This window comes from Sphingopyxis terrae subsp. terrae NBRC 15098 (assembly GCF_001598815.1).
Taxonomy (GTDB): Bacteria; Pseudomonadota; Alphaproteobacteria; order Sphingomonadales; family Sphingomonadaceae; genus Sphingopyxis; species Sphingopyxis terrae.
In genome coordinates, this window is the sequence record NZ_BCZQ01000018.1 from 1 (window position 1) to 57671 (window position 57671).

46 protein-coding genes and 1 tRNA gene (1 of these 47 running past the window's edge) are annotated in these 57671 nt (G+C 64.1%); 27 read left to right on the forward strand and 20 right to left on the reverse strand.

The window, feature by feature from the left end:
- On the forward strand, positions 1-188 hold a 188-nt coding region (locus tag STE01S_RS11555; protein ID WP_174531838.1), incomplete at its 5' end, for a transposase.
- Between the two features lie 614 nt (positions 189-802).
- Here the strand turns inward: STE01S_RS11555 and STE01S_RS20405 are convergent.
- The 3 genes from STE01S_RS20405 to STE01S_RS11565 all read right to left on the reverse strand — a co-directional run bounded on the left by STE01S_RS20405 (position 803) and on the right by STE01S_RS11565 (position 2786).
- The gene (locus STE01S_RS20405) at positions 803-958 is read right to left on the reverse strand and encodes a GNAT family protein (RefSeq protein WP_162928265.1); all 156 of its coding nucleotides are present in this window, start codon (positions 956-958) and stop codon (positions 803-805) included.
- 351 nt (positions 959-1309) lie between these two features.
- Positions 1310-1600: a hypothetical protein gene (locus tag STE01S_RS11560; RefSeq protein WP_062767791.1), complete on the reverse strand. Its 291-nt coding sequence runs from the start codon at positions 1598-1600 to the stop codon at positions 1310-1312.
- Positions 1601-1628: 28 nt separating this feature from the next.
- Positions 1629-2786, reverse strand: a complete 1158-nt coding sequence (locus STE01S_RS11565; RefSeq protein WP_162928266.1) for a sensor histidine kinase — start codon at positions 2784-2786, stop codon at positions 1629-1631.
- Positions 2787-3129: 343 nt separating this feature from the next.
- Here STE01S_RS11565 and STE01S_RS11570 point away from each other — a divergent pair, with 343 nt between their 5' ends.
- The gene (locus STE01S_RS11570; RefSeq protein WP_162928267.1) at positions 3130-3555 is read left to right on the forward strand and encodes a hypothetical protein; all 426 of its coding nucleotides are present in this window, start codon (positions 3130-3132) and stop codon (positions 3553-3555) included.
- A 59-nt stretch (positions 3556-3614) separates the two neighbouring features.
- On the opposite strand, the gene STE01S_RS11575 is transcribed toward STE01S_RS11570, so the two are convergent.
- The gene (locus tag STE01S_RS11575; protein ID WP_120694184.1) at positions 3615-4013 is read right to left on the reverse strand and encodes a DoxX family protein; all 399 of its coding nucleotides are present in this window, start codon (positions 4011-4013) and stop codon (positions 3615-3617) included.
- Positions 4014-4549: 536 nt separating this feature from the next.
- On the opposite strand from STE01S_RS11575, the gene STE01S_RS11580 reads away from it, so the two are divergent.
- The 4 genes from STE01S_RS11580 (at position 4550) to STE01S_RS11595 (ending at position 14500) form a co-directional block, all read left to right on the forward strand.
- Complete coding sequence (locus STE01S_RS11580) at positions 4550-5308, forward strand: sensor histidine kinase (protein ID WP_218016988.1); 759 nt, start codon at positions 4550-4552, stop codon at positions 5306-5308.
- Positions 5308-6069 (forward strand): LytR/AlgR family response regulator transcription factor, encoded by a 762-nt coding sequence (locus tag STE01S_RS11585; RefSeq protein WP_062767799.1) that lies wholly within the window; start codon positions 5308-5310, stop codon positions 6067-6069. Before STE01S_RS11580 ends, STE01S_RS11585 begins: the two co-directional genes overlap by 1 nt.
- A 222-nt stretch (positions 6070-6291) precedes the next feature.
- Positions 6292-7032, forward strand: coding sequence for a Cif family virulence factor (locus STE01S_RS11590; RefSeq protein ID WP_062767801.1), 741 nt, complete (start codon positions 6292-6294; stop codon positions 7030-7032).
- A gap of 217 nt (positions 7033-7249) precedes the next feature.
- On the forward strand, positions 7250-14500 hold the full coding sequence (locus STE01S_RS11595; protein ID WP_162928269.1) for an autotransporter outer membrane beta-barrel domain-containing protein: 7251 nt from the start codon (positions 7250-7252) through the stop codon (positions 14498-14500).
- Positions 14501-15039: 539 nt separating this feature from the next.
- Here the strand turns inward: STE01S_RS11595 and STE01S_RS11600 are convergent.
- From STE01S_RS11600 to STE01S_RS20410, 3 genes are all read right to left on the reverse strand, one after another.
- Positions 15040-15336, reverse strand: coding sequence for a hypothetical protein (locus STE01S_RS11600; RefSeq protein WP_062767805.1), 297 nt, complete (start codon positions 15334-15336; stop codon positions 15040-15042).
- A gap of 471 nt (positions 15337-15807) precedes the next feature.
- Positions 15808-18906: a TonB-dependent receptor plug domain-containing protein gene (locus STE01S_RS11605; RefSeq protein WP_082813312.1), complete on the reverse strand. Its 3099-nt coding sequence runs from the start codon at positions 18904-18906 to the stop codon at positions 15808-15810.
- A gap of 354 nt (positions 18907-19260) precedes the next feature.
- Positions 19261-19494 (reverse strand): hypothetical protein, encoded by a 234-nt coding sequence (locus STE01S_RS20410; protein ID WP_062767809.1) that lies wholly within the window; start codon positions 19492-19494, stop codon positions 19261-19263.
- A gap of 31 nt (positions 19495-19525) precedes the next feature.
- Between STE01S_RS20410 and STE01S_RS11615 the strand changes: the two genes are divergently transcribed.
- The 3 genes from STE01S_RS11615 to STE01S_RS11625 all read left to right on the forward strand — a co-directional run bounded on the left by STE01S_RS11615 (position 19526) and on the right by STE01S_RS11625 (position 28052).
- On the forward strand, positions 19526-20854 hold the full coding sequence (locus tag STE01S_RS11615; RefSeq protein ID WP_162928270.1) for an alpha/beta fold hydrolase: 1329 nt from the start codon (positions 19526-19528) through the stop codon (positions 20852-20854).
- Between the two features lie 180 nt (positions 20855-21034).
- The gene (locus tag STE01S_RS11620; RefSeq protein ID WP_062767813.1) at positions 21035-22141 is read left to right on the forward strand and encodes a helix-turn-helix transcriptional regulator; all 1107 of its coding nucleotides are present in this window, start codon (positions 21035-21037) and stop codon (positions 22139-22141) included.
- 274 nt (positions 22142-22415) lie between these two features.
- Positions 22416-28052, forward strand: coding sequence for an autotransporter domain-containing protein (locus tag STE01S_RS11625; protein WP_062767815.1), 5637 nt, complete (start codon positions 22416-22418; stop codon positions 28050-28052).
- Between the two features lie 118 nt (positions 28053-28170).
- Here STE01S_RS11625 and STE01S_RS11630 read toward each other — a convergent pair whose 3' ends face one another.
- The 4 genes from STE01S_RS11630 to STE01S_RS11645 form a co-directional block, all read right to left on the reverse strand.
- Positions 28171-30072, reverse strand: a complete 1902-nt coding sequence (locus STE01S_RS11630) for an AsmA family protein (protein WP_162928271.1) — start codon at positions 30070-30072, stop codon at positions 28171-28173.
- 166 nt (positions 30073-30238) lie between these two features.
- Positions 30239-32053: a DUF885 domain-containing protein gene (locus STE01S_RS11635; RefSeq protein WP_062767819.1), complete on the reverse strand. Its 1815-nt coding sequence runs from the start codon at positions 32051-32053 to the stop codon at positions 30239-30241.
- Between the two features lie 92 nt (positions 32054-32145).
- A complete protein-coding gene (locus STE01S_RS11640; protein WP_062767821.1) occupies positions 32146-33387 on the reverse strand; it encodes an NAD(P)/FAD-dependent oxidoreductase in 1242 nt (413 codons plus the stop codon).
- Positions 33388-33581: 194 nt separating this feature from the next.
- Positions 33582-33658 (reverse strand) — tRNA-Pro (locus STE01S_RS11645).
- 253 nt (positions 33659-33911) lie between these two features.
- On the opposite strand from STE01S_RS11645, the gene yajC reads away from it, so the two are divergent.
- Genes yajC through secF form a run of 3 tightly spaced genes read left to right on the forward strand, consistent with a single transcriptional unit; the run spans position 33912 to position 36907 of the window.
- Positions 33912-34241 carry a preprotein translocase subunit YajC gene (gene yajC / locus STE01S_RS11655; RefSeq protein ID WP_003050198.1) on the forward strand — a complete coding sequence of 110 codons (330 nt, stop codon included), beginning with the start codon at positions 33912-33914 and terminating at the stop codon, positions 34239-34241.
- A 49-nt stretch (positions 34242-34290) separates the two neighbouring features.
- Entirely contained in the window at positions 34291-35904 is a 1614-nt protein-coding gene (secD, locus tag STE01S_RS11660) for a protein translocase subunit SecD (RefSeq protein WP_062767825.1), read from the forward strand.
- A gap of 16 nt (positions 35905-35920) precedes the next feature.
- Complete coding sequence (gene secF / locus STE01S_RS11665; protein ID WP_003050202.1) at positions 35921-36907, forward strand: protein translocase subunit SecF; 987 nt, start codon at positions 35921-35923, stop codon at positions 36905-36907.
- Positions 36908-36911: 4 nt separating this feature from the next.
- Here secF and STE01S_RS11670 read toward each other — a convergent pair whose 3' ends face one another.
- Together STE01S_RS11670 and STE01S_RS11675 are read right to left on the reverse strand one after the other, a co-directional pair.
- Entirely contained in the window at positions 36912-38078 is a 1167-nt protein-coding gene (locus STE01S_RS11670) for a glycosyltransferase (RefSeq protein ID WP_062767827.1), read from the reverse strand.
- 18 nt (positions 38079-38096) lie between these two features.
- Positions 38097-38657, reverse strand: a complete 561-nt coding sequence (locus STE01S_RS11675) for a helix-turn-helix domain-containing protein (RefSeq protein WP_062767829.1) — start codon at positions 38655-38657, stop codon at positions 38097-38099.
- Between the two features lie 85 nt (positions 38658-38742).
- On the opposite strand from STE01S_RS11675, the gene STE01S_RS11680 reads away from it, so the two are divergent.
- Positions 38743-39225 carry a DUF6456 domain-containing protein gene (locus STE01S_RS11680; protein ID WP_062767831.1) on the forward strand — a complete coding sequence of 161 codons (483 nt, stop codon included), beginning with the start codon at positions 38743-38745 and terminating at the stop codon, positions 39223-39225.
- A gap of 97 nt (positions 39226-39322) precedes the next feature.
- Positions 39323-39844 carry an FKBP-type peptidyl-prolyl cis-trans isomerase gene (locus STE01S_RS11685; RefSeq protein ID WP_062767833.1) on the forward strand — a complete coding sequence of 174 codons (522 nt, stop codon included), beginning with the start codon at positions 39323-39325 and terminating at the stop codon, positions 39842-39844.
- A 34-nt stretch (positions 39845-39878) separates the two neighbouring features.
- On the opposite strand, the gene STE01S_RS11690 is transcribed toward STE01S_RS11685, so the two are convergent.
- The 5 genes from STE01S_RS11690 to pyrE form a co-directional block, all read right to left on the reverse strand.
- Positions 39879-40958 (reverse strand): AI-2E family transporter, encoded by a 1080-nt coding sequence (locus STE01S_RS11690; RefSeq protein ID WP_062767835.1) that lies wholly within the window; start codon positions 40956-40958, stop codon positions 39879-39881.
- A gap of 25 nt (positions 40959-40983) precedes the next feature.
- Entirely contained in the window at positions 40984-41841 is an 858-nt protein-coding gene (lepB, locus tag STE01S_RS11695; protein ID WP_003050212.1) for a signal peptidase I, read from the reverse strand.
- 2 nt (positions 41842-41843) lie between these two features.
- A complete protein-coding gene (gene acpS / locus STE01S_RS11700) occupies positions 41844-42245 on the reverse strand; it encodes a holo-ACP synthase (protein WP_003050214.1) in 402 nt (133 codons plus the stop codon).
- 159 nt (positions 42246-42404) lie between these two features.
- Positions 42405-43148 (reverse strand): pyridoxine 5'-phosphate synthase, encoded by a 744-nt coding sequence (locus STE01S_RS11705; protein WP_062767837.1) that lies wholly within the window; start codon positions 43146-43148, stop codon positions 42405-42407.
- Positions 43145-43726 carry an orotate phosphoribosyltransferase gene (pyrE, locus tag STE01S_RS11710; protein ID WP_062767839.1) on the reverse strand — a complete coding sequence of 194 codons (582 nt, stop codon included), beginning with the start codon at positions 43724-43726 and terminating at the stop codon, positions 43145-43147. The genes STE01S_RS11705 and pyrE overlap by 4 nt, the downstream gene beginning before the upstream one ends.
- Positions 43727-43959: 233 nt before the next feature.
- Here pyrE and coxB point away from each other — a divergent pair, with 233 nt between their 5' ends.
- From coxB to STE01S_RS11755, 10 genes are all read left to right on the forward strand, one after another.
- Positions 43960-45051 (forward strand): cytochrome c oxidase subunit II, encoded by a 1092-nt coding sequence (gene coxB, locus STE01S_RS11715; RefSeq protein ID WP_062767841.1) that lies wholly within the window; start codon positions 43960-43962, stop codon positions 45049-45051.
- A 16-nt stretch (positions 45052-45067) separates the two neighbouring features.
- The gene (gene ctaD, locus STE01S_RS11720) at positions 45068-46735 is read left to right on the forward strand and encodes a cytochrome c oxidase subunit I (protein ID WP_003050220.1); all 1668 of its coding nucleotides are present in this window, start codon (positions 45068-45070) and stop codon (positions 46733-46735) included.
- Between the two features lie 64 nt (positions 46736-46799).
- A complete protein-coding gene (locus tag STE01S_RS11725; RefSeq protein WP_062767843.1) occupies positions 46800-47711 on the forward strand; it encodes a heme o synthase in 912 nt (303 codons plus the stop codon).
- Positions 47708-47857, forward strand: coding sequence for a hypothetical protein (locus tag STE01S_RS20415; protein ID WP_162928272.1), 150 nt, complete (start codon positions 47708-47710; stop codon positions 47855-47857). The genes STE01S_RS11725 and STE01S_RS20415 overlap by 4 nt, the downstream gene beginning before the upstream one ends.
- Positions 47854-48420 (forward strand): cytochrome c oxidase assembly protein, encoded by a 567-nt coding sequence (locus tag STE01S_RS11730; RefSeq protein WP_003050226.1) that lies wholly within the window; start codon positions 47854-47856, stop codon positions 48418-48420. The genes STE01S_RS20415 and STE01S_RS11730 overlap by 4 nt, the downstream gene beginning before the upstream one ends.
- 80 nt (positions 48421-48500) lie before the next feature.
- Positions 48501-49376 (forward strand): cytochrome c oxidase subunit 3, encoded by an 876-nt coding sequence (locus STE01S_RS11735; RefSeq protein ID WP_003050228.1) that lies wholly within the window; start codon positions 48501-48503, stop codon positions 49374-49376.
- Between the two features lies 1 nt (position 49377).
- On the forward strand, positions 49378-49779 hold the full coding sequence (locus tag STE01S_RS11740; RefSeq protein WP_003050231.1) for a DUF983 domain-containing protein: 402 nt from the start codon (positions 49378-49380) through the stop codon (positions 49777-49779).
- Positions 49763-50431, forward strand: a complete 669-nt coding sequence (locus STE01S_RS11745; RefSeq protein ID WP_062767845.1) for an SURF1 family protein — start codon at positions 49763-49765, stop codon at positions 50429-50431. The genes STE01S_RS11740 and STE01S_RS11745 overlap by 17 nt, the downstream gene beginning before the upstream one ends.
- Before the next feature lie 27 nt (positions 50432-50458).
- Positions 50459-51856 carry a threonine synthase gene (thrC, locus tag STE01S_RS11750; RefSeq protein ID WP_062767847.1) on the forward strand — a complete coding sequence of 466 codons (1398 nt, stop codon included), beginning with the start codon at positions 50459-50461 and terminating at the stop codon, positions 51854-51856.
- Positions 51857-51860: 4 nt separating this feature from the next.
- A complete protein-coding gene (locus tag STE01S_RS11755; protein ID WP_062768000.1) occupies positions 51861-52739 on the forward strand; it encodes a class I SAM-dependent methyltransferase in 879 nt (292 codons plus the stop codon).
- 31 nt (positions 52740-52770) lie between these two features.
- Here STE01S_RS11755 and STE01S_RS11760 read toward each other — a convergent pair whose 3' ends face one another.
- Positions 52771-53775 (reverse strand): GGDEF domain-containing protein, encoded by a 1005-nt coding sequence (locus STE01S_RS11760; RefSeq protein ID WP_003050239.1) that lies wholly within the window; start codon positions 53773-53775, stop codon positions 52771-52773.
- Between the two features lie 205 nt (positions 53776-53980).
- Entirely contained in the window at positions 53981-55222 is a 1242-nt protein-coding gene (locus tag STE01S_RS11765; RefSeq protein WP_003050241.1) for an MFS transporter, read from the reverse strand.
- A gap of 51 nt (positions 55223-55273) precedes the next feature.
- Here STE01S_RS11765 and STE01S_RS11770 point away from each other — a divergent pair, with 51 nt between their 5' ends.
- The 3 genes from STE01S_RS11770 to guaB form a co-directional block, all read left to right on the forward strand.
- A complete protein-coding gene (locus STE01S_RS11770; protein ID WP_156416824.1) occupies positions 55274-55660 on the forward strand; it encodes a hypothetical protein in 387 nt (128 codons plus the stop codon).
- Between the two features lie 77 nt (positions 55661-55737).
- On the forward strand, positions 55738-56040 hold the full coding sequence (locus tag STE01S_RS11775) for a hypothetical protein (protein WP_003050246.1): 303 nt from the start codon (positions 55738-55740) through the stop codon (positions 56038-56040).
- Between the two features lie 194 nt (positions 56041-56234).
- Positions 56235-57671, forward strand: the 5' portion of a protein-coding gene (gene guaB / locus STE01S_RS11780) for an IMP dehydrogenase (RefSeq protein ID WP_058813334.1). 21 nt of this gene lie beyond the right edge of the window; only the first 1437 of its 1458 coding nucleotides appear in the window; its start codon is at positions 56235-56237; its stop codon lies beyond the right edge, outside the window.

Here is a 57671-nt window from a genome sequence, read left to right on the forward strand (position 1 = left end):
CCGACGTCGTCGGAATCTTCCCGAACGAAGACAGCATCATCCGCCTCGTCGGGGCTGTGCTGATGGAGCAGAACGACGAGTGGCAGCTCCAGCACCGATACATGCAGATCGAAGGCATGGCCGAACTCAACCAACCCATGATCGAGGAGGAAAATCAGCCCCTACACATCACCGCCAAAGCCGCCTGACGATGGCCCACGGCCACAGCCGAAATTACACCACCTTGACGGACGCGACCAATTTTCATGTGGCCGCTTCCCCCCGAGCGATCGATGAGGAACGAAGAAAATTTCATGGAACTCGGACCATGAGGCCAGCGTCTGGCACAAACCAACCACGAATTGCTTTTCCCTTCGCCGCAAATCGAGGGCCCCCAGAAATAGGGATGGTTCAAAATCCGCGACAGGCTTCATGTGCGGATGGAGGAGCCGACCGAAGAAGGGAGCGAGCGCAAGGGCATCGAGGGGATTTATAAAAAACCAGGAACTTGAGCTTCGTGCTGCGGGCTTCCGTGCGCGGGAAACCTTCCTTCTCGCCCCCGCCTGGCGCTGCGGCGCGGCACCCATCCTGTTGGCGCCACTGATCGAATAACATGTCGGCGAAGCAACAGCGGAAGAGTCAAATCTGCTGCTGCGTCCACGATCGATACGACCTGATATCAGGCCGCCGCCGCGGCGGCGTTGGAGCGTATGCAGTGTAGCACCGTCGAGGAGAGCATGCAGGTTCCGCAGATCAAGAACTGTTGAACCCGCATGTGGCCAGGACGACCAATCCCCGCCACGGGGGCCACTTGGTGACCGGCTCATCTCGGTTCGATGAGACGGGTGAACCGATAACTCTTCTGCTCGAAGCCAAGCGAGCGGAAGAAATTATGGGCGTTGTTGATCTTGATGTCACTCATGACCTCGACAAGCGTGCAGTCGGCCTTCGCGAGCGCCTTCTCGGCCGCTGCCCGCATGGCGTCGGCAATTCCGCGCTATCGGTCCCTTGTCGACACGCAGCAAGGTTATCCGGCCAACCGGACCGTACTGCAGCGTTGGGATGGCGGCCCATGCACAGCGGCCGACCAATTCCCCCGGTTGTGCAACGAAGCAGGCCCGCCTGCGCCAGTTTCAGCGAGACGCCGAACTTTCGCACAAGGCGCTGGCGGCATTCATACGAGGCTCCGCTCGCATTCTCAGCGCTGAATGACACAATCTGCCGGGAAGCGCCTCCTTGCTAACGGCACCTATGTCAAATCTCCCGCCTTGAACCGGACAGCCTCCTGCCTGCCAATTGATGCTCTCTGATAAGTCTTCGAATTGCTAATTCATGGTGAACTCTTGCTGGGCAGCGCCGCTTTCGGCGCGGGGCGGGCTTCCGGATTTCGAATGATCCAGCCGCGCCCCTCGCGTAGGTCGAGGGTGATGATCCAGTCGTGCAAAAAAATCATGCCCAGATTGCCGTCCATGATCATATCCGGCGTGAACATATGCTGAGACTCGATTTCGACGCCATCGGCAACCTTGAAATGCCCCGATTGAGGCGCTTCTGCGTCAGCCTGCAAGCCAAATAGCGAGTTCCCTGTCTGCTGAAGCGATTGATGCAAATCTTGATGCATCTTATGAATATCAATGCGGCTGCCTGCATCAGGATCGACCTGCGACTACACGTCGGCTAAATGATCGGGCCGTCACCGAGGTTTGCATCAAGGCCCGATTTCCACGGCCCGGGCAGGGCATCAGCGGAATATGAAGGGTCGCGGTGAAACCGGACTCGCTGGCCGACGTGCGCAATTGCCCCCTCTCTCCGTAAAGTACGGCCAGCCGGTCACGAATGTTGCGAAGTCCGACCCCCGTTCCATTTTCTGGTAAGGGCAGTTCGGCTCTCCCGTCATCGCTTACGCAGATTGTCAGCATATCGTCCGCGGCACGGACCACGATGGAGATCGTGGCACCGAGCCGCGACGAAGCCACAGCATATTTGACGGCGTTCTCGACCAGCGGTTGGAGGATGAAGCCTGGAACGCTCGCGTTGCCAAGATCGGCCGGGCAGTCGATTTCGACCTTGAGCCGCTCGCCGAAACGAATGGCTTCCATGTCGAGATAGGCTTCGATCGTCGCAATCTCATCGGCAAGTGCAATGGGCGTTTTGACATCGCCGCCCAGATTGATTTGGAAAAAAGTAGCCAGTTTCATAGTCATCGCATCGGCATCGTCGGGGCGGCCCTGCACGATCAGGCTCGATATCGCGTTCAATGTGTTCAGCAGAAAATGCGGGTTGAGCTGGAAGCGTAGCGCTTCGATCCTAGCATCCTGGGCGCGGGCTTCGGCGGCCGCGGCAAGCATCTCCTGCTTCTTGGCGCGCTCGCTGATGCCAAGGGCCCAGAACAGCGTGACGTTGAGGCAGAAAGTCCAGGTGTAGAGGATGAAGACGAAACCAATGCGCCTGAAATCGATATTGGTCCAGCTTCGCCACTCGGGAAATAATGTGTCCGTGAGCCACCGATAAAGCACAAGATCGAGGGCGCTCTGAAGGGCGCCGGCGCAAAGGCAGCCGACGAGGATTGACGGCCAGCGCTGCGCCGGCGCGGCCGGCTCGAGGCGTTGCCAGAGAAAAAAGAGCGCCATGGCCAGGCTCAGCGCGGTGAGGCAGAGGGGCAGCTGGATCATGGCCTGCACCAAAAAGCCTCGCCCCATCAGTCCGGCCAGTATCGCAACCAGCGCAAAGCCGAAACCCCACAGGATCAGCGAAACCCGCGCCGCGGGCGATGCTGCGGCGCATGCGATAAAACTGCGATCCTGCATGCTTCCTCCTTGCGAACCGGCGGATCCATTGCTGCGCATGTTCTTGCCGGGTTGCGGGCAGATTGGCGGGCGGGCGAGTCGGCCCAAGCGTCAGCGGTCAGGACGCCTAGCCGATATCGCGACAAACAAGCCTCTCGTCGCGACCAAGTCCGACATTTGCAAGACAAAGATCGCTTTACAGTCTCGGCGGGCGTTTCTTCGCTGGGTACTGCCAGTTCATTTCGATCGAATGCGCAGCCGGCCCGAACGCGGCAGGGGCGGGCTTGATCGCAATCGGCTCTCGCGATGGATAAGCTCGGGGCAAGCTCGGCCTTTGACCTCATCAATGTGCAAGGAGCCGATAATGCGTAAAATTCAATGGTCGATACTGGGCAGCCTGATCGCGGCGACATTGTTCGTGCCGGCGCCGTCCTACGCCAAAAAGCAGGTGGAGGCACCGGCCTTCCAAACGGTAAAGCCTGGTGACCGTGAAATGAGCTGCGAGGCGCTGGCTGCGGAAATCAATTCGCTCGACGGGCAGCGGCAGGCGGATGCGAGTGCCAAGCAGAAGAAAAAGAAGGGTCTTGGCTTTCTCAAGATGCTCGGTGCCGCCAGCCCAATCCTCGGGGTTGCCGGTAGCGGCGGCGCGGTCGCCTCTACCGCAATGGGCGCCGCCGGGTCCGTAGCGGGCGGGATGGGCGGCTCCGGTCAAGAGGATGCCGAAGCGATGCTCCAGCGCAACCAGCGCAAGCAGCGGCTGATGGGCATATTCGACGAGAAGAAGTGCTGATCATGACATCGGTGGGGCGTCAGAGGGCACCCCGCCGATGTCTTCCGACCCTCTGCTCTCTACTGCCTATCTGCAGTTTCAATATAGTCCAGCCAAGGCTGCCAGCTCTTCGAACCTCTCACGCCCGCCCAGGTCATGATCCCGAGGATTACGCATATCCACTGCGGGGGTGAGGCCAGTTCGCCCAGCCGGACATGGGCGCAAATTGCGCCGCCAAGAAAGCCGGTGATGCAAATCGCTCCGAGCAGCGCTGTCCGCGGGAGGGCATAGAGAAGGATCGAGACGGCGAGAATGGCGGCAATCTGCGGCGCTTGCGCCGCTTCAAAGCCAGTCGCTGCAAATTCCGCCGCGAGGGCGTCTGGACGAAATGCCATCACGGCGGCATCCGCCCCCAGTATCAATATAGCCGATAGGCGCAGAGCCAGTGCCAGCCGGCGGCGCGTCGCTGATGTGATCATCGCTTTTCTCCACGGCGCGACTGTCGCGCCCTCCATGAGCAATCACAGGGGGCGGGCGGTCTGGCGATGGGCACGCGACAAAGCTCGACACGCAAGCGACGACGAAATCATCCCCGTCCGAAATTCGACCAACGCGGACCTTGATGCGACCAATCCGGTCGGCCGAAACGCCAGCCTGTGCTAAGACGCGCGCCGTGAACCGGCTCCCGACTTTCCGCCTCAAACTGAAGGGTTTTGCGCTTGGCGCAGCGATGACCCTGATATTTTGGGTCATGGTACTTCTACTATGGGCCGCGCAGGACATCGCCTCGGGCAAACCGATACCTGATGCGCTGAAAGTCCTTCAGGCGATGACTTTGGGGCTGGGCGTCATATTCTGCGGAGCGCTGGCCGGGTTCATCATGCTCGCCCGGCGGCTGCCCAATCCGGCAATGACGGCTCTTGTCGCGCTTGTCACGACGGCGCTCGCCCTGCTGCATGCGCTAATCGATGCGATATTGATCCAGATATTGGGTCCGTCGATGGGAATGCGGTCGATGCCGCTGGCGGAATTGTTCAACCGCAGCCTGATGCCCTTCGTCCTCATATACGGATTCTATGCCTTGGCGCTCGGCCTGCGGCTTAGCGAGAATGCGGTTCGGGACAGCGCGAGACGCTTGGTCGAGGCGCGCAGCGCGGCCCAAGGCGCTGAACTCGCCGCCCTGCGATTCCAGCTCAACCCGCATTTCCTGTTCAATACTCTCAATTCCATTTCATCGCTCATTGTCACGAATGCGTCGGCGGAAGCTGACCGATTGACGATGCGGCTGTCCGACTTCCTGCGCCTGACCTTCGAGGCCGACCCCGAGGCCGAGGTGACGCTGGTCGAAGAATGGGCGATCGCGCAGGCCTATCTGGATATTGAAGCGGCTCGCTTTCCCGGGCGGCTGCAGGTGACGTTCGACTGTGAGAGCGCTCTTCTCGACGCGCACGTGCCGACATTTCTTTTGCAGCCGATTGTCGAAAATGCCGTCAAGCACGCGGTGCAGACTTCGCGCCGGCTGGTGACGCTCACTGTCCGTTGCCGTCAGGTGGACGACCGGCTGCATTTGATGGTCGAGGACGATGGGGGCAGAGCGGTCGCCCTTCCATCCGAAGATCGAGAAGGGAGCGGATCGGGGCTGCGAAACGTGCGGGGCAGGATGGCGGCCTTTTATGGCGACGATGCCGCGGTCAATATCCGCGCGAGCGACGGAGGGTTCGCTGTGGAGCTGACCCTTCCGCTGCGGCGGGCAATGAAAAGGGCGACGGCGTGATGCGAATATTGCTGGTCGATGATGAACCTCTTGCTGCCGCGCGGCTGCGCGTGGCGCTCGATAAGATGGACGATGTCGAGGTTGTCGGAAGCGCCTCCGATGGCGAGGAAGCGGGGCGTCAGATCGCGCAGCTCGATCCCGATATGGTCCTCCTCGATATACAAATGCCCGAAGTCAGCGGGATGGAGCTGGCACATCGCCTGGCCGATGCGCCGCGCCGGCCCGAACTTGTGTTCGTTACGGCCTTCAACGATTTCGCAATGGAAGCTTTCAACGTCGACGCGGTCGACTATCTTCTCAAGCCAGTCAGCTTTGACAGGTTGCGAATGGCGATCGATCGCGTCCGCCGTCGCCGCGCTCTGCCGGATCCCGACGCCTTCGTGCGAGCGGACTCCGCCGGGACGGATCGGGGTGATGGGGACCAACCTGGCTATGACGATGGAATATGGGTCCCGGGACGGGGAGGCGCGGTGCGCGTGCCGATCGAGGCGATTGACCGGATCGAAGCGGCGCGCGATTATGTGCTGCTTAACACGGCGACCAAATGCTATATTTTGCGGGCGCGAATGAGCGAAATCGAACAGCGTATCGACCCGAAGATCATGATCCGGATCCATCGCTCGCATATGGTCCGCATCGATAGCGTCGTGGGTATCGAGCGACCTGGCAAGGGCGTGCTGCGCCTGCTTCTCAACGATGGCGCCAATCTTCAGGTCGGATCCAACTTCCAATCCAATGTCGTCCGGGCCCTGCGGCTTTAGCGCTGGATCCCGGTCCGGCGACAAGGCTTGTCGCGGGGCGAACGGGGCTGGTCGCAGTGCTGTTTACGTCGAGGCGAATAAAAGCCCGTTGGGGACATGGCTCATGTTGCCCCATTCCGAAGCGGCGTTGGATCATTCATACGCCTGCTGTCCTTTGCGGCCCTGCCGCTTTGCGTAGCGTCCGCTATAGCCGTCGGCCCGAGCGCTGATCCGGTCGACCGGATGATCGCGACCGAGCTTAGTTTCGCGGACGACGCCCAGCTGATTGGTATCGCAGCGGCCTTTCGCCGCTATGCCGCGCCGGACGGCATATTGATGCGGCCCGATCCCGCGCCAGCGCTGGAAGTCCTGCAAGGCAGCGTCGATACGCCCGGTGTGCGTCTCGAATGGAAACCCGCAATTGCTGCCATGTCGCGATCGGGCGATCTTGGTTTCACGACCGGGCCTTATCGCCTGCTCCACGGTGACACCGTGATGAACGGCGATACGCTGACCGTCTGGGAACGCGGCGCCGATGGCCGTTGGGGCTGGTTTCTCGACCATGGCCTGCTCCCGGTCAAGGCGTCTGAGCCTGCCGCGCTCCCCACCGAGGTCGCGATACTCGGGCAGGGGAAGCCGGGCCGCCGCCGCCGCCCGTCGGGAGTGGCCGATGCCGATGCGGCGCTGAATGCAGCCATTGTTGCGACAGGAACGGCGGTCATTCCTGGTCGTCTCGCACAAGATGGATTCCTTCTCCGCCTGCAGCGCGGGCGGCTCTCGAAGGCGGACGCATTGCGGGTCAACGGCGACAATTTGCGGGCATCCGCGACCCAGCTGTTCGGAATGCGGGTTTCGCGCGCCGAGGATCTGGCGGCGACCTATGGCCGATTGACCTTCGACGACCCGCAAGGGTCGCACAATTATGTCCGCATATGGCGCCATGGTGCCACCGGCTGGCAATTGCTGGTCGACCTCATCAACTGATTTCCCTCCCCGGGAAAAGGAGGGTGTAGAGGGCGCCGGGGCGGCGGCCTCTGCACCCTTCGTCTGTTCCGGCTTGAATTTTCAGCGGAATTTTCATCGCTGGCTCGTCCGGGTCGGTCGCAAAAGGGCGGCCTGCACCCTTCGCTTCATCCTAGCGGCACGGCGAGCGCATCGCGCGCGTCCAGTTTCAACGCAAACGAACCGAAGGATGTTTCCAGTGAACCGTATCAATTCCGCCGCCCTGTCTCCCCGCCGCGGCAAGGCAGCAATCCGCGGCCGGGCCGCGCTTCTGCTCGGCGGCGCGCTCGTCCCGCTGATGATGGCGGCGTCTGCCAGGGCGCAGGATCAGACGGTCGTTCTGGAAGAGGGGCAGGCCCCGGTCGCGGTCGAGCTGGGTGCGGGCAGCGATCGGGTGGTCGTCGACATCTCGCGCGTCAATGCCGACACCGGCGTCCTCGATCTGACCGGCCTGACGACCGGCCCGCTTACCGATGCGGGCGGGCGCGACACGGTATGGCTCCGCGCAACGTCCAGCCAGACACAGAATGTCGTGTTCACCGAACCAAAGGGCGATACGTCGCAGCAGTTCGTGCGCGCGGACTCGGCGACCGGAACGCCGTTCGACGGCGGAACGGTTTATGAAGCGTCGGGGAATGACACGGTCCTGACGCTCGAAAACCGTTCGCGCTCGCCGATTCCGAGCGATCCGTCGAAGCTGCCCGACAATGCGTTTATGAACCTGCGTCACGGGCCGCTCCAGTTTGCGGGCGACGGCACAGTCGTGCTGACCTTCTCGGTGGCGGCGGCCGATCAGCCCGAGGAAACGCAGCAGGCAATCCGCGTCCTGTCGGGGTCGACATCGCAGGACCAGGGAACTGGCGGCGACGGCAAGCTCTCGCTCATCATCGAGGGCGACGTTGGTGGTGGAAGCACCTTCAAGGGTCTGATCGACGTAACCAACGCCGAATCGCTGCGACTGAGGAAAAATTCGCGCGTCCAGATTCTGGAAGGCACCGCGATTGTCGGCGGCAATGCGGATATCTTCCTCGAAGCCAATACCTGGGTCAATTCGACCAATGGGGCTTTCCCGGACGTGACGCTGATCAAAAGCTCCGGCCGGGTCTACAATTCGACCAAGATCACCGTCGGCGGGCAATTTGGCAATCCGACGGCCGGTGGCGTCGCCGTCCGGCTGGACGGCGGCAAGCTTTATAATATCCTGACTGAAGGCAGCACCGGTACGGGCGTGGCCAGCGGCGGTCTGGGCAACATCATCGGCGGATCAAGCGGCGTTCTCGCCGCCAACGGCGATAATTATATCGAAAATGTCGGCGACATCAGCGCCAATACCGGCGCCGCGGTCGAAAGCCTGCGCGGAACGATGGTGCTTCGCAATACCGTATGGAACTTCTCGAAAGGCGGCACCCGCGCCGGAACGATCACCGGCGGCATGGTCGATGGTCGCCGCATCGCCATCCAGGGCGGTGACGGCACCGACATGGTGGTCAATTCGGGCACGATCACCGGCGACGTCGATCTTGGTAATCGCGAAGACATGTTCCTCTTTACCGGTGCGACCAATGGCGTGACCGGCACGATCGAGGGCGGCGAAGGCCTCGACGGCTATGGCCGTTCCTTTGCCGCAAGTGCGACGAACACGCTGTCGAACGACATTCTCGGCAACGGCAACAGCGGCTTCGAAATGCACGGGATCGAAGCATCGGGCGCCGATACCATCGTCACCGTCGCGGCGGCGCAGACGCTCGACGCCGGGCTGATGCTCGTCGGCAATGGCTCGGTCGTCAACACGGCGAAGATCAATGCCGATGGTTTCGGCGTCTATCTGCGCGACATTGCCAACGTGACGCGCGGCATGCGCTTTACCAACAATGCCGATGTGGTGAGCACCAAGGGCGTCTATGGCCGGGCGGGCGTCACCAGTTTCCTCAACACCGCGCTGATCCGCGCGACCGATGGCGATGGTGTTTTCTTCAATGTCGGCGAACTCGGCAGCTCCGTGAAAACACTGGAATTCCGCAACGAGGGAACGATCGAAACGACGTCGGACTATGACCATGCGCTGGGCATGCAGTTCGATGCCTCGAACTCCGATGGTCCGCTTGCCAACGTCGTGAACACCGGGACGATCCGCAACAGCGGCGCGCGCGAAACCTTCTATGATTACGAGCAATTCGGCGTTCGGCTCTTTGACATCAGCTATGAGGACGGCAACAGTCTGAGCTTTCGTAACGAAGGTCTCGTGGAAACGACCGGCCGCGGGGTGGGCGGTGTTTCGCTCGACAGCGCCCATAATGATGTCGTGAATAGCGGCACTATCCGCGCCGACGGGATGGGCGGCAGCGGCGTGCTTATCGTATCCCGCCTCGATCCGGAACAGCCGATGCTGGTGTCGTCACTGGTCAACAGCGGCCTGATTTCGGCCAATGGCGGGGCATGGACGAATTCGGATGATGGCACCGTCCGTTTTAATGCGGCCGTTGTCATCGGGCTGAATGGCGACACCGCCAAGGGACGTGTCGTCAACAGCGGCACCATCGAGGCGATGGGCGCCGGCTCCAGCGCGGTTATCGTTGGCGGAGACGGGGCGGCTGGCGCAACCTTCGAGCTTGAAAATGACGGGACAATTCGCGGTCACGCGGAAACATTGTTCCGCGCCGATCAGGGCGTACCCGAAGCCTATCGCCGACTGGCTGGCGCCATTCACACTGTAGGCACCACCGACAGCATAACCAATCGCAACCTGATCCAGGGCAATGTCGATCTAGGCGATTATGACGATCAGTTCCGCAACTATGGCAAACTCGATGGCGATCTGCGGCTTGGCGAAGGCGACGATACTTATGTGTTCGGCGGCGGCAGCAGCCTGACCGGATCGGCCTATGGCGGCGACGGGAACGATATCATTGCGGTTGATCTCACCGGCGACATGGCCAAGCGCATCAATGCAAGCCAGTTCTTCGGGTTCGAGGCGCTGACCCGTCTGCAGGGCACCGCGGGATCGGGCAAGGTATCGATCTTTGGCAATATCGACTCCGAATCGCTGCAGCTGGCCAATATCGCCGTGCACGTCGATGCCGGTGACACCGTTTCGTCGGCGAGCGGCAACAGCGGCTATACCTTCACGGGAACCGACCAGGACGAACAGATCGTCAATGCCGGAACGATCGCGGGCGGCGTGTCGATGGGCGGCGGCAACGACAGCCTTGAAAACAGCGGCACGATCGGCTGGGACGTCGATATGGGGGCGGGTGACGACGTCGTCACCAATTCGGGCCGGATCGAGGGGAATGTGAACCTGGGCGACGGCGACGATCGCTATATCGCATCGGGCGGCGGGATCGTGACCGGTGACATCGACGGCGGCGCCGGCAACAACACCTTCGTCTTCCGCCTGGAAGGAAGCGAGGGTGAAATTCCGGGATCGGTCCTGAATTTCAGCTCGTTCGGCGCCTATGGTCCGGGCACGCTGACGGTCAACCTCGACAAGGGGCAGACCTATACCAATCTCGAACTGCTCGAAGGGGCGGATCTCGTCCTCACGGGTTCGAACGGCTCGGTCGAAAATGTCATCGGCGATGACAGCGCCCAGAATGTGACGATCGACGGTGCCTTGACCGGCGGCGTTTCGCTGGGCGGCGGCGACGATGTTCTGACGCTCAACCTGGGCGGTGAACTGTCCGGCGCGCTCGACGGCGGTGACGGCACCGACACGTTGAATCTCAAGCTGACCGCGGCCTCGACCGTCAACGACCTGTTCAATTTCGAAGTGGTGAATGTCGCCGGCAGCGCGTCGTTGACGCTCGCGGGCACGCTGGGTGCGGGCCAGTCGATCAACTTCGACGAGGCGGACAATCTTTTCATTGTCGATACGGGGGCAACCTTCAACGGACGCGCCGACGGCGGTGCCGGGACCGATACCATCGAAATCAACACGGGGGCCGAGAGCAACCGCACGATCATCGCGGGGCAGCTGGTCTCGTTCGAACGTCTGGTCACCGGCGGCGACGGCACGCTGGCCCTGAACGGCGAGAGCTACAGCTTCGAGTCGGTCGACATCGCCGGCAGCTTGAGCATCGGCGACGGCGCCTCGCTGACATCGGCCAGCGGCGTCAACTTCAGCGACGGAAACAACAAGCTGACGCTCGAAGGCACCGGCAATGTGAACAGCCCCGTCGATGGTGGCGACGGCACCGACACGCTGGCGTTCAAACTGGCGCAGGGGCAGACGCGCAATCTGAGCTCGATCGGCAATATCACCGGCTTTGAACAGCTTGGCGCCGAAGGCGCGGGTACGCTCAACATCGACCAGAGCACCGACAGCTATCGGCGGTTGCTGCTCGGTGACGGCGCGACCGTCTCGCTGGCCAGCGAAGACGGCGGCAATGCCAGCATCGCCGAAGGCGTCACCTTCAGCGGCGATATCGGCGGCAATAATGGCGCGAACACGCTGACGCTGAAGGCCGGCGCGACGGTCGATGGCAGCGTCTATATGAACGGCGGCAACGATGTCATCACCAACGCCGGCACGATCGATGGCGATCTTGATCTCGGGGACGGCGACGACCGCTACATCGCACGCGGCGGCGGCGTCGTGACCGGAACGATCGACGGCGGCGCCGGGAACAACACCTTCGTGTTCAACCTCGACGGCGGCAATGGCTCGATCCCCGGTTCGGTGGTCAACTTCGACTCGTTCGGCGCCTATGGCCCGGGCACGCTGACGGTGAATCTCGACGCCGGGCAGACCTACAATAATCTCGAACTGCTCGAAAATGCCAATCTGGTGCTCACCGGCAGCAATGGTTCGGTTCGCAACGTGATCGGCGACGACAGCGCGCAATCGGTGACGATCGAGGGCGCGTTGACGGGCGGCGTTTCGCTCGGCGGCGGCGACGATACGTTGACGATGCAGCTTTCGGGGTTGCTTGAAGGCGCGCTCGACGGCGGCGCAGGCACCGACACGCTCAACCTCAACCTGACCGGCGCGTCGTCGATCGCAGGCATGTATGGTTTTGAAATCACGAATGTGTCGGGCGCGTCGCCGCTGACCCTGACGGGCGACTTCGGTGCGGGCCAGCAGATCAATTTCGTCGGTGAAGACGATAATGAACTGATCATCGGCGCGGGCGTGAAGTTCGAAGGCGCCGTGAACGGCGGCGAGGGTCGCGATCTGCTCCGCGTTCAGTCGGGGAACAGCGACAACCGCACGGTCGTCGCGTCGCAGATCGTCTCGTTCGAGGATCTGGTTTCGGAAGGTGCCGGGACACTGGCGCTGACTGGCGGCGCCTACAGCTTCGAATCGGTCGCGATCAATGGCGGCAATCTGGAACTCGGCGCGAACAGTACACTCGCGTCAGCAGCCGGCGTGCTGTTCGACGGGGCGAACAACCGCTTCACTTTGGGCAGCGGCGCCAGCGTGACGGGGCAGGTGGACGGCGGAGCCGGGATCGATACGCTCGCGCTCGTCCAGGGGGCCGGAACGACGCGCCTGCTCAGCGCGCTCGACCAGACCGGCTTTGAAATCCTCGAAGCGTCGGGGGCCGGCGAACTGCGTATCGACCGCGACGCCGCATTCGAAGGCGGCGTGCGTATCGAAGGCGGTGCGGTCAGCATACTCGCAGACTATTCGCTCACGGCCGATGTTACCGGCGGCAGCGCCAACGACATTCTGTCGGTTTATGGTTCGGTTGATGGCAATGTCGATCTTGGCGCCGGGAACGACACGCTGGTGATCGGCGGACCGGGTAACATCACCGGCACCCGCTCGGGCGGCGAGGGTGTCGACCGTCTGGTCTTCGATACCCAGGGCACCTACACGGCGCCGACCGTCTTTGACGGAACCGGCTTTGCCGATTTCGAAGAGTTGGGCGTGGCCGGCGGCGTCGTTTCGCTGACCACCGACACCAGCTGGGACAAGGTGGTGGTCAGCGGCGGCCGGCTCATCGGCCAGGCGGGCACCACGATCAGCTCGACCGAGGCGATCCAGGTCGCGCACGGCGCAACCTTCGGGACGGCGGGTATCGTCAATGCCGACATCAATGTCGCGGGCACTCTCTCTCCCGGCGCGTCGCCGGGCACGATGACGGTCAACGGCAATGTCGCCTTCCTCGCGGGTTCGAACCTGCTGATCGAAGTGTCTCCGACGGTCAGCGACCTGCTGCGCATCTCGGGCAAATTGACGATCGAACAGGGCGCGGCCATCGATATCACCGGCATGCTGCAGGGGACGCCGGGCAATATGCTCGATCTGGTCGTCGCCGAGGGCGGCATCACCGGACGCTTCACCACCATCAACAAGTCGAGCGACATTTTCGGGTTCGTCGTCCAGAACGGCAACAAGCTCCAGATCCAGAGCGAGTTCCTGAATGATGAGGCCTTTCCGACCAATGTGCGCGCAAGCGTCGATTATGCCAACCAGGTTTTGCGGGGCGGCTATGGCGTGCAGGCCTTCACCGCGGCGCTGCCGGTCCTCGTCAGCGGGCAGGGCGTCGTCAATCAGGAGGCCTTCCGCCAGCTCACGCCAGAAGCCTATGGCTCGGCGTTGCAGCTCGGGGTGGAGAACAGTCTCTCGCTGGTCGAAGGCGCCTATGCCGCTACCGCAGGCCGGTCGGGGCATAGCGGGCTCTACAGCTTCGGTCAGTTTCTGACGGGAAGCGCGGACGTCAGTGCAACGGGGGGTAGAACCGGCGCCTCCAGCAGCCATCTGACCCGCGATGGCCTGTTCGGCGGCGTGGGCTATGGTTTCGGCGAGAATGCGCAGGTTGGGGTGTTCTTCGGTGGGCTGAAAAGCGACCAGACGATCGGAGGCCTGGGCGCGAAAACCGATATGAATGTGCTGGCGGGCGGTGCCTTTGCCGATATGACGCTGGGCGGCTTCGGAGTGCGGGGACTGTTGGCCTTCAACGGGGGCAAGGCCGCTACGCATCGCCGGACCGCCGTCGCTGAAAGTGAGGCCCGGGCGAAGTATAATCTCAACAGCTGGGTGGCCGATCTGTCACTCGATTATCAGGTTGAATTGGGGTCCTGGGCGATCGCTCCCAAGCTTGGCGTCACCTACGTTCACACCAGCCGCGGCGCTGCGGTCGAACAGGGTGCCGGCGATTTCGGCCTGACGATCGACAAGGGCAGCAAGGATCTCTGGTTCGGCGAAGCGGCCCTCGCCGCCTCGGGCAGCTTGCAGGCCGGCGGCATCGGAATCACCCCTTATGCCGAGATCGGCCTGCGCCAGATGTTGAACGACGGCAGCGTCTTGGTTTCGGGGCAATTCAGCGGCGCCGACAGCGGGATCGTCGTGAACGGGATCGAGCGTGAGAAAACCGCGGTACGTGTTACCCTCGGCCTTGGTCTCGACCTGGCCGACAGTGTGCGCGTGCAGGTCGGATACGCCGGAGAGTTCGCAGGCAGCACCCGTAACAGCTTCATGGGCGGCCTCGCGGTTCATTTCTGAGACGTCGCTAGGGGATTAGTCCCACCTCAAGCGGCTTCGTTGGCACGGTCTGGATTGCGATCCGGGCCGTGCCAAATTTTTACTGGTTCACACGTGCGCCGGGCGACTTAGTCCCGCGGATATCGTGGGGAATTCGGGACGTGAGGCCAAGGCCAAGGCCAAGGTTTAGACAGGCCGCCGTTTTGTTGCGCGGTGGCCGGCATGAGGGCGCAAAACTTCAATTCGGGCGCGTCCCTTCTTGTAGGGTTCCCCCCGTCGATTTCGGACGCCCTTGCTGCGCCGGCTCTTGTCGACCCTGTTCCCGATCAAATAGATTGGAATCATATCCCCGGCGTCGCAGTAGCGGTTGTCGAGCGGGACGGATCGTCAAGATCGCGGACGAGGCACCGTCCATCGCGGATTGGGATGCACCTGTTGGCATCGACACACGCTTCCAGCTTGCATCGGCAACTCAGATGGCCATTGGCGTGCTGTTCACGCGGTGGGCGGAAAAGCGAAGATTGGCGAAGTTGTTCGCGATTGTGGTCAATTGACGCTGGTTAAAGTTCGAAGGCATTCGCGCTTGAGAAGCCCGCGAAACGGACCAATGGCGACCGCGTGACTTTCGGTCTGGACCGGATCGAGGATCGCAAGCTGCCGTCATCGAGCTGATGAGCCAGCAGGTCCGGCGTCCGCTGCTGGCGGAGGCAGTCATTGACACATATCTGCCAGAGTGTGAGGCCGAGCCCATTATTGACGAAGATCGGCCAGAAATCGCCGCAAATATCCGAGCTGCCATCACGAGGGCTGCCGTGGGCGATCCAGGCGCGGTTGCCGCCTTTTTCTTGTGGCGCCAACGTGCCGCCGCAAGCATCGCCGCGCCATTTGCCCGGGCGCTGCTGGGGGGATGGGGTCGCTGCGCTCTTTGGATATGCTTCGCGTCAAACCGGATTGCGAGTGGCGATACAGGATCAGCCTTCAATACAAGACGGTTGTCGGGCTGGCATCCGCCGACATCGAGGGAATGTTGGTGCGTTTTCGACCGGAATAATCCCTCGATTCAGCCGGTGTCATGACATCCAAGTGGACTTTCGTCCAAGCCGGAACACTTTGCGATCGAAGCGCCGACACGGCGTTCGGCTATCTTGTCGCCGGTCGCGACCAATGTCGAAACGCCGTCATCGAGCTGAGATATCGGTTCATGGTTTCGCGGCCAGAAATTATCAAGACGATGGCGGTCCGCAAATCCGGAGCGCTTCCGCTGAGTACAAAGATGGGGGGCGGTGTATCGCCGCCCCCCTTCCCGGAATGCCGGGCACGCAAGAGCTTCAGAAGTCCAGCTTCGCGCCGATGCGGAAATAGCGGCCCATGATGTTCGGACCGGCCCAAGCCGGGTTGAAACCATAGCTGCCATAGGCGGCATTGGGATCGAACGGCGGCTTGATATCGAGGACATTCAGGGCATTGGCATAAAGGGTGAACTTGTCGTTGATCCGGTGCGACGCGATCAGATCGAGATTCCAGACCGCTTTAGACCGGCACATCACCGGCGTTCCGTCATCATAGGCCGCAGCGCCTACATCCAGCGCGCTCTGACAATTTCCCGGCGTGGCGCCGAAATCGACCTGCGCGACGTCATAACCGCTGGTGTAATAGGCCGTGGCCGAAACGGTCGTGTTGCCGAAGGACAGCGTATTCTGCCAGCTCGCGCGCCAGCGCGGCGAGCCGGAACAGGAGGTCGTGTTGCAGGGGCTCAACGTGCCCTCATATTGCAACGGGTCAGCGGCAGCTCCGGTGAGCGGATCGACCAACGTCAGATGATTTTTGTCGAGATAGGATGCTTCGAACGAGCTCTCCCATTGCAGCCTGTCGGCGAGCCAGAGCCGGGCATTGATCCCGAAATCTACGCCCTGAACCAATTGACGATTTGCATTGGTGTAAGATGCCTGAATTGAGCCGATATGCGGCAGGGCTCCGGGGTTCGCTTGGTCGACGACCCCTTGTGTGACGGTAAACCCGGGGATGTTAACGACACCATTGTTCGAATAATAGGCCGCTATGGCAGGGCCGATCCCGGTGACACCGACGATCTGGTCGCGAATTTTGATCCGCCAGAGGTCGACGGTGAAGTTCAGGTTGCGGACGGGCTCGAAAATTGCTCCCAGCGTGATGTTTTCAGATTTTTCGGGAGAGAGTTCAGGGTTCCCCACGTTGGTCAATCCCACCGAAAAGGGTGAGGCTGCATAGCTGTTATTGCCGTGAGCGGCGCAGAAGTCGGCGTAGGTGTTGCAAAAATTTCCGCCACCCTGTGAAAGGAAACCGGTTGTCGGAAGGCCGAAGGCTTCGTTGAAGCTCGGAATGCGAAAGCCTCTCGACCAGGTCCCGCGCACTGCCAACTGCGGAATGGGGGTGAACTTGACGCCGACCTTGGGCGAAAAATTCTTCTGCCCGGTCGAATAGGAATCATAACGGCCCGACAAATTCATTTCGAGCTCATCGACGATTTGCACCCCGATTTCACCGAACGCCGAAAAGACATTACGGCTACCGGCCGTGCCCACTGCGTTGATCCCATAATAGCGATCATAGGGGTGCGCGTCGTTTTGCGGATTGGCGCTTGGTGCATCGATCGCCTCGTGGCGATACGCAAGGCCCAAGGCCATCTCAAGTGGGCCGCCTGGCAGTTCGAATACCGAACCCGAGACCGCTGCTGTCGCCTGCCAAAGATCGGAGGTGGAGCGTGTTACATTCGTGGGCATAATGTAATCCCACACATCTTCGGGGGTGGCCGCCGGGTTGGCGAAGTTGAGCGTGCCGCGCGCCAGGACGTCCATGATTCTTTGCGGGATGGGGTAGCCGCGCTGAACACGATCGAGCTGTACGTTCGAAGCGGTGAAGTCGGCAGAATACTTCCATTTGTCCGCCAGTGACCCGGTGAGACCGATCACACCGCGCAGCGACCGCACGGAGGTTTCGTCGCTCGTGGGGCGATCGGGAGAAAAGAATAGCTGCGCGGTTTGCCCATCGGATGCATAGGGGTTGTAAGGATTGAGCGTGCCGTTGGTTGCATCGCATCCCGTCCCGGCGCCGTTCAGCGTACCCACCCCGGTCGGGCAAACATAAACCGGCGCGATGACATTGTAGACGACGGCGGAGCCACGCGGCGCGGTTGGGCGATCGCGAAATCCTCGCGGCGCTTGCAGTGCAAAAGTATCCGTCCGATAATAGTTACCTTGGATGTAAATCTCATGCGCGTCACCCAGTTTGGCCGTGAAGCGCGTTGAAAATCCGAAGCGCTCGACATCGGGTTGCAGCATGCCGTAAGCCCCGACAGTATTCGCCTCGCAGATGCGGCCATCGGCGGGAGCCGACGCCGATCCTCCCTGCTCGGGGTCCAATTGCTCGGGCGTGAGTTGTACAGGGGTCCAGCGACCACAACCTAGCGCAGGATTCAGGAAGGAAAAGCGACCGGAGCCCAGGTCTCCGCCAGCGGTGGCTACCGGGCGGACCATTACCACGCCGGGGACAGCGAACAGGGTGTTGATCGATCCGTCCGGACTGACCCCGTTGGCGTTGAGATTGTGCATGCACGCGCCGTCGGCGTTGCAGATGCGGCTCCAGTCCGAGGTGTTGAACGGATAGCCGCGGTCGCGCGCCCACAGGGCATCCTGCTTCAGATATTCGCCGCTGATATACAGGTTCAAACCTTGATCCGCGAGGTCGCCATAACCATAGGTCGCGTCGAAGCGCTGCTCGCCGGCGTCGCCGCGCTGCGATATTCCCATCGACCCATTCAGATGCAGGCCGTTGACCTGCTTCTTGGTGATGACATTGATGACGCCTGCGACCGCGTCGGCGCCATAAGTCGAAGACGCCCCATCGCGAAGCACTTCGATACGCTCAACGATCGCGTTCGGGATTGTGTTCATGTCGACGAAGTTGCGCTGACCATCGTCCGCGAGCGGGTAGGGGGCCATGCGCAGCCCGTCGAACACAGTCAGAGTCGATTGAACGGTAAGACCTCGCAGCGCAATTGCGTTGGCACCAGCCGCGAAATTGTTCCCATTGTTCCACCCTTGCGTAATCGTACCGGCATTGCCGGCCGAAATACGCTGCATCGCGTCCGCCACCGTGTTGAGGCCGCGCCGCTCCATCGTTTCGGCAGACAGCACAGTGACAGGAGAGGCTGTCTCGGCATTGGTACGGCGGAATAGCGAGCCGGTGACGACGATGGCTTCTTCCGGCGCTGCCGCTTCCTCCGCGCTGGCATGGAGATGCTGCTCAAGGGGCGCTAGCGAGCTTTCGCCTGCCTGCAGGCTCTGGGCATAGACCGGGGTCACCAGCAGCAACCCGGCTGCCGGGAAGAGCGAGGCCAGTGCGGTCGTGCTACACAGCATTTTGGCCATAGTCATGTTTCGTTTCATCATATTCAGCCCTCTTTTTTCCCATCGACACTCGCGCACCGCTGTGCGTCGCAGTTTGACGGGCTTGGTAGGTGGCGCAGAGGGACGCGCGAAGCCGTTCGACGGATTTGCTCCGCCGTCTACTTGCCCCAGACGCCCCGCAGTGCCGCGCCCGTATTCGAAAAGGGCGCACCGCAAGTGATAGGTCGCACCCGTCGAGCCTTCCGGCTAAAGCGACGGAAGTCGACGGCGATGCGACGGAGGCGGCGGCCGTGCAGACGGTAGGTTATTTGGAAGTGGCGTGCCGCGCTTCATGTAAGTCGGGAAGTTGAAGCCGCTCGCCGTGGCCGGTGAGATGCCCGCGAAGCCTTGGCTTCCTCAGCCTTCGATGATCCACGAAGGAAGGTTGCGATCGTCGGCAAGAAGCAGGCCGAGGCCGGGCGAGTGCGCGGTTTTGAAGGTGAGGACTCCCGGTTCGAGCTGTTCAAAGCGAGCCCGGCAAAGTGCGATTGCAATTGATCTTGTTTTCAAAAGGAAAATCGCGACAGTCGGGATGATACAAGATTCAGGGGCGGCGCTTAGATTGATCTCGAACCCGGCATCCGACTGCATCGGCGCCTACGACAATGCGTCGCGCGCCAACGTGGCCCGAATATTCGCGCTTTCGCCGCGTCAGGCCGAACTATTGTGGAATCTCGTCGATACCGGGGCGCTGCGCGACGCAGCGGTTTCAGCGGGCATTTCCTATGTTTCGGCGCGCAACATGCTCGCGGAGATCAAGGTCAAGCTGGGGCTGGACACGATCCCGCTGATCGTCGGACAGGTTCTTGCGATCAGCGATCATCATGCCGGAGCCACGCAGTTGCACGATCTGTTCGGGCTCAGTGATCGGCAGTTTGCAATCGCCCGTGCCGTTGCGATCCGCAAGAGCCGCGCCGAAATCGCTGGATCGCTGCACCTTTCGGAATCGGTGATCGATGCCGAGATGAAGAATATCCACCTGATCCTTGGTACCGGCAATGCGGCGGAGGTCGTCCGGATCGTTTCCGCCGCGCTTGAGCATCCTTCGGTCGATGCCGAGCCCGAGATAACGATGCTCGACGGCCATGTGCTGCCCGCCGCTGCGATCGACCATGGGGGGCGCAGGATCGCCTATTCCGATTATGGCCCGGCGGGAGGCAAGCCGGTGTTGATCCTGCACAGCACGATAACCGCGCGCGCGCCGCCGACGCGGCTGGTGCGCGTACTGGCGGCGCGCGGCTTCCGCGTATTGGCCATCGACCGGCCGGGGTTCGGGGGTACCGACCCGGCGGCCGACTGGTCGTCGCTCTATCGCCCCGCGTCGGACGATGTCGCGGCGGTCTGCGCGGCGCTGGGCATCGCGCATATCGATCTTGTCGCGCGGGGGAGCGGTCAGGCGGCGGTCTGCCTCGCGCACCGTCACCCCGATCTGGTGGCGCGCGCCGTCCTCGTCAATCCGACCCCGGCGATCGATCACACGCCGCACGACCGCGGGCCGCTCGGCATCGTCAAGCGGCGCTTTGCGGCGAACCCGGCGGTGATCGAACTGATGATCCGCACGCTCGCCCGCTTCGCCACCGCAACGCGCATGCGCGACGGCATGATCCGCTCCTATCGCGACAGCCCGCCCGATCTCGCGCTGGCCGAAGGCGATCCGCAGTTCGTGGCGGATTATCTGCGCGCGACGCGCGATTTCGCGCGCGGCCGGATTCGGGGCTATGTCGAGGAACAACGCGCCTGGGCGACCGGTTTCGACGTCGAACCGCTGCCCGGAAAGGCGCAGTGGCGCATCGTGCAGGGCGCCCATTATATCTTGCACGCACCCGACGCCGCGATCGCCTATTGGCAACCGCGACTGCCCGACACGCCGGTCAGGCGGATCGCCGATGCCGGCCAGATGCTCGCCTATTCGCACCCCGAAATCGTCGCCGAAGCACTTGCCGAGGCGTGATTTTTTGAAAGAACCATACATTCCGGGATGGACGCCGCCGCCGCCGCGCTTTTAGGTAGACGTCCCCACGGCGGACTTCGACGGTCGGCGCGCAGGGCAATGATATCCGTATAAGGCAGGGGTCGGTTTTGAGCATGGGCTGCGCGCAGCGCGGTCAACTCGGGGTGATGAGGGCAGGGCATGGGGCAGCGTATCCCGCCGGATTGGGACGACATATTTCTTGAAGCAGCACTGGAACCCGCAAATTGGCTGGGGGCGCTCGACCGCATGGCGAGGCATACCGGATCCAGCCACGGACAGTTGATCGGCGTCGGTGGCGCTCGCGAGCGGCCTTTCAATATCGTTACCAATTTCGGCCCCGACATGATCGCGAAGGCGCAGAGCAACGATTGGTACGGCGAGACGACGAATTTTCGCATCGCCGTGTCGAACCAGCATGTTGCCAAAGGCCATTATGATCCGATCCTGCACGAAGCGCATTATGATGCCGCGGTCGAGACGCTCGAATCGCGCGACTATGTCGACTGGTGCGAAGAGATCGGCATTCCCTTCGGCTGCCAGACCAATCTCGTCATCGACAACTTCGGCATTGTCGGGCTGGCGACGCTCCGCAATCGCGGCGATCGCCGCACCACCGACGATCAGCGCGGTATATTTGCGCAAGCGGCCGCCGCAGCTCGCCGCGCGGTGCGCTTGCAGGAAAAGCTCGAAGGCCAGCAGGCCCAACTGCTTGCCGGTGCTTTCGACGCGATTTCGGTGACCGCCTTCATCCTCGATGCCCGGGGCAATTTGCTCGCGCATACGCTGGCGGCGGAGGCCTTGCTGCAAGCGGGAACGGTCCGGCAGGTCGGGTCGTCGATCGATGCCGGCGGCGCCCCCCATACGCTCCGTGCCTTGATCCAGGCGCTGATTGCCGAAGAGGGTGCGCGGCATGGCCGCACGATGCTGGCGACCGGAGATGCGGCGCCGTCGCTGATGATCGAGGGCTTTCGCCTTCCCGAGCGCGACTGGTCGCTGGGCAAGCGACCGCACGCGATTTTGGTCGTCAACCCGCCCCGACGCGACCGCGCGGGCGTTACGCCCTTCCTCTCGACGCTCTACCGGCTCAGCCCGGCGGAGGCCGACATTGCGCTGCGCCTGTTCGAAGGAAAGACCCGCGCACAGATCAGCGACGAACGCGGCGTGACGGCTGAAACGCTGCGCGGACAGATCAAGCAAATCTATCAGAAGTGCGGTGTCGACGGGGAGGCGGCACTGATGCGTTTGCTTGCACCGATTTTTGCATAGGCACCCCCCGCGCGGGGGGTGACGCCAGGGTGCCGGCTAAATTACGGCACCCAATCGGGGACTAAGGGGTCGTTCGCCGGGTGCCGATTGCTGCGACGCAATCCGCCCCGCGGGAACGGGCACCGGTAACCGGCCACTCGATGCGACCCCGAGTGGCCGGTTGCTCCCAAGGACAGGGGATCGTGACGGACATTGCGGACAAGGTCATCCGGGGCGCGAGGCGCCTTTCGGAAACCCTGCCGCTCGGGCTTGAAACTGAAGGGGTTTTCACATCATGTCGACCATTGCCAAATCGCGTCTGCTGACGACCAGCGCGATCGCCGGAATTTCGATCCTGCAACTGGGCGCTGCCGCCCATGCGCAGGAACAGACCCCCGCTTTCGGCGTGCATGTGGACCAACCCGGGACGGTCGAGGTCAATGTCGGCGAGGACGAGGAAATCGTTGGTAACGACATCGGTATCTACGCGGATAATGGCACGGTCATCGTCGACAATGCCGGGACGATCCGCGGGGACGGCTTTTCGCCGGCGGGGCTGGACAGCCGGCCAGCCGGTGGCATCGTCATCGCTCAGCCGGGGGCGTCGATCACCAACAGCGGGACGATCAGCGGCGCGGCAAACGGGATCGCCACGTCCTATTTCTTCAGCGAGGATGAAAATGGCGACAATCTGCCGCCGGCGGCGCTCGCCGCCGACACGGTCGTCGTCAACAGCGGTCTGATCAGCGGGGAAGGCGGAGCGGGCGTATCGCTCGTCGGCGGCGGCAGCGTCACCAACGATGGCACCATCCGCGGCGCCAATGGCGCGCCGGGCAGCGGGATCAACGGCATCGGCGTCGCGATCGCCGAATTTCCCGACCGGATCGCCGAGGGGGTTGAAGGCGTCGGATCGATCGTCAACAGCGAAGACGGGCTGATCGAAGGCCAGGCTATCGGCGCCGTCTTGCAAGGCGGCGGCACGATCGAGAACCAAGGCACGATCCGTGCCTTTGGACAGTTCAATCCGGCGACGCCGGCAGCGCAGACGCCGATCGGCGTTGTTATGACTGCCACGCCCCACCAGCAGGGACGGAGCGCGACACTGACCAACGACGGACTCGTCCAGGGGTTCATCGGTGTGGTCGCAACCGGTTCGCTGGAGACGGTAACCATCAACAATGAAGGTGCGATCATCGGGCAGGGGATCGGTATCACCGGTCAATCGACCGGCGACCTGATCGTCAACAATGGCGAAGACGCACAGATTGTGGCGAGCGGCAATGCGATCGCGGCCAATACGAGCACGCTCACCGTCGACAATGCCGGGCTGATCCAGAGCCAGGGCCAGGTCGGCATCAACATAGCCTCAGCGAATGCGGTCATCGTCAACAGCGGCGGGATCGTCGGCGGCACCAACGCGATCACGACCGCGGCGCTGCAGACCGCGCCGAACATTTTCGTCAATACGGCCGTTAACGCCAGCGTGACCAACAGCGGCTCTATCACGGCGCAAAACGGCACGGGCGTCAGGTTCCAGGGCGGCGGATCGGTCGCCAACAGCGGGTCGATCAGCGGCACCGTCGACGGCGTCTATATCGCGATGCTTCCCGATCAGGATGCCGAAGACTTTTCGGCGACGGTTGCCAACGAAGCCGAGAGCGAAGTGTCGGGAGGGCGGTTCGGCGTCAACCTGATGGCTGGCGGTTCGGTCGAGAATGACGGCAGCATCAGCGGTGGCATTACCGGCGTCGTCGTCCAGAATGCGCTCGGCCTTGCCGATGTGGCGGGCAGCGTGACGAACGGTGGCTCGATCACCGGCACCGATGCCTTCGGCGTCGCCTTCGATGGCCTGGCCAGCGCGACGCTGACGAACAGCGGCACGATCACCGGCGGCGGCAACGATGGCGTCAACGTCAGCTATATGCCCGGTGGCCACACGATGATCGACAATCAGGACGGCGCGACGATCACCGGCGCGGCTTCGGGCATCCGCATCGACGATGGTACGGCAGAGATCGTCAACGCGGGCACGTTCCGGGGCAACGGCAGCAGCACCGACCTCTATTTCTATCCCGACGCGGGCATCACCGTTACCGGCGGGGTAGCGACCATCACCAACAGCGGCACCATTTCGGGCAATCGTCTGGGCATTACCACCGCGCCCTATATGGATCCCTTCACGGGCGAATATAGCGGCGTTGCGGTCGGCGCGGCGGTCGTCAACAGCGGTACGATCATCGGCGACAATGACGATGGCGTCCGCCTGATCGGCGGCGGCAGTGTGACCAACAGCGGTACGATCGAAGGTCGCACCGAAGCCTTTGCCGACGGCATTTCGATGTTCGCCTATACCGATCAGGCGAACGAGGATTATGCGGCCAGCGTGACCAATCAGGACGGCGGTTCGATCGCAGGGCAGCGCTTCGGTATCATCCTGTCGGGGGGCGGTTCGGTCGATAATGCCGGCGAGATCGTCGGCGTCGCTGGCGGCGTGTTCATCCAGGGCACCGCGCTCAACAGCGCACCGGGCGAGGATCGCAGCGGGCTGACCGCCAGCGTCGTCAACAGCGGCCTGATCCAAGGCACGGGCGACCTGGGCGGCAGCGGCGGCGACGGCTATGGCGTCGGCTTTGGCAGCGACATGTCGAGCGCCACGCTCGAAAACAGCGGTACGATCCTGAGTGACTTCGGAGCCGCGGTTTCGCAAGGGTCGCGTGCAGACGTCACCGTCACCAATCTGGAAGGCGGAACGATCGAGGGCGCAACATCGGGCATCTATTCCTTTGCGACCGGGACGCTCACGGTGGACAATGCCGGGACGATCCGCGGCAACGGCAGCTACGACGGCTTCGCCGCCGCGCCCGACGCCGGGATCACGATCACGACCGCAACGTCGAGCGTGACGAACAGCGGCACCATCTCGGGCGCGGGCGCAGGGATCACCACCGCCTATCAATTCGATGACGATATCGGCGATCTGGTCGGCATCGCGATCGGAACCACGGTCGAGAACAGCGGCACCATCAGCGGCGAATCGAACGATGGCGTCCGCCTGATCGGCGGCGGCACCGTAACCAACAGCGGTACCATTACCGGTGCGGGGGCTTCCTTTGCCGATGGCGTGTCGATGTACGCCTATGACGGACAGGATGGCGAGAGCTTTGCGGCCAATGTCGTCAACAGCGCGAGCGGAACGATCGGTGGCGACCGGTTCGGTATCATCCTGTCGGGCGGCGGCACCGTCGACAATGCGGGCACGATCGCCGGCACCACCGGCGGCGTCCTCATTCAGAGCGACCTTGCCGACACGCCCGGCCTGCTCGGCAATTTCATCAACAGCGGGGCCATCACCAGCGCCGATGGCGCGGCAATCATCGCCCATGTCCAGTCGAACGTCACCAATGCGGGCACGCTGAGCGGCGGAAATGGCGTCGCAATCCAGCTCGATGCGTATGACGATGTGGTGACGCTGAAGACCGGGAGCGCCGTCGATGGCCTGATCGACGCCGGGGCGGGCGAAGACAGCCTGGTACTCGATGGCGATGTCCTTGCACTGACCGAGGCGCAGCAGCTGACTTCGTTATCGGGTTTCGAAGCGCTGACGGTCGCGGCGGGCTATTGGTCGACCAGCGGCATGGTCGGCGAATTCGGCAACGTCGTGATCGACGAAGATGCTGCGTTGCAGGTCAATGAAGTGGTTGGCGAAGACGGCGCGGAATCGCCCATCCTGACCCCGGCGGTGACGACCAACGGCTTGCTCGTGCTCAACTTCGGCGACGATGAGACCGTCTCGAACCTTGACGAACTGACGATCAGCGGCAGCGGCAAGCTGCAGTTGATCGGCGATGCGGTATTCACCGTCGATACCGATACGGTGGCGCACACCGGCGGGACGATCGTGTCGGACGGCGGCCTTGTCCTAACCGGCCTGCTTCAGGGCGATGTGAAGACCGAGGGCGACGGCTATTTCGAACTCGGCGCGGGCGGCACCGAAGGCAGCTTCGCGGGCGACATCGTCAACGACGGGCGTTTCGTTTTCAACCGTTCGGACGATTACGACTTCCTCGGTGCCTTTTCGGGTAGCGGCACGCTCGACAAGCTGGGTGACGGCACGCTGACCTTCATGGGTGACTATGGCTTCCAGGGCGTGACCAACATCTTTGGGGGCGCCGTGCGGATCGGCGGGACGATCGACCCCGGTACCGACTTCAATCTGGGTGAAGGCGGGTCGCTCGACATCACCGGAAAGGACCAGACGATCGGTGGCCTTGCTGGCGAGAGCGGCGCCCAAGTCGTGCTCGGCGACAATCAACTGACCGTCGATCAGGACGACAATAGCGAATTTGCCGGCACCATTTCGGGAAGCGGCGGCTTCGTCAAATCGGGTGACGGTACGCTCAACCTGTCGGGCGACAGCGACTATACCGGCCCGACGACCGTCGATGGCGGCAAGCTTGCCGTCAACGGTTCGATCGTCTCCGACGTCACCGTCAATGCCGGCGGCGCGCTGGGCGGCAACGGCAGCGTCGGCACGACGACGATCAATGGCGACGGCAAGTTGACGCCGGGCAACTCGATCGGGCGCCTCACCGTCAACGGCGATCTCGATTTCGCGGCCGGTTCGGTCTATGAGGTGGAGGTCAATGCCGCGGGTGCGGGTGACCGCGTCGATGCGACGGGCCTCGTCACCATCGACAGCGATGCGAGCGTGGCGGTGCTGGCGGAGGACGGCGACTATAACGGCCGCACCGACTATGTGATCCTGACGGGTGCGGGCGGGATCGACGGCACCTTCGGTTCGGTGACCAGCGACCTGGCCTTCCTTGATCCGCTGCTGCGTTACGGCGCCAATTCGGTGACGCTGTCGCTGTATCGCAACGACGTCGATTTCGCCGACGTGGCGATCGGGTTCAACCAGGCGAGCGTTGCCGCGGCGGTCCAGTCGCGCGGCATCGACGATCCGCTGTTCGAAGCGGTGGTCAACCAGAATGCGACCGGCGCGCAGGCCGCTTTCGGTGATCTCTCAGGCGAAATTCTTGCCAGCACGCTCAGCGGGCTGACCGACGATAGCCGGCACCTGCGCAACGCGTTGTACAGCATGTCGGGTCCGGCCGAGGCCGGCCTCTTCCTCTGGGGTTCGGCCTTTGGCGGCTGGGGCGACTTCGATGCCAAGGGAGGACGCTTTGGCATGGATACCGACCACAAGGGCTTCGTCACCGGCATCGGCTATGGCGGCAACGGCTTCGCGGCGGCAATCTCGGCAGGGATCGGCGACAGCGATTTCCGCCTCGGCGGCCGCAACGACCATGCACAGGCCGACAGCAAATATCTGGCCGCACATGTCAGCTATGGCACGGGCGAGGGCGTTCGCGCCGCCGCCGGCCTTGCGTATGGCTGGCATGATATCGACACCAGCCGTTCGATCAGCGTCGCGACGCTGGCGCAGACGCTGACGTCGAAGCGCGATGCGGACACGATGCAGCTCTTCGGCGAACTTGGTTATGACGTGCGGACGAGCAACCTTGCACTGACGCCCTTCTTCCGTCTTGCCCATGTCCGCACCAAGAGCGACGCCTTTGCCGAAGCCGGCGGCAATGCGGCGCTTTCGATCGCGGCGGCAAAGCAGGAAACGACCTTCGTCAGCCTGGGCGGCCGCGTACGGTTCAACATCGGTGAGGGCTTCCAGCCCTATGTGTCCGCCGCGTGGAACCGGGCTTCCGGCGACCGCGGTGCGCCGGTGGCCGCGGCCTTCACCACCGGGGGCGGCAGCTTCGCCCTGATCGGCACGCCGATCCCGAAGAATTCGGCCGAGATCGAAGCGGGCTTCGATTATAGCGCGGGCAATTTCCGGATCGGCGCCGCCTATAGCGGTACACTGGCCGGCGATCGCAACACCCATGGCGCACGCGTGACCGCACGGATCGCCTTCTGATCATTCTACCCCGATCAAAGGCAACATGCGGCTGGGGCCGGAGCAGGGTCAAAATGCTCCGGCCCCTTCGCCGTTTCGGCACGGCGCGGGGTTGCGTTCCGAACGTGGGGTCAGGCCCCTAGCGCAGCGCTTCGGCGGCGAGCGCGCGGCAGTTGACCGTTCCCGGCTTGGGAAGCGGCGCATCGCGCTGCGGATCCTTGCGCAGACCGAGCGCCGCGCCGATCGACCGTGTCACCGCCCCGAACACCCCGCCGCCCGATTTCTTTCCGGGTGGCGCGAAATCGATGGTGGGCTGCGACAGCGTTCCCTCGACCTTCACCGGATCGACGAGCTTGAGATCGGGCTTCTCGCTTCCCGCGCCATTCATGGCCAGCGCGATGCGCTCACCATCGAGGTTTATCTGGCCGCGCCCGCGCGCCCGGGCGATGGCGGTGTCGATGACCAGCGGGGCGGGCGTCAGCAGCCCGTCCTTGGCCGCAAAGGCGAGGATCGCGCACCGGATCGGCGTCATGGCCTCGTCGTCCCCCAGTTTCTGCCCGATCGCTCCGCCAAGGTCCTGCGCCATGACATAAGCGGCTGCGCGGTTCATCGCGCCGCCGCTCGCGACGAAGGCGATCTTCCCGTTTCCTGAAGCGAAGGCCTGGCGGACGGTGTCGCCGCGTCCCGAAATCCGAACCAGCCCGCGCACGGGACCGCGGATCATGTCGGGCTGGCCGATGAAATCGTCGAAGCTGGCTCCCTCGACACGCAATTCGGTGGTCAAAAGGGGAATCTTGCTGCGCGAATCGACCCTGACCCGGCCGGTCATGGTGCCGCGCCCGAGCTGTGCGACGGCCTTGTCGAGCGTCAGTATCCGGTGGTCGAGCGACAGCTGACCCTTAAGGCTTTTGAACACCGACCCTCCCTTTACGAGCAGTTGATGGATCGTGATGCGAATGACGCCGTCGGTAGGCCCCATTTTCGCTAGATTGATCCGCGTGTCTGGAAAGATGCGCGGGCCGATGCGCGCTTCCTGCGCGCGTGCGGCCGCAAGTCCGGCGTCGTCGGCCAGATCGTCGAAGTCCAGCCGGGGCGCATCGATGCTGGCGTCGATTCTGGTGCGACCGTCACGCTTCAGTATCTTCGCGGTGGCGGCAATCGTCGAACGACCGATGCGCCCGTCGAGCTTGTCGATAAACCAGTCGCTCCCGTCGCGGCGCACCGTGCCGACAAGGTCGATCGCCTGGGTGCCGAACAGCCCCGCCTCGATGATATAGTCGAGTTGCTTGAGGCTGGTACCGCGCGCCGCCATCCGCATGGTCATATGCCCGGTGTCCAGGGGGGCGGCCATCGTGCCCGAGGCGCGTAGCCGGAGCAGGTCTGACGTCAATTCGGCGGAAAAGGGCCAGCGGCCATTGGCGTCTTGGATCCAACGCGCCGCCGCGCCAAGCTTCGCGGCGGCGCCGTTGAATTGCCCTTCGGCGGCAATCGCGAGGCCCTTGGCGTCCTTGGCTTCGATCGTTCCGGCGATGTCGAGGTGGCGCTTGGCATCCTTGAGCGTGAAGCGGCCATCATTTATCCGAACGGTGCCGATGGCAGGCGGCGGCGAACTGTCCGAACCGCCGGGCCGACGGCCACCCCAATTTGTCCGTCCGTCGGCATCGCGGATCAGCGCCAGCGACAGGCCGTCGATATCGATCGAGCGCGGCGCAATCGTGCCGGTCAAAAGCTTCAGGATCGGCAGGCGGATGCGCAGGCGCCCTATCGTCGCCATGTCGCCGTGTCCCGCCCAGGCGGGCTGTCCGACGCGGACGCTGCGAGCTTCTATCTCGGGCGAGAAAGAGAAAACATCCCTTCTCTCCAGCGCCCCGATATGAACGGGCGCGCCGAATTTTTCGCTCAGGCGCGCCTCGGCCGTCCCGCGCAGCATTCCCACCGGAAAGGTCGCGAGCAGCACAGCGGCAAGAAGAACCACGCCTGCGGCGACGACAAGGGCCATGCGCGCTTTGCGCGACAGGTGCGGCAGGGCGGGGCGGTTCACGCGGTTCGCTCGCAAGCGCGAACGGTCGGGGAGGATATCGAAAACATGCGTCTTCGATATGCGGGAGCGCGCGCAAGGTTCCTTGCGTGCCATTGATGGTCGTTCGCGGGCGCCGGCGCTGTTCCCCGCGCGCCGCGGTGAGGCGAGGCGCGTGGGAGAGGTGCGACTATTGCTTGTGCGCGGCGATGTAGCGCTCGACCTGTTCTTCCAGGATGTCGAGCGGCAGCGCGCCTTCGCTCAGAACGGCCTCGTGAAAGTCGCGAATGTCGAAACGCGGGCCGAGTTCGGTTTCGGCGCGTTTGCGGAGTTCGGCGATCTTGAGCTGGCCGACCATGTAGCTCGTCGCCTGGCCCGGCCAGTTGAAATAGCGATCGACTTCGCGCGCAATGTCGGTGTCCGATACCGAGCTGTTGGCCTTGAAATAGGCGATGGCCTGTTCGCGCGTCCAGCGCTTCGAATGGATGCCGGTGTCCAGAACCAGCCGGATCGCGCGCCACACCTGAAGCGACAACATGCCGAAGCGGTCATAAGGCGTCTTGTAAACGCCCATCTCGTCTGCAAGCCGCTCCGAATAGAGGCCCCAGCCTTCCATATAGGCGCCATAGCCGCCGAATTTCCGGAATTTCGGTATGCCGGTCAGTTCCTGCTGGCGCGCGATCTGGAAATGATGGCCGGGCGCCCCTTCATGTGCGGCAATCCCGGCGACTTGCACCTTCTGCGTCTGGTTCATGTCGACAAGATTGACATAATAGATGCCCGGCCGCGTCCCGTCCGCCGACGGCGGGTTGTAGAAGGCCGTCGACGCCGTGCCCTCACGCCATTTTTCGACCGCCCGCACTTCGAGCGGCGCCTTGGGCAGGACCCGGAAATAGCGCGGGGCAGCCTCCATTACCGAGGCGATGACGGCGCGCGCATCGGCCAGATAGGTTTCGCGGCCCGCATCGGTATTCGGATATTTGAACTTGGGGTCGGTGCGGATGCTGTCGAAAAATTCGGCGAGCGTTCCTTTGAAGCCGACCTCGCGCATCACGGCTTCCATCTCTTTGTGAATAGCCGCGACTTGTGCGAGGCCAAGCGCGTGAATCTCGTCCGCGGTAAGATTTGTCGTCGTCGAACTCTTGAGGCGGTCCGCATAATAGGCCGCGCCGTCAGGAAGGTGCCAGGCACCGAAATTGCCTGTCGATTTGGGTTCGATCTCGTCGATCGCGGCGATCAATGTCTCATAGCCATGTTTGAAGGGGCCGGTGAGGGCCGCGCTGGCATCCGCGAGCAGCTTTTCCTTCGTCGCCTCCGGCGCATCGAGCGCGCTGACCTTTTTGCGGAAGTCGGCCATGAGCGTCGAATCGCCGCCGCCGTCGAACGGGGCACCGGCAAGGATTTTGAGCGCATCAGCGCGGGCGGGAGCGAAATTGACCTTGTTGGGGATGATCCCCGCCGCCGCCTGGTCGCGCATTCGCGCCGCGACTTCGCGCATGACGCGGTCGGTATCGCGCAGACGTGCAATATAGGCTTCGGCGTCTGCCACGCTGTCGATTTTGTGATTGTTGATCAGCAGAACGGGGATGTCGCCGGCGGGGCTACCATTGGTCGACACGGGAAAACGCAGTTTGCGGAAGCGAAACGATTCGCGGCCGCGCTCGACTTCATATTCGAACAGTCGATAGCTCACCCGCGCGCTTTCACCGAGCTGGTCGGGCTTGAAGCGGGCGTGCATGGCCTTGAGCTGCGTTTCAGCGAGCGCCTGCTCCCGCAACGCCGCCGCATCGCTATAGTCATCGAGCCGGTCGTAGCTCGTTTTCAGCCCAAGCTGCGTTTGCGATTCCGGGCTGAGCGCCAAGCGCGCGTCGAAAGCCTGATCGAGAAATTGCAGTAGCGCGGCATCCTGCGCTTGGGTCTGTGACGCGGTTTGGGCAAATGCCGGGGCGTTGGCGGCGAGCGGGACGACGGGCAGCAGCATCAGGGCAACGGCGAGGCGCATCATATTCTCCTGTTGAATGAGGGGCCTTGTTGCCCAAGGTTAGAGAAGGCGCAATTATATTTCCGTTGGTGGTAAAGCGGTGCGGGTGCGGGCGTTCAAAAAGACCGGTGGAAGCTGAACAGGTCGGCGTCGGGATCGCGATCGCCGCAAAGGGCGCTGCGCAGTATCTGCGCCGCCATCATCGAGAAAGTGATCCCGTTGCCGCCATAACCCATCGCCGCATAGCAATTGGGCATGCGCGGTATGCGTCCCACCGTCGGAATACCGAGCGGGCTGTTACCGAAGCTTCCGGCCCAGGCATAAGCGGGCGTGGGGTCTATCGCGGGAAGCAGCGCCCCGAGCTTGCGGGCGAGCGTTTTCGCCTTGTCCGCAATCTTCGCGTCGCGCGCCGGCGCATCCGAAATATCCTCGTCTTCCCCGCCGCAGATGACGCAGCCGTCAGGGGTCGTGCGAATGTAGAGATAGGGGTCGGACGCCTCCCATATCATGGCCGCGTCGCGCCAGATCCGCTGCGGTTGCGGACGCGTTGCGATCGACCAGGTCGACATAATGTAATTTCCCTTTTTCGGGATGCCTTTCAGCATCTCGTAGCCGGTTGCGAAAATGGCGTGCGCCGCGCTTATCGTAGCCCCGCCGTCGATCTGCAGTTGGACGCCGCTGTCGTCGCTCTCCACGCCGATCACCTCGGCAGGCGCGTAGAGGCGCATCCCGTGCTGTTGTGCGACTTGCAGATAGGCCGCCGCCAGGCGCCGCGGATCGGCCGAATAATTGCCGTAGCCGACGATCGCGTGGCGCCTGCCGATCCCGTAGCGTCGCTCGACCTCAGCGGGGCCGATATATTCGACCTCGAAACCCGCTTTGCGCCGGACATTCGCTTCGACGGCGAGCGCGGCCGGGTCGAGAATATTGCCGTCAAGATACAGCGTCGAGCGCGTGGCAGCGCTGACAACGAGGCCGAGGCGTTCGGTTCGTTCGCGCAAGGCGTCGACCGCCAGCCGCGAGCGGCGCCAGATCCGCGTTGCGCGTTCCGTGCCGATCCGCCCGGCCATTTGCGAGAGGGGGAGGTCGATCTCATATTGCAGCATCGCGGTCGACGCGGCGGTCGATCCTGCGGCGGGGCCGCGACGATCCACGACCACCACGTCGAGCCCGGCGTCGCTGAGCGTCTCTGCAATCAGCGCGCCCGATATGCCCGCGCCGACGATCACCACGTCGCAGCGCAGCGATCGCGCAAGCTCTTTGATTGCGAGCGGGAGGCGATGGTGGCGGAGCCAGATCGGGCGCCCCGTTCGCAGATCGCGATGCTGGGTGACCGAAGGCTCGGACACGCGGGTCATCGCGCCGCCGTCCCGAGTGGCGGGCCCTTCATGGGGAAGGCGACTGCCGAACGGCGGTTGACCAAGAGTCCGACCAAGGGAAGCGAGGGGTGCATAACCGTCGCATACTCGCGGCGTCGCGCGCTGGTTCCCGCGGGCGGGGCAATAGCGCGCAGCTGCGCTGAGCGCTTTGCGATATGGTTTTGCGGTAAAATTGGTCGGGACGAGAGGATTCGAACCTCCGACCCCCACACCCCCAGTGTGATGCGCTACCAGGCTGCGCTACGTCCCGACCGGCCCTTTCGGGCAGGCGAGGCCCCTAGCGCGGCTTTGCTGGCGATGCAAGCGGCGATGGCCATTTGGCGGTGTTTCTTTCGGCGGGCTTGATCGCGCCGTCGTCGACCCCATCTGGCGGGGGCTTGCCGTGGGGGAGGGGCGCAGCGACGGTTGCGCGGGACGCCCCTGCGTGATAGGCGCCGCGCTTATTTTTGCGTGGTCCTTCCATGGGGAAAGGCCGCGCCACGGTAACGGAAAGTCTTTCATTCATGTCGACCCAATTGCTTCTGACCCAGGCGGCCGGATCGGGGGGCGGGGCAGCCGGCTTCATCATGCTGGTGCCCTATCTGCTGATCTTCGTCGTATTCTGGTTCTTCCTCATCCGCCCGCAACAGGTGCGCATGAAGGAGCATCGCGCCAAGATCGCATCGGTGAAGCCGCGCGATCAGGTGGTCACCGGCGGCGGGATCGTCGGCAAGGTGACGCGCGTCGACGATGACTTCGCCGATGTCGAAATCGCCCAGGGCGTGAAGATCAAGATCGTGAAGTCGACGATCTCCGACGTCCTCCAGCCGGGCGCCAAGCCCGCCAACGACTGACGCGCCGGCGTCGGGGAACCGGCGCCGCCCAGACCATCGGAACCCCGTCATGCTCGATTTCCCGCGCTGGAAAGTCATTGGCATCAGCGTCATCCTGGCGCTTGGTGTCATCTTTTCCATTCCCAGCTTCCTTCCCCAAAAGCAGTTCGAAAGCCTGCCGTCCTTCGCGCAGATGAAGGTCAATCTGGGCCTCGACCTTGCCGGGGGCAGCCACTTGCTGCTCGAGGCCGATCTTGGCGACCTCCAGAAGACGCAGCTTGCCAATATGGAAAAGACCGTGCGCACCGCGATGCGCGGCGAGCGTGGGCCCGACGACGACATTGCGATCGGCGAATTGTCGACCGCGGGCGGCAAGATCAGCTTTCTGGTCCGCGATCAGGCGCAGCTCGACGAAGCGCGCGAGCGGCTATTCCGCGAGACGCAGGGTGCGGGGCTGACCGGCCAGCGCGACTGGACGATCGATGTCGTCGATACGACGCGCATCGTGATGACGCCGACCAAGGCGGGGCAGGCGCAGGCGATCAGCCGTGCGATGGATACCGCCCGCGACATCATCGACAAGCGCGTCAACGCGCTCGGCACACGCGAGCCGACGATCATCCGTCAGGGCGACGACCGCATCGTCGTGCAGGTGCCGGGGCTTCAAGACCCGCAGCAATTGAAGGATTTGATCGGCAAGACCGCGCGGCTCGAATTCCGCATGGTCGATACCAATGCCGATCCCAACGAAGTCGCCGCGGGCCGCGTCCCGGTCGGCAGCGAGGTCGTTCCCTATTCGCCTGACGCCGGCAATGGTGTGCCGTTCGAAGTGTTGCGCCGCCAGGTCATGATCAGCGGCGACCAGCTTATCGACGCCAAACAGAGCTATGATCCGCAGAGCGGCCTGCCGGTCGTCACCATCCGCTTCGATTCGGGCGGGTCGGCGACCTTTGCCAAGGTGACGGCGCAGAATGTCGGCAAGCGCTTTGCCATGGTGCTCGACGGCCGGGTGCTGTCGGCGCCGTCGATCAACGAGCCGATCCTGGGCGGTAGCGCGCAGATTTCGGGCAATTTCACTGTCGCAAGCGCAAATGCGCTGGCGATTTCGCTGCGATCGGGCGCGCTGCCCGTCAAGATGGCGGTCGTCGAAGAGCGGACGGTGACGCCCGAGCTCGGCGCCGATTCGATCCGCAAGGGCGCGATCGCCGGGATCATCGCGACGGTCGCGGTGCTGGCGTTCATGATCGTCGTCTATGGCCGCTTCGGCATCTACGCGAACGTCGCGCTCTTCTTTAACATCTTCCTGATCGTCGCGATCATGGCGGCGTTCAATGCCACGCTGACGCTGCCGGGTATCGCGGGTTTCGTGCTTACGATCGGCGCCGCGGTCGACGCCAACGTGCTGATCAACGAACGTATCCGCGAAGAGTTGAAACGCGGGCGACGCGTCTTTCAGGCGGTCGAGCTGGGCTACAAGGAAGCCAGCCGCGCGATTTTCGACGCCAATATCACCAACGTCATTGCCGCCGCGCTGATGTTCTGGTTCGGCACCGGGCCGATCAAGGGCTTCGCGGTCGTGCTGACCATCGGCATCGTGACCAGCGTCTTCACCGCGGTTACCGTGACCCGCATGTTCGCCGCGCACTGGCTGCACAAGACGCGTCCGGCGTCGCTGAATATTTGATAGAGGGACCGAACCCATGCGTCTGCTGAAACTCGTCCCCGAAGACACCAACATCCATTTCCTCAAGTGGCGCAACATCGCCATGGGGATCAGCTTTCTGATGATCGTCGCGTCGATCGTGCTGGTCGCGGTGCGCGGGCTGAACCTTGGCGTCGATTTCGTCGGCGGCCAGTCGGTGCGCGTCGAATTTTCGGGCACCATGCCCAAGATCGACGAGATCCGCGAAAAGGTCGACAATATCGGCCTCGGCGAAGCGACGATCCAGCAATTCGGGTCCGACCAGGCGGTGTCGATCCGTACCGCGCTGCCCGAAGGCGACAAGGCGGCCGCCGACCGGGCGGGCAAGCAGCTTGTCGACGGCATCCACAAGGCGTTTCCGACCGCCAAGACCGGGTCGGTCGAAACCGTGTCGGGCAAGGTATCGGGCGAGTTGCTGCGCACCGGTGCACTCAGCCTCGCGCTCGCGATGATCGCGATTTCGATCTACATCTGGATCCGCTTCGAATGGCAGTTCGGGGTCGGGGCGCTGTTCGCGCTGTTCCACGACGTCATGCTGACCTTCGGTTTCTTCGCGCTGACGCAGATGCAGTTCGACCTTAACATCGTGGCCGCGCTGCTGACGATCATCGGCTATTCGCTGAACGATACGATCGTGGTCTATGACCGCATCCGCGAAAATCTGAAGAAATATCGCAAGATGGAGATCATCCCGCTGCTCGACCTCAGCATCAACGAGACGCTGGCGCGCACGGTGATGACCAGCTTCACGATGCTGATCGCGCTCGCGGTGCTGCTGTGGGTCGGGCCGGACGTGATCTTCGGCTTTACCGCTGCAATGCTGCTCGGCATTTTCGTCGGCACCTATTCGTCGATCTATATGTCGGCGCCGATCCTGGTGTGGCTGAAGGTCGGTCCCGACAGTTTCGTGCCGCGGACCAGCGCCGCGACGCAGGGCGCCGAGCGCGTGACCAGCAAAGAGGACGACGACGGCGCGGTCGTCTGATCGCTCAGCAGCCCGCGCAGCGACGGAGATGCTCCGCCAGCTCGCGGCCGTTGCGGTCCCAGTCGAAGCGGCCGGCAAGGCTCGCCGCGACCGCATCCGGCGCAGCGGGCGCCGCCAATAGCGCGCGCACCGCATCGGCTATGGCCGCTGGCGTGCGTTCGACGATCCGTCCTGCCGCCGGCGACGTCACCAGTTCGGCCGCGCCGCCGGCATCGCTGATGACGATCGGGGTGCCGCAGGCAAGCGCCTCGACCCACGCATTCGCGAGCCCCTCGCTGACCGACGGCATGGCCACGGCATCGACCGCGCGATAGAGCTGCGGCAAGTCGGCGTTGGCGACGGGCCCCATCAGGTGAACCCGGTCGGAGACGCCGATCCGCTGCGCCAGGGCGCGATATCGCGCTTCCTCTTCGCCCGCACCCGCCAGCCAATAGTGGACCCCCGGCAAGGTAGGCAGCGCTTCGATGACGAGCGCCTGGCCCTTGCGGGGGATCAGCGCGCCGACGGTCGCGATCGCGGGCGCGTCCCCCATGCCGAGCGCCGCGCGGGCCGCGGTGCGGTCGCCGGGATGAAAGCGCATGGTGTCGATGCCCGTATAGTGGACCATCGTCTTGCCCGCATCGATGCCGATCGCCGCCATGTCGCCGCGCATCGCCTCCGACACGGCGAGCAATCCGGCGGCGCGCTCGGCGGCGGCGAGCAGTTGCGGGCGAGTCGCCGGATCGTGGCCGAAATGGCTGATGTCGGCGCCGCGCGCCTTGATCGAAAAGGGACGGCCGAAGGCGTCCGCGATACGCATTGCGGCGGGACCGTCGGGATAGAAGAATTGGGCATCGACGACATCGAAGCCGCCTTGCCGCGCAATCGGCAACACGGCGCGCGCGATCGCCGCCGGATTGCGCGCTGCGCCGAATTTCGGAATCAGCGTGAAGCGCGGCCGATGGACGGTGAGGCCCCGCCACGCCTCGCGGTGCGGTAGCTGGCGCAGCGCCCGGTATCGCGGGTGGAGCGAAAGCGGGAAGGGCGGAAGGCCGACGGGAGCGACGACGGTCAGCATGACGCCCGGCTGCGCGGCGAGCGCAAGCAGGCTCTTTTCGACGAAAAGGCCGAAATTGGGGCGCGCCGCATCGGGAAAGAGCGTGGCGATCGACAGGATGCGAAGGGGCTTCATTTCCGCCTCATCGCGCCATCAAAGCGTCCGGATGAGGCGGACCGCGACCGCGGCCCATGGCGGGTTGCTCACCACCTGCTGGCGCTGACCGGCTCCAAGCGGCAGCAGGTGCAGCTTTTCGCCATCGATGTTGAGCAGCCGCGCAAAGATGAAACGACCGGCGGGGCGCGGCACAAGCAGGTCGCGATTGAGTGCGCTGGTCCAGTCGCCCTCGACCTTGCGGCACCATATCTCGTCGCCCGCGCGATAGTCGCCGATCGACGAGGTGACGCGCATGGCGATCATGTCCTCGGTCGGACGCGCGGTCAGCGCCTGTTCGACGCGCGTCGGCGCATGGGCGCCATCGGCGCCGAGCAGCGCGGTAATCGCAAGCTGGGTATCCTGCGGCAGTTGGACGAGATCGGCAGCATCGACGCCGAGCGCCTTGGCGATGCGGTTCATCCAGCCGAGCGACAGATTGCGCGTTCCCGTTTCGAGGCGTCCGATCGTCTGGGCGGTCGTCGGCGGGTCGCAGCGCTGCGCAACCTCTTCGAGCGTCAGTCCCTTGGCGCGGCGCACGGCGCGGATGCTGTTGATCATGACGAACCTCCGATAACCAAATCGGTTTCTTCTTTCCTACAAAATAATCCAATGTCAAGCCGACACTCCCAGCAAGGAGAATCGCATGACGACGCGCCATTTCGTAACCCGCCTGCATCCCGACGATCGGGTTGATCCCGGCAGGGCGGGCCCGCAGGTGATGCGGCATGTCACCGTCAATGTCGCGGAAAGTCCGCTGGCATGGCTCGCGGCGCGCGGGATGGTCTCGGACGCGCAGTATCGCGCCGGCGAGCGGCTGCGGACCGATTATGAGCGGGCAGGGCTGGCGGGACGGGTGACGATGCGCTGGGACGCGGCGCCGCCGTCGAAAAGCCGCGGAGGCGCCCGCGCCGCCGACGCTTCGCTGGCGCGCATCGACGCGCATCGACGCTTCCACGCTGCGGTGGAGCATGTCGGGCCGGGATTGGCCGACATCTGCTGGCGCGTGATTTGTGCGGGTGAGGGGATCGGCGGCGCCGAAAAGGCGCTGGGATGGCCGTCGCGATCGGGCAAGCTGGTTTTGACGCTGGCGCTCGATCGGCTGGCGCGCTTCTATGGAACCGGCTGAACGGGGCGGCGCAACTTCTCGCTGGACCCTCGCGCACCGCACCGCCTATAGGCTTCGCCGATGTTTTCGCCCGAACGGGCAGGGGAAGGACAAGAGCATGAGCGTAACGACGGTTCCATTGCGCCCGGTGAGCAAGGGCGGGCTGTGGCTGCTGTGGATCGGCCTGATCGCGCTGCTGGGCATCGGCGTCGCGTTCGCCCTGACGCACACGCCGCGGATCGGCTTCGAGGTCGTCAAGGAAGGCAGCGGGCCGAGCCCGACCAAAGCCGACATCGTCCTCATCAAATATGAAGGCAAGCTCGACGACGGCACCGTGTTCGATTCGAACGAACAGGCGCCGCTCCAGGTATCGCAGGTCGTCCCCGGCTTTGCCGATGCGCTGACCCGCATGAAGAAGGGCGGCAAGTACAAGGTCGTGATTCCGCCGGCGCTGGGGTATGGCGACCGCGCCGCCGGGCCCATCCCCGCGAACAGCACCTTGCACTTCGACATCGAACTGATCGACTTCCGCAGCGAAGCCGAAGTGCGCGCGATGCAGCAGATGATGCAGCAGCAACAGATGATGCAGGGCGCCCCCGGCGGCGCACCCGGAGCGCCGGGCGCTGCGCCGCAGCCCTGATCGGGATTTTCCGTTTTGAAGAAGCGGCGGTGAGCTAGGCGCTCGCCGCCGCTTTTTTCTTGGGGGCGGCGCCCGCGTTCCGCTCGGCCTCGCGCTCCAGTGCGACCTTGATCATCGCGACGATCGGGTCGGCGAGGAACAGCCCCATGATACCGAGCAAGGTGCCGAGCAGGATTTGCGCGCCGAGGACGAGCGCCGGGGCAAGGTCGACCGTCTGCTTCGCGACCATTGGGACGATGAGATAGCCGTCGACGGTCTGCACGAAAAAATAGATGCCGATCGCCCACAGGCCCGTATCGGTGCCCGCCGAAAAGCCCACGAGAACGAGCAGCACGCCCGACACGATCGCACCGATGTTGGGGATGAAGGCAAGCAGGCCGGTGAGCAGCCCCATGAGCGCCGCCATCGGTATTCCCACCGCCATACAAGCAAGCCAGGTGCCGACACCCTCGACCGCCATGCCGAGCAGCCGCCCCGCCATCAGGCGGCGCAGCGTGAAGGCCATGCGCGCGGTCGTCACGTAGAAGTCGTCGCGGTTCTTCATCGGCAACAGCCAGGCGATGCCGCGTTCATAGAGTCGCGGTTCGATCGCAATGAAGATGCCGAGCACGACGACCATGACGAGGCTGGTGAGCGCGCCGAGCACCGACCCGACCGCCGCGGTGACGCGCCCGACGGTGCCCGCGAGATTCTCGGTAATCGTCTTGGTGTCGATGTCGATCGTGCCCATGCCATGCTCGCTCGCCCAGTTGGCGGCGCGCTCGACCTGGCTCATGATCACCTTTTGCAGTGTCGCCGCTTGATCAGCGATCTGTGAACCTGCGAACATCACGGTCCAGGCAAGAAAGGCGACGAGCGACAGGCAGATGATCAGCAGGCGCCAGCCGCGTCCGATCGGCAGCACGCGGCCAAGGAGGCGGGTGCCGCCATCGAGCATCGCCGCCATCACGATACCGGCAAAGATCAGCAGAATGGGCTGGATCAGGATGACGCAGACGCCGACGAGCAGCGCGACGCCGAGCCACACGCTGGCCTTGAGCAGTTCGGTGCGAACGAGCTGGCTGCGGATCTCGGTCGGGCCGGGGGCTTCGATCCGCGTTTCCTTGTCGGCCATCGCTTCGCTTCCCCGCTCTTGCGCCTCAGTTCTTGCTGGCCTGACGCTCCGGTCGGAGATTGGTTCCGGCGCGGCCGGGGCGCAGCGCCTCGAACCAGCTCAGCGGATTATACCATTCGGCGGTACCATCGGTCGAAAAGCTGATGATCTCCGCCCGGCCGGCAATCGCGTCGAACGGCACCGGGCCGCCAAGCCCCTTGCGATCGACCGGCACGCGGCTGTCGGCGCTGCCGTCGCGATTGTCGCCCATCAGGAACAGGTGGTCGGCGGGCACGGTGATCGGCCCGTAATCGTCGGTCAGATAGCCCGGCCCCATGTCGATCGTGTCGAAGGTCGCTCCGCCGGGCAGCGTCTCGCGCACGATCGGCAGTTCGAGAACTGCCTTGCCGACCGCGTCGCGGGTGACGAAGCGGCCGAGGCTGCTGTCCGAACCCGGCATATTGGCATCGACGGGCACCGACAGCATCGGCTGCACCTCGCGCTTGATCGGCTTGCCGTTGATGATCAGCGCGCCGCCACGCAGTTCGATCGTGTCGCCGGGCAGCCCGATGACGCGCTTGATATAGTCGACGCGCGTCACGGGATGTTCGAGCACGACGATGTCGCCGCGTTCGGGCAGCTTGCCGAACCAGCGCCCCGGCTTCTTGGGTGCGAGGTGAAAGCTGACCGAGGCGTAGGACCAGCCATAGGGATATTTGCTGACGATCAGCCGGTCGCCGTTGCGCAGGATCGGCATCATCGAATCGGACGGGATGTAAAAGGGCTTGGCGACGCAGCTATGGATGCCGAGCACCAGGATCAGGATCACCACGATGTCGCGCAGCAGTTTGAGCATGCTGCCTTCGTCCGCGGCCTTGGTCTTTGCCGCCTTGTTCTTTGCCATGGTCAATCCTTGATGGCTTCGATGATGACGAACGCCTGCGCCCAGGGATGGTCATCGGTGAGCGTGAGGTGGATGCGCGCGCTATGGCCGTCGGGCAGCATCGCGGCGAGCCGCTCGGCGGCGCCGCCGGTGAGGGCCAGCGTCGGCGCGCCCGAAGGGGCATTGACGACGCCGATGTCCTTCATGAACACGCCGCGTTTGAAACCAGTGCCGACCGCTTTGGAAAAAGCCTCTTTCGCGGCGAAGCGTTTGGCGTAGGTGCCGGCGCGGGTGAAAGGCCGCCGCGCCGCCTTGGCCCGCTCGACCTCGGTGAAGACGCGCAGTTCGAAACGCTCGCCGAAACGGTCGAGCGAAGCCTGGATACGTTCGATGCTGCAGAGATCGGAGCCCAGGCCGATGATCATGACGATCCTCCCCGGCACGGGGAGGGGGACCGCCGAAGGCGGTGGAGGGGCAGGCGCGTCATCGCGCTGCCTCTCGGCGGCAAGCAAACTGCAGGTGCCCCTCCACCATGCTTCGCATGGTCCCCCTCCCCGTGCCGGGGAGGCTCTGTCGCGCTCCGCTCATCCGCGCGCCTCGTCCATCAGGTCGCGCATGCGGCGCACCGCGGTTTCGAGCCCGGTGAAGATCGCCTCGCCGATCAGATAATGGCCGATGTTGAGCTCGGCGAGTTGCGGGATGGCAGCGACAGGGATGACATTGTCATAGGTCAGGCCATGGCCGGCGTGCGGCTCGATCCCGTTCTTCCACGCGAGCGCGGCGGCGTCGGCGAGGCGGAGGAGTTCGGCGGCGCGTTCCTCGCCCTCGACATGCGCATAGCGGCCGGTGTGGAATTCGACGACGGGAGCCTTCAGCCGCATCGCCGCCTCGATCTGGCGCGCGTCGGGTTCGATGAACAGGCTGACGCGGATGCCCGCGTCGGACAGGCGCGCCACGATCGGGGCAAGATGGTTGTGCTGGCCGGCGGCGTCGAGCCCGCCCTCGGTCGTGCGCTCCTCGCGCTTTTCGGGGACGATGCAGGCGGCGTGCGGCGCGTGGCGCAGCGCGATCGCCAGCATCTCGTCGGTCGCCGCCATTTCGAGGTTGAGCGGCAGGTCGGTCGCGGCCTGGATGCGGGCGAGGTCGTCATCGCGGATGTGGCGGCGGTCTTCGCGCAGATGCGCGGTGATGCCGTCGCCGCCGACCGCCGCGACGATCTCGGCCGCGCGGACCGGATCGGGATGGTCGCCGCCGCGCGCGTTGCGGATCGTCGCGACATGGTCGATGTTGACGCCCAGGCGCAGCCGCCGAGGGGAGGGCGCGCTCAATTCGCGCGGCTCCCCGGCTTCATCGCTGGCGTCGCGGCGAGTTCGGGCGGCAATTCGCCTTCGGCATAGGTCGGAAAATTGATCGCGACGAGCGGGTAGAAGGGAACGCCAAGGTCGACGCTGCCTGCCGAACGATCGACGAGGGCGGCCTCGGCGATCACGTCGCCGCCCGCGGCACGGACCGCCTCCATCGCTTCGCGCGACGACAGGCCGGTGGTTACGACATCCTCGACCATCAGGATTTTGGCGCCGGCCGGGATTGCGAAGCCGCGGCGCAGTTCGAAGGTGCCTGTCGGCCGTTCGACGAAGATCGCGGGCTTGCCGAGCGCGCGGCCCATTTCATGGCCGATGATGACGCCGCCCATCGCAGGCGAAACGACCATGTCGATCGCCGCGCGCAGGTCGCGCGGCAGCTTGGCGGCGAGGGCGATCGCCAGCCGTCCGGCGCGTTCGGTGTCCATCAAAACGCGCGCGCATTGCAGATAATATTCGCTGTGGCGCCCCGAAGAGAGCAGGAAATGCCCCTGCAACAGCGCGTCTGCGGCGCGGAATTCGGCCAGAATTTCGTCGTCAGTCATGGGAGGTTCGGTCTTTTGTCCATCAAGTCGCCCGCGTCGGATGAGCGGGTTTCGGGCACGAAGATTATCGTGCTGCAAAATAGTGTTAGAGATGCTTGAGGCAAGCGGCAAGCGGGTCTATAGCCCCGGCGAGTTTCAGCCTGTTCGCGGGCTGTCCGGGCCTGTGCCCGGCTGCCGAGACGGAGAGGTTGGGGGATCGAGAACAGCAACAGGCAACGGGCGGCACTATCCTTATGAAGAGCTTGAAAACCCTTGTAATTGCGGCGGCTTTGTCGCTCGGCACCGTGGGCGCGGTGCAGGCGCAGGCCCCGGCGGCAGCTCCCGCTGCGGCGCCGGCCGCGACGACGAACGCGACTCCGGCCGCGGCGACCAGCGATGCGGCGGCTCCCGCCGGCGACAAGGCTGCGGTGCCGGCCGGCGATGCGACCTATGTGCCGATGAAGCCGACCGCAGGCATCGGTCAGCCGGTCGAGGGCGGATGGAACTTCCAGGAACAGGAAAGCCCGATCGGCAAGCGCGCTTATTGGTTCAACCATTATATGCTGCTGCCCGTCATCACCTTCATCTCGCTGCTGGTGCTTGGCCTGCTGCTGTGGGTCGTCGTGCGCTACCGCGCTTCGGCCAATCCGGTGCCGTCGAAGACGACGCACAACACCTTCATCGAAATCATCTGGACCGCGATCCCGGTCCTGATCCTTGCGGTGATCGCGGTTCCGTCGATCCGCCTGCTCGCGGCACAATATGAGCCGCCGAAGAAGGATGCGCTGACGATCAAGGTCACCGGCTATCAATGGTATTGGGGCTATGCCTATCCCGACCAGGGTATCGGCGAATATGTCTCGAAGATGCTGCCCGAGGACAAGGCCATTGCCGCCGGCGAGCCCTATCACCTCGCGGTGGATAATCGCATGGTCGTCCCCGTCGGCAAGCAGGTGAAGCTGATCATCACCGGCGCCGACGTGATCCACAGCTTCGCGGTTCCCGCGCTGTGGACCAAGATGGACGCGGTTCCGGGCCGCGCCAACGAAACGACGTTCACCGTCGACAAGCCCGGCGTCTATTACGGCCAGTGTTCGGAACTGTGCGGCGTCGACCACGGCTTCATGCCGATCGCGGTCGAAGCGCTGCCGATGGACAAATGGAAGGCGTGGGTCCGCTCGAAGGGCGGCAATCCCGACGGCGCCCAGGCCGCCGCCGCGGCAGCGCCCGCCGCGGCCGCCCCGGCGCCGACCGGCCCGATCCCGGCGACGACCGTCCCCGCCGCCGACACGACCACAGCGGCTCCGGCTGCGGCGCCTGCCGCCGCGCCGGCCGCCAAGAATTAATCAGGGGGTCCGACAGATGACCGATATCGCAGCGACTGCACCGGCGCATGGCCACGACCATGCGCACGACCACGACCATGACACGCCCAGCTTCTTTGTCCGCTGGTTCATGTCGACGAACCACAAGGACATCGGCACGCTTTACCTGATCTTCGCGATCATCGCCGGCATCGTCGGCGGTGCGCTTTCGGGGATGATGCGTCTCGAACTCGCCGAACCCGGGATCCAGTATCTTCCGGGCTGGGCGCATATGCTCGGTGGCGCGGCGGACGCGACCGCGGGCAAGCATTTCTGGAACGTCATGATCACCGCGCACGGCCTGATCATGGTCTTCTTCATGGTCATGCCCGCGATGATCGGCGGCTTCGGCAACTGGTTTGTCCCGCTGATGATCGGTGCGCCGGACATGGCCTTTCCGCGCATGAACAACGTGTCCTTCTGGCTGACGGCGGTTGCGTTCGTCATGCTGTGCGGATCGATGTTCGTTCCGGGCGGCAGCGGCCTCGGCGCCGGCACCGGCTGGACCGTCTATGCCCCGCTGTCGACCAGCGGGTCGGTCGGCCCGGCGGTCGACATGGCGATCTTCTCGCTCCACCTTGCCGGTGCGGCGTCGATCCTCGGTGCGATCAACTTCATCACCACGATCTTCAACATGCGTGCGCCGGGCATGACCCTGCACAAGATGCCGCTGTTCGTCTGGTCGGTGCTCGTCACCGCCTTCCTGCTGCTGCTCGCGCTGCCGGTCCTTGCCGCCGCGATCACCATGCTGCTGACCGACCGTAACTTCGGCACCACCTTCTATGACGCCACGGGCGGCGGCGATCCGCTGCTCTATCAGCACCTCTTCTGGTTCTTCGGCCACCCCGAAGTGTACATCATGATCCTGCCGGGCTTCGGCATCGTCAGCCAGATCATCTCGACCTTCAGCCGCAAGCCGGTGTTCGGCTATCTCGGCATGGCCTACGCCATGGTCGCGATCGGTGTCGTCGGCTTCATCGTGTGGGCGCACCACATGTTCACCGTCGGCATGAGCGTGAACCTGAAGATGTACTTCACCGCCGCGACGATGGTCATCGCGGTCCCGACCGGCATCAAGATCTTTTCGTGGATCGCGACAATGTGGGGCGGTTCGATCAGCTTCAAGACCCCGATGGTCTGGGCGATCGGTTTCATCTTCATGTTCACCGTGGGCGGCGTGACCGGCGTCGTGCTCGCCAATGGCGGCGTCGACACCAACCTGCACGACACCTATTATGTCGTCGCGCACTTCCACTATGTGCTTTCGCTCGGCGCGGTCTTCTCGCTGTTCGCGGGCTTCTATTACTGGTTCCCGAAGATGTCGGGCCGGATGTACAACGAGTTCCTCGGACAGTTGCACTTCTGGATCTTCTTCATCGGCGTGAACGTCCTGTTCTTCCCCCAGCACTTCCTGGGCCAGCAGGGCATGCCGCGCCGCTATCCCGACTATGCGGAAGCCTTCGCCTATTGGCACTATATCTCGTCGTTCGGCTATGTGATCATGGCCGTCGGCATGATCTTCTTCTTCGTGAACATCGCCTGGTCGCTGTTCGCGGGCAAGAAGGCCGCCGACAACCCGTGGGGCGAAGGTGCGACGACGCTCGAATGGACGCTGTCGAGCCCGCCGCCGTTCCACCAGTTCAACGAACTGCCGCGTATCGCCTGATTGCGCTGCGCCCCCTGCTAAGAGCCTTGGCAGGGGGCGCCCCGCTTTCCGGCCTGGAGTTAGCATGGCGCAGAGCCTGACCCACGGCGAGATGTCGCTTCCCGCAGATTGGCGCGACCTGTTCGCGCTGACCAAGCCGCGCGTGATGTCGCTTGTCGTCTTTACCGCGCTGTGCGGTTTGCTCGCGGCACCGGGCAGCGTTCATCCGGTGCTTGCCTTTTCGTCGATCCTCGCGATCGCGCTCGGGGCAGGCGCATCGGGGGCGCTCAACCAATGGTATGAAACGACGATCGACGCGAAAATGAAGCGGACGGCGAACCGCCCGCTGCCTGCCGGTCGTCTCGACCGCCAGACGGCGTTGCAGTTCGGGGTCGGACTCGCTGCCTTTTCGGTCTTCCTCATGCTGTTCGCAGCCAATTGGCAGGCGGCGGTGCTGCTGACCGTTTCGATCCTGTTCTACGTCTTCATCTACACTATGTGGCTCAAGCCGCGGACGCCGCAGAATATTGTGATTGGCGGCGCGGCGGGGGCATTCCCGCCGCTGATCGGCTGGGTCGCAGCGACGGGCAGCGTCGCACCGCTGCCGATCGCGCTGTTCCTGCTGATCTTTCTCTGGACGCCGCCGCATTTCTGGGCGCTCGCGTTGTTCGTGCGCTCGGACTATGCCGCAGCGGGAATTCCGATGATGCCGGTGGTCGCAGGCGAGCGCGCGACGCGCCGCCAGATTCTGCTCTATGCCGTCGTGATGGCGGCGGCGGCGATCGCGCCGTGGCCGCTCGGCTATACGGGCGCGCTCTATGGCTGGACTGCGACGATCCTGTCGGCGCTGTTCGTGCTGCTGTCGGCTCAGGTCGGCTTGCGCAGTGCGGGCGCGGACGACCGGATGCAGCCCGAGAAGCGCCTCTTCGCCTTTTCCATCGCCTATCTCTTCATCCTCTTCGGCGCCGTAGTTGCCGATCACTGGTTGCCGCTATGACCGACGAAAATCCGCAACAGCCTTTCGACGAAGCCGAATATCGCCGCCGCCAGCGCGTGCGCGCCAACCTGATGGGCTGGATCCTCGGCGGGCTCGCTTTCCTCTTTTTCTTCATTACGATGGCGCGCATGGTGGTGCCGACATGACGGACGAAGCGACACGCCGGAAAAATGGCCGCACTGCGGCGCTCGCGGCCTTGCTCGCGGCGGCGATGGTCGGGCTGGGTTTCGCGGCGGTGCCGCTCTACAATCTTTTCTGCCGCGTCACCGGCTTTGGCGGTACGACGCAGCGTTACGATCCGGTCGCCGCGGCCGAGACACCGAAGGTGTTGAGCGATACCGTCTCGGTGCGCTTCGATGCCAATGTGTCGCCCAAGCTGCCGTGGAAATTCTATCCCGAACATCCCACCGATACGGTCAGCATCGGCGCGCGCGACATGGCGATCTTCATCGCGCAGAATAATTCGCCGCACCCGATCACCGGCACCGCGACCTTCAACGTAACGCCCGACCAGGCGGGGAAATATTTTACCAAGATCCAGTGCTTCTGCTTCACCCAGCAGACGCTGAAGCCGGGCGAACAGATCCGCATGCCAGTGCTGTTCTTCGTCGATCCCAAGATCAAGGACGATCCCGACGCGCGCGACATTCAGGAAATCACCCTCAGCTACACCTTCTACCCAGTGGACGAGGGCAAAAAGGCGAGCTAAGGCCGCAACCAATAGAGTCTTACCAAGGACCGGCAGATGATGGGGATCATCGCGCTGGGGCAAAAAACGGGAACTGTGACATGGCCGGTGCCAAACATCATGATTATCACCTCGTAAATCCCAGCGTCTGGCCGCTTTTCGGCTCGGTCGCCGCGCTGGTGATGTTCTTCGGCCTCGTCATGGCGATGCACGCCGACCATTTCGGCGGTGCGGGCAAATGGGTGCTCGGCCTCGGTTTCATGGGTGTGATCGCCACCTTCTTCAGCTGGTGGGGCGAGGTCATCAAGGAAGCGCACGCCGGCGATCATACGCCGGTCGTTCAGCTGCACCTGCGCTATGGCATGATCCTGTTCATCGCATCGGAAGTCATGTTCTTCGTCGGCTGGTTCTGGGCCTGGTTCGATTTCTCGCTGTTTCCGGCGCCGGTCGAGATCGTCGACGGTGCGGTGACCTCGCTGTTCGGGCAGGAAGGTGCGGTGGCCGCGTCGATCTGGCCGCCGAAGGGCATCCATGTCATCGACGCCTTCTCGCTGCCGCTGCTCAACACGCTGATCCTGCTCTGCTCGGGCACGACGATCACCTGGGCGCACCATGCGCTGATCCACGGCGATCGCGAAGGGCTCAAGAAGGGTCTGTGGCTGACCATCATCCTCGGCCTGACCTTCAGCTGCATTCAGGCCTATGAATATGCCGAAGCGCCGTTCCCCTTCGGCACGATCAACTATACCTCGGCCTTCTTCATGGCGACCGGCTTCCACGGTTTCCACGTTCTGGTCGGCACGATCTTCCTGATCGTGAACCTCGTCCGCGTCTACAAGGGCCATTTCACGCCGACGCAGCACTTCGGTTTCGAAGCCGCCGCCTGGTACTGGCACTTCGTCGACGTGGTGTGGCTGTTCCTCTTCATCATCGTCTATGTCTGGGGTGGCTGGGGCGCACCGGTTGCCGCGCACTAAATTGCCGGACAGCGAACAGCATCAAAAGGGGCAGCCGCCGGTCTGGCGCGCTGCCCTTTTCGGTCTCTGCCCCGAATGCGGCGCGCCGACGCTGTTCGACGGGCCGACCAAATTCGCGCCGCGCTGCCGCGCCTGCGGGCTGGACTACTCGACCTACAATGTCGGCGACGGGCCGGCGGCGTTTCTGACCATGATTATCGGTGCGCTGATCGTTGCCGCGGCGATTGCCGTCGATTTCGCATTCGAGCCGCCGTTGTGGGTGCATGTGCTATTGTGGGTGCCGATCACGGCCGCCGCGGTCGTCTACGGCCTGCGGGTTGGCAAGGCCGCGCTGCTCGCGAGCGAACATCAGCGCAAGGCGGCGGAAGGGCGCCTGGTGGATCGGCATGACGACGACGCCTGACGCTCCTTCGCCCGGCGAAGCCGTCGCGCCGCCGCGCGGCTGGCCGGTGATTCCGACGATCCTGGTTCTCGCCGCCGTGGCGACGATGATTGCGCTTGGCATCTGGCAGTTGCAGCGCAAGGGAGAGAAGGAAGCGCTGATCGCGCTTTACGAACGCAACGGGGCGATGTCGGCGACGGTGACCTATCCGAAGCTGCCGCCGGTTCCCGACGCGATGCTCTATCGCAAAAGCAGCGTTATCTGTCTCGAGCCGGTGCGCTGGGATCCGCGCAGCGGCACCGATCGCAAGGGCGGAGGCGGTATTCGCATGATTGCGGATTGCCGCACCGGCGCCGAGGGACCGGGCGTGCTGGTCGACATCGGTATCGCCGACGATTTCACGCCGCCCAAATGGACGGGCGGCACGGTTCAGGGCACGATCGTACCGGGGCCCGAGCAGCCGAGCCTGATCGAGCGGCTGACCGGCCGTGCCGTGCCGGCGCGCGCGATGCTGGTCGCCGACCAGCCCGCCGCGGGACTACGGCCCAGCGCGGTGCCATCGGCGGCGGACATGCCCAACAACCACTTCGCTTACGCCGTGCAATGGTTCCTGTTCGCAGCGATCGCGCTGATTATCTATATCATCGCGGTGCGCCGCCGCTTGCAGCGGTGACGGTGCGCCGCTAGGCGCTTTTCCGTCATGGACTATATCAGCACCCGCGGCTCCGCGCCGACCCTCGACTTCCGTGCCGCCACGCTCGCCGGCCTTGCGAGCGACGGGGGGCTCTACGTCCCGGCCGCCTGGCCGCAGATGTCGGCGCAGGATATTCGCGCGCTCGCGGGGCTCGACTATGCCGAAACCGCGGTGCGCGTGATGATGCCCTTCGTCGCCGGCGTGCTCGACGAGGCCGAACTGCGCGAATTGTGCCGGGCCGCCTACGGCCGCTTCAGTCATGATGCGGTGACGCCGCTCGTCCAGCTTGACCATCGCCACTGGCTGCTCGAGCTGTTTCACGGTCCGACCCTGGCGTTCAAGGATGTCGCGCTGCAACTGCTCGGCCAGCTGTTCGAAAAATTCCTGAGCGGCGGCGAGACCGATCTGACCATCGTCGGCGCGACGTCGGGCGATACGGGATCGGCGGCGATCGAGGCGGTCGCGGGGCGCGAGCATATCCGTATCTTCATGCTCCACCCCGAAGGGCGGGTCAGCGACGTACAACGCCGCCAGATGACCACCGTTCTCGCGCCCAATGTCCACAACATCGCGATCGACGGCAGCTTTGACGACGCGCAGGCCATGGTGAAGCGCCTGTTCGGCGATGCCGAGGCGCGCAGCGCGCTGACGCTGTCGGCGGTCAACAGCATCAACTGGGCGCGGCTGATGGCGCAGGTGGTCTATTATTTCTATGCCGCGGTCCGCCTCGGCGCCCCCGACCGCGCGATCGCGTTCAGCGTGCCGACGGGTAATTTCGGTGACGTGTTCGCAGGCTATGTCGCGGCACGCATGGGGCTGCCGGTGGCGCGGCTGGTCGTTGCCACCAACGTCAACGACATCTTGCACCGTGCGCTGTCGCGTGGCGATTACAGCGCGGGCAGTGTGACCGCGACCGCGACGCCGTCGATGGACATTCAGGTGAGCAGCAATTTCGAGCGGCTGCTGTTCGACCTCGCGGGTCGCGACGGGGCTGCGATCGATGCGATGATGGCCGAATTTGACCGCAGCCGAGCGATGTCGATTCCCGAGGATATGCTTGCTGGCGCCCGCGACCTGTTTTCGAGCGCGCGCATCGATGCCGATGGCATGACGCTGGCGCTGCGATGGGCGCAGGAACATGGCGGGCAGATCATCGATCCGCATAGCGCCGTCGGGCTGGCCGCGGCGCGCGCGCTCGATATCGATGCCGACGTGCCGGTGGTGACGCTCGCGACTGCGCATCCCGCCAAGTTCCGCGATGCGGTCGAACGCGCGACAGGCGTTCGTCCGGCGCTGCCCGCCCGCCTCGGCAATCTGTTCGACCGCGAGGAGCGCTATGAAAAGCTGCCCGGCGACTATGACGCGGTAAAGGCCCACATCCTGCGCGAGGCGGCCCGTGGCTGATCTGCTGCCGCTCGCGACGCTCGTCGGCGAGGGGTGGGGCGATTACGGGTTGGTCGACAGCGGCGGCGGGCGCAAGCTTGAACGCTATGGCCCCTATCGTTTCATCCGTCCCGAACCGCAGGCGATGTGGCAGCCGGCGTTGGCCGAAAGCGAATGGGATGCCGCCGACGGCGAATTCATCCCCGCATCCGACGAAGATGGCGGCGGCCGCTGGTATTTTCATCGCCCCGTGCCAGCCGAAGGGTGGCCGCTCGCATGGCGCGAAGCGCGCTTCACCGCGTCCTGCACCCCGTTCCGCCATCTCGGCTTCTTTCCCGACATGGCACCGGTGTGGGACTGGCTGCGCGGCTGCGTCGCCGACAAGGCCGATCCCGCGTTCCTGAATCTGTTCGGCTATACCGGCGTCGGCAGCCAGGCGCTCGCCGCGGCCGGCGCGGCGGTCACGCATGTCGACGCGTCGAAGAAATCGGTGGCGCAGGCGCGCGACAATGCCGCACTCGCGGGCATGAGCGACCGGCCGATCCGCTGGATCGTCGACGATGCCGGCAAGTTCACCGCGCGCGAGGTGCGGCGCGAGCGGCGCTACGATGCGATCCTGCTCGATCCGCCGAAGTTCGGACGCGGCCCGGGCGGTGAACGCTGGCAGATCGAGGAGGGGCTGGCGCCCTTGCTCGCCGATTGCCGCCAGCTCCTCGATGCCGACAGCCGCGCTCTGTTCCTCACCGTTTATGCGGTGCGCATGTCGGCGCTGGCGATTGGCGAACTGCTGGCGCAGATTTTCGCCGATTTGCCGGGCAAGGTCGAATGCGGCGAGCTTGCGGTGCGCGAAGAGGCGCGGGGGCTACTGCTGCCCACGGCCATTTTCGCGCGCTGGAGTCGCTGACTCTCGATTGGTGATCGATGGGCAGGGGGCGTCAGATCCCCGCCAGCTCGATCCGGTTGCGGCCGCTTTCCTTGGCGCGGTAGAGCGCGTCGTCGGCGGCTTTCAGCGCGTCGCGCGCATTATTGTAACCGAAAACGTCGGCGACCCCGCCCGAGAAGGTGATCTGGCCGAAGGGCTCGTCGGTCTTGCGGTTGATAAGGCGGCGGCCCGCGAGCTGTTCGCGCGCTTCGTCGAGACGCGCTGCGGCTTCGCTGGGCGGCAGGCCGCGGAACAGCATGACGAATTCCTCGCCGCCATGCCGCGCGACATGGCAATGGTCGTTCGAGATATGCGCCAGCGTATCGGCGATCAGCTTGATGACGCGGTCGCCCGCCTCATGGCCGTGGGTGTCGTTGACCAGCTTGAAATTGTCGATGTCGCAAAAGGCAACACTCAGCGGCTCGCAGCTCGCGCGGGCTTCTTCATAATGGCGCTCGAGCAGCACCTCGAAGGCGCGGCGGTTGGGCAGGCCGGTCAGATAGTCGACCTCGGCGTCGCGCTTGGCGCGGGCGAGGCTGCGGCGCAGCGATTTCGCTTCATCCTCGCTGCGGCGCATTTCTTCTTCGGCATGGCGCGTGCGGTCGAGCATCGCCTTGGCGAGATCGGCGAGATGGGTGACGAGTTCGCCGGTGACCTGCACCTGCTGAAGGTCGGTCACATGCTTTTCGAGTTTGACGCCATAATCGCTCGTCGCGTTGCGCGCGGCCTTGGTGTTGGTCTGGAAGGTGTCGAGGTTGGTTTCGAGGCGGGTGACGAGGCGATCGAGTTCGGCGCGGTCGGGCTGGATCGGTTCCTGCTGCGCCAGTTCGTCCAGCCACTGCTGGGTGATTCCGTCGGCGGTCTGCGATCGCGTCGCGATCTGCCGCGCAAGCCTTGGATTGATCCCCGAAAAGGCACTGTGCGCGATCAGGAGATTGGCCGCCGATACATCGAGATCATGGTCGAGCAGGAAGGAAGCGATAGCGCCGACGAGCTGCTGACGGGCTTCCGTCACCATGTCACGCGGGGTACGCCCCCCGGGCGATGCGGCGTCTCCTGCCTGGGCGCCGGTTTTTCCGTGGCGGAGCCCCAGCCAACCAAGGAGCCGCCCTACCGGCTCGTTCGATGATGTAGCATGTGTGGTCATACCCGCTTTAACGGGCGCTTGCTTCGGCCTTTAAGGTGGCGCGGCGCGTCTTTTGTACCGGTACGGACAAAAAATTTCAGGGGATCACGCGGCCGTCGTCGCGGCGCGGCATCGGGGCGATGAGCGGGAGCAAAAGACCGGTAAAAGTCAGCCATCCAGCCGCGGTAAAAAGCGCCGTCGGCAGGTCGGTCAGATCGGCGAGCGTCCCGAGCAGCCAGGCGCCGAGCGCCATCGCGCCGAAGGTGACTGCCTGATAGATTGACAGGCAGCGGCCCAAAATCTCTTCGGGCGAGCGGAGTTGCATCGCCACGTTGAGCGTGGTCAGTGTCGAAACCCAGGCCGCCCCGGCGACAAAGGCGGTCGCCAGCAGCGGCGGCAGCGTCAGCGCCGTGGCCGCCGGCACCATCGCGGCGGCAAAGACCAAGGACGCGATGCTGACAACCCGGTCACTGCCCCAGCGTTTCCGGGCTTCGCCGACCCAGAGCGCGGCGAAGATCGACCCGGCGCCGAACGCGGCGAGGCATAGGCCGTAGATGATCTCGGTTCCGTGCAGCCGATCGCGGACGAGCGAGGGCAGCAGCGCCGAAAAAGCAGCGCCTGCGATGCCGAAGGCAAAGCCGCGCGTCAGCACGCGGCGCAGCGGGCTCGAGCGGGCGCAATAGCCGATGCCGATCGCGATCGCGCCCAATATGGGGGTGCGCCGCGGCGGCGTGACTTCGGGGTGCCAGCGCAGCAGGACGACGATCAGCGCCAGATAACTGAGCGCATTGATCCCGAAGGCGGTCGCGGGGCCGGTCAGCGAGATGAGCAAGCCGCCAAGCGCCGGGCCGGCGCTGCGCGCGAGGTTGAAGGCGACGCTGTTGAGCGTGATCGCCTGCGGCAGATCCTTCGGCCCGACCTGCAATCGCACCGATGCCTGCCATGCAGGGCCGTTGAGCGCGGTACCGCACCCGACCGCGAGCGTGAAGCCGAGCAGCAGCAGCGGCGTCAGCGCCCCCATCCACGCCGTGACGGTCAGCGCTGCCGACACGATCAGCATCGCGCTTTGCGCCGCCAGCATGATCCGGCGGCGATCGAAATTGTCCGCGATTGCCCCGGCAAAGACGCCGAGCAGCATGATCGGGATCGTCGCGCTCGCCTGCACCAGCGCGATGAGCAGATGCGAGCCGGTGAGTTCGGTCATCAGCCAGGCGGCGCCGACCGATTGGATCATCGACCCGATATTGGACGCCAGATTGGCGATCCAGATCGCGCGGAACGCAGGATAGCGAAAAGGCGCGAAGGGAGAGGATGCCCGGGGTGTCGTTGGCGCGTTCACCCCTCCGCGCTAGCTTTTGCGGCCGCGAGACGCAATATGGAGGCGATGCGGATGTTCGATTCCGACCTGCGCCGCCGTGTTGGCGTCTTCCTGGCGTGGCTGGCGCTCGTTGCGCTCGGCGCGGGCGGCCTCGTGCGTGATGCCTCAGCCCCGGCCCGGCTGGTCGATCAAACCGCCGCCGCCATCGCGGGAGCGCCCTACGATGGCGGGCATCCTTTCGTCCGTGCCGGCGGCCTTACGCTCAGCGCGCATTATCGCGCCGGCGACGATGACCGGCATCCGGTGGGCGGCGATCCCGCCACGCTGTCCGCCGCGCCGCCAGCATTGCCCGCCGTCGGACTGTTCCGGCCCGACTTCGGCCGGGTCGCCGCTGGCTGGACTCACCGTGCTGCCGCGGCGCCCTATTCGGCGCGCGCGCCGCCGATGATTGCCATCTGATCGACGGGCCGTGCGCCGCCGTGCGCCGGCCGATCCTTGCCCCCAGTGCGGAGGGCGATCATCGATGGAATTTGAACATGACCGAACCAATTGCCGCCGGGCCTCCGCTCGGCGCCGACGCGCTGCGCGCCGAGGATATATTTCGCCGTTATCCCGATGTGTCCGAAGAGGAGGTCGCGCACGCGCTCGCCTTTCTCAAGACCGGACGTCATCTCGAAGTCGGACGCGTCACCGGAACCCCTGATCTGCGCGCGAATGTTGCGGCCTTTCGCGCCCGGTACGGTGCGAAGCTAACATTGGGCGTTGCCGACTATCTGAAGTTCGCGGTCGGCGTGACGCTGTTTATCGGCGGGCTCTTCCTCGTGCTCGGGCGCTGGTAGGGGCAGGGCGGCGGGGGCGCGGACTGTCAGCCGCAATCCCGCCGCCTTTTCGCGCCGCTGACCGGCGCAAATATTCCTGCGCCGCCCACTGGCGCGCCGGGAATTGACTGGTTACATGGGCCGCCACCGAACGAATCGCGTGTGCCGCCCGCCGCCGCGGGGTCAGGCGCCGCCCGCACCAGAAAGTGGCACCCATGGAAATCTTCACCGGCCTGACCTTCGACGATGTGCTGCTGGTGCCAGGCCCGTCGGACATTCTGCCCTCCGACGCCAATCTGTCGACCCGGCTGACCAGCGAGATCAGCCTCAACATTCCGATCCTGTCATCGGCAATGGATACGGTTACCGAGGCCGACATGGCCATCCTGATGGCGCAGATCGGCGGCATCGGCGTCCTCCACCGCAATCTGACCGTCGAGGAACAGGCCGCCGCGGTGCGCCAGGTGAAGCGCTTTGAAAGCGGGATGATCGTCAATCCCATCACCATCACGCCCGACGCCCCCTTGTCCTATGCCACCGCGCTGATGGCGCAGCACCGTATTTCGGGGATTCCGGTGGTCGAGACCGGCGGGAAGCTGGTCGGCATCCTCACGCACCGCGACGTGCGCTTTGCCGATAATCCGGGCCAGCCGGTGCGCGAATTGATGACCGCGGAGAATCTGGCGACGGTCCGCGCGGGCGTCAGTCAGGAAGAGGCGCGCAAGCTGCTCCACCAGCGGCGCATCGAAAAGTTGCTCGTCGTCGATGAGGATTATCGCTGCATCGGCCTGATCACCGTCAAGGATATGGAAAAGGCGGTCAACTTCCCCGATGCGACCAAGGACGAGAGCGGCCGGTTGCGCGTTGCCGCCGCGACCAACACCGGCGACACCGGGGTCGAACGGGCCGAGGCGCTGCTCGATGCCGAATGCGATCTGATCGTGGTCGATACCGCGCACGGTCACAGCAAGATGGTTGGCGCGACGGTCGAGAAGATCAAGAAGCTGTCGAACCGGGTCCAAGTGCTGGCCGGCAACGTCGCGACCGGTGAAGCGACGCGGGCGCTGATCGACGCCGGCGCTGACGGGGTGAAGGTCGGCATCGGCCCGGGATCGATCTGCACGACGCGGATCGTCGCCGGGGTCGGCGTGCCGCAGCTCACCGCGATCCTCGACAGCGTCGAAGTTGCGGCCAAGCATGGCGTTCCGGTCATCGCCGATGGCGGTTTGCGCACCTCGGGCGACATCGCCAAGGCGCTGGCGGCCGGGGCGTCGAGCGTCATGGTCGGATCGCTGCTCGCCGGGACGGCCGAGGCGCCGGGCGAAACCTTCCTTTACCAAGGACGCACCTACAAGAGCTACCGCGGCATGGGCAGCGTCGGGGCGATGGCACGCGGCAGCGCCGACCGCTATTTCCAGCAGGACATCAAGGACCAGATGAAGCTGGTTCCCGAAGGCATCGAAGGCCAGGTACCGTTCAAGGGCGCGGCGAAGGATGTCATCCACCAGCTCGTCGGCGGCGTGAAGGCGGCGATGGGTTATACGGGCAGCCGCACGCTGCCCGATTTCCGCGAGCGCGCCAAATTCGTGCGCATCACCAATGCGGGCCTGCGCGAAAGCCATGTCCATGATGTGTCGATCACGCGCGAGGCA

Coding starts and splice junctions, on each gene's coding strand:
- STE01S_RS20405 (WP_162928265.1), bottom strand. CDS start 958: ATGCGGGCAGCGGCCGAGAAGGCGCTCGCGAAGGCCGACTGCACGCTT.
- STE01S_RS11560 (WP_062767791.1), bottom strand. CDS start 1,600: ATGCATCAAGATTTGCATCAATCGCTTCAGCAGACAGGGAACTCGCTA.
- STE01S_RS11565 (WP_162928266.1), bottom strand. CDS start 2,786: ATGCAGGATCGCAGTTTTATCGCATGCGCCGCAGCATCGCCCGCGGCG.
- STE01S_RS11570 (WP_162928267.1), top strand. CDS start 3,130: ATGCGTAAAATTCAATGGTCGATACTGGGCAGCCTGATCGCGGCGACA.
- STE01S_RS11575 (WP_120694184.1), bottom strand. CDS start 4,013: ATGATCACATCAGCGACGCGCCGCCGGCTGGCACTGGCTCTGCGCCTA.
- STE01S_RS11580 (WP_218016988.1), top strand. CDS start 4,550: ATGCCGCTGGCGGAATTGTTCAACCGCAGCCTGATGCCCTTCGTCCTC.
- STE01S_RS11585 (WP_062767799.1), top strand. CDS start 5,308: ATGCGAATATTGCTGGTCGATGATGAACCTCTTGCTGCCGCGCGGCTG.
- STE01S_RS11590 (WP_062767801.1), top strand. CDS start 6,292: ATGATCGCGACCGAGCTTAGTTTCGCGGACGACGCCCAGCTGATTGGT.
- STE01S_RS11605 (WP_082813312.1), bottom strand. CDS start 18,906: ATGATGAAACGAAACATGACTATGGCCAAAATGCTGTGTAGCACGACC.
- STE01S_RS20410 (WP_062767809.1), bottom strand. CDS start 19,494: ATGCAGTCGGATGCCGGGTTCGAGATCAATCTAAGCGCCGCCCCTGAA.
- STE01S_RS11620 (WP_062767813.1), top strand. CDS start 21,035: ATGGGGCAGCGTATCCCGCCGGATTGGGACGACATATTTCTTGAAGCA.
- STE01S_RS11625 (WP_062767815.1), top strand. CDS start 22,416: ATGTCGACCATTGCCAAATCGCGTCTGCTGACGACCAGCGCGATCGCC.
- STE01S_RS11635 (WP_062767819.1), bottom strand. CDS start 32,053: ATGATGCGCCTCGCCGTTGCCCTGATGCTGCTGCCCGTCGTCCCGCTC.
- STE01S_RS11640 (WP_062767821.1), bottom strand. CDS start 33,387: ATGACCCGCGTGTCCGAGCCTTCGGTCACCCAGCATCGCGATCTGCGA.
- yajC (WP_003050198.1), top strand. CDS start 33,912: ATGTCGACCCAATTGCTTCTGACCCAGGCGGCCGGATCGGGGGGCGGG.
- secD (WP_062767825.1), top strand. CDS start 34,291: ATGCTCGATTTCCCGCGCTGGAAAGTCATTGGCATCAGCGTCATCCTG.
- secF (WP_003050202.1), top strand. CDS start 35,921: ATGCGTCTGCTGAAACTCGTCCCCGAAGACACCAACATCCATTTCCTC.
- STE01S_RS11670 (WP_062767827.1), bottom strand. CDS start 38,078: ATGAAGCCCCTTCGCATCCTGTCGATCGCCACGCTCTTTCCCGATGCG.
- STE01S_RS11675 (WP_062767829.1), bottom strand. CDS start 38,657: ATGATCAACAGCATCCGCGCCGTGCGCCGCGCCAAGGGACTGACGCTC.
- STE01S_RS11680 (WP_062767831.1), top strand. CDS start 38,743: ATGACGACGCGCCATTTCGTAACCCGCCTGCATCCCGACGATCGGGTT.
- STE01S_RS11685 (WP_062767833.1), top strand. CDS start 39,323: ATGAGCGTAACGACGGTTCCATTGCGCCCGGTGAGCAAGGGCGGGCTG.
- STE01S_RS11690 (WP_062767835.1), bottom strand. CDS start 40,958: ATGGCCGACAAGGAAACGCGGATCGAAGCCCCCGGCCCGACCGAGATC.
- lepB (WP_003050212.1), bottom strand. CDS start 41,841: ATGGCAAAGAACAAGGCGGCAAAGACCAAGGCCGCGGACGAAGGCAGC.
- acpS (WP_003050214.1), bottom strand. CDS start 42,245: ATGATCATCGGCCTGGGCTCCGATCTCTGCAGCATCGAACGTATCCAG.
- pyrE (WP_062767839.1), bottom strand. CDS start 43,726: ATGACTGACGACGAAATTCTGGCCGAATTCCGCGCCGCAGACGCGCTG.
- coxB (WP_062767841.1), top strand. CDS start 43,960: ATGAAGAGCTTGAAAACCCTTGTAATTGCGGCGGCTTTGTCGCTCGGC.
- ctaD (WP_003050220.1), top strand. CDS start 45,068: ATGACCGATATCGCAGCGACTGCACCGGCGCATGGCCACGACCATGCG.
- STE01S_RS11725 (WP_062767843.1), top strand. CDS start 46,800: ATGGCGCAGAGCCTGACCCACGGCGAGATGTCGCTTCCCGCAGATTGG.
- STE01S_RS20415 (WP_162928272.1), top strand. CDS start 47,708: ATGACCGACGAAAATCCGCAACAGCCTTTCGACGAAGCCGAATATCGC.
- STE01S_RS11730 (WP_003050226.1), top strand. CDS start 47,854: ATGACGGACGAAGCGACACGCCGGAAAAATGGCCGCACTGCGGCGCTC.
- STE01S_RS11735 (WP_003050228.1), top strand. CDS start 48,501: ATGGCCGGTGCCAAACATCATGATTATCACCTCGTAAATCCCAGCGTC.
- STE01S_RS11745 (WP_062767845.1), top strand. CDS start 49,763: ATGACGACGACGCCTGACGCTCCTTCGCCCGGCGAAGCCGTCGCGCCG.
- thrC (WP_062767847.1), top strand. CDS start 50,459: ATGGACTATATCAGCACCCGCGGCTCCGCGCCGACCCTCGACTTCCGT.
- STE01S_RS11760 (WP_003050239.1), bottom strand. CDS start 53,775: ATGGTGACGGAAGCCCGTCAGCAGCTCGTCGGCGCTATCGCTTCCTTC.
- STE01S_RS11770 (WP_156416824.1), top strand. CDS start 55,274: ATGTTCGATTCCGACCTGCGCCGCCGTGTTGGCGTCTTCCTGGCGTGG.
- STE01S_RS11775 (WP_003050246.1), top strand. CDS start 55,738: ATGACCGAACCAATTGCCGCCGGGCCTCCGCTCGGCGCCGACGCGCTG.